We start from the raw sequence: 57671 nt of genomic DNA on the forward strand, positions 1-57671 counted from the left end.
CGGCGGCCGCCGCCATGTCGGCAATCGACCAGGCCTGCGTCGGGTCGGCTTCGATCCTGGCCATCAAGGCCTGTAGTCGCGATTGCGGGCGCGGCGCCTGGCCGGCCAAGGTGTCGAGCAGCAACGGCAACCAGTGCTGCAGTTGGCTCAGCGCCACTGCCTGGTGCTGGGCCAGCATCAGCCGCATGAATTCGACCAGTTTGCCGGCAGCCAACGACAACGGCACGAACGGCGCCTTGCTGAATTGTTCCAGCAGCCGCGCTTCGGCCACGCCCGGCGCCAGGTCGACCACCAGCGCCCCGTTGTCGCCGTCGGCACTGGTGGCATGACGCGCACCAGGCACCACGAAGGCGGCGGTGTTGCCATCGGCCACCCCCGCACATCCATCGATGTCGAGCGCAATGCGTCCCGTCAACGGCAGCACCAGTTGCGCGAAGTCGTGACTGTGCGTCAGCGCCTCGCCGCCATAGGAGCGTACCTCGAGCCGGGACGCGCTCATCGTCGCTTATTGCATGTACCAGCCGTGGCTGACCACGACCGACTGACCGGTCAGCGCATTGGTGGGGAAGGCCGCCAGGAACACCGCGGTCTGCGCCACGTCCTGGGTGGTGGTGAATTCGCCGTCGACGGTATCCTTCAACATCACCTTCTTGACCACGTCTTCCTCGCTGATGCCCAATTCCTTGGCCTGCTCGGGAATCTGCTTCTCGACCAACGGCGTACGCACGAAGCCGGGGCAGATCACGTTGCTGCGGATCTTGTCCTTGGCGCCTTCCTTGGCCACCACCTTGGCCAGGCCCAGCAGGCCATGCTTGGCGGTGACGTAGGGCGCCTTCAAGGGCGAGGCCTCATGCGAGTGGACCGAGCCCATGTAGATGATGGAGCCGCCGCGTCCCTGCTTGATCATTGCCTTCATGGCCGCACGGGTGGTCAGGAAGGCGCCGTCGAGGTGGATCGCCAGCATCTTGCGCCAGTTCTCCAGCGACAGCTCGGTCACCGGGCTGATGATCTGGATGCCGGCATTGCTGATGAGGATATCCAGCCCGCCATAACTGTTGACGGCGTCGGCGATGCCCTTGTCGACCTGGGTTTCGTCAGTGACGTTCATGGCTAACGCCAGTGCCGTGCCGCCGGCACGGGTGATCTCGTCGGCGGTGGCCTTGGCCGCCTCCAGTGCCAGGTCGGCGATCACCACCTTGGCGCCCTGGCGCGCATATTCGACCGCGATCTCCTTGCCGATGCCGCTGGCCGAGCCGGTAATGAGGGCGACTTTATCCTTCAGTAGCATGGTGTTTCCTTCCTTTGTTGATTCGAGTTGATGGAGTTGCGAAACCGGTCTTGCCGAACAAGGGAAGCCTGCCTGTCTCCTGCAGGCGACGCAATCACTGTTTCTGTCAGTGTCTTGTCACATGTTGGTCATGCCATTGTAACGCCGCGCCACGGGGTGTTGTTGCGGGCGCAAAAACCGTCTCGTACGTCATCCGGCGGACATAATCGCTCGCTAGTCTGGGCAGCGTTACGACTGCGAAAGGACGATGCATGAGACTCTTTACCATTGCTGCCGATACCAATCCGAGTTTTTCCAAGCTGAGCTTGAGCCTCGCGACCACCCCGGAAGAAGTGCGTGAAGTGCAACGCCTGCGTTACAAGGTCTTCATCGAAGCGATGAACCTGTCGGCACTGGCCAATCCCGAAGGCCTCGACAAGGACGAATTCGATCACTATTGCGATCACCTGATCGTGCGCGACAGCAAGACCCTCAGCGTGGTCGGCACCTACCGGGTGCTCAGTCCGCACGGCGCGCGGCGCATGGGCAAGTTCTATTCGGAGCAGGAGTTCGACCTCTCGCGCCTGGACAATATCCGCGGCACGATCTGCGAGGCCGGACGCGCCTGCATCCACCCCGACTATCGCAGCGGCGGCGTGATCATGATGCTGTGGGCCGGCCTGGCCGCCTACATGCGCCGCGAACGCTGCCAATACCTGATGGGTTGCGCCAGCGTCAGCCTGGCCGATGGCGGTCACAACGCCGCCGCGCTGTATCACGCCTTTGCCGAAAAGAACCTGGCCCCGCCCGACTATCGCGTCGCGCCCCACCTGCCTTTCCCGCTGGACGACCGCGAGCCCGGCCACACGCCGCAAGTGCCGCCATTGCTCAAGGGCTACCTGCGCAGCGGCGCGTGGGTGTGCGGCGAACCGGCCTGGGATCCCGATTTCCACTCGGCCGATTTCTTCCTGTTGCTGCCGCTGGCCAAGCTCGATGGCCGTTATGCCCGTCACTACCTGAAGGAAACGAGGCCCGTATGAAGCCACGCGAACAGTTCCTGGATGCCGCCGCCGCCCTGCTGGGGCAAACCGGCGACGCACACGCAAGCCATGGCGACGGCAAGCGCGACGCGCAGCGCTTTCGCACCATCTGGATTTCGGATATCCACCTCGGCACCACCGGTTGCCAGGCCGAGCGCCTGCTGGAATTCCTGCGTGCCACCGAATCCGAGACACTGTACCTGGTGGGCGACATCATCGACGGCTGGCAACTGCGGCGGCGCTGGTACTGGGACCAGAGCCATAACAACGTGGTGCAGACCGTGCTCAAGAAAGCCAAGAAGGGCACCAACGTGGTGTTCGTCCCGGGCAACCACGATGAGGTCGTGCGCCAGTTCATCGATCTCGATTTCGGCGGTATCAAGATTCGCGACGAGCTGGTGCACGTCACCGCCGACGGTCGCCGCATGCTGGTGCTGCACGGCGACCGCTTCGATGGCGTGATCGCCTGCGCCAAGTGGCTGGCCTACGTGGGCGATTCGCTCTATACCATGATCCTCAAGTTCAACCAGTGGTTCAACAGCTGGCGCGCGCGGGCCGGCCTGCCGTACTGGTCGCTGTCGCAGTACCTCAAATCCAAGGTCAAGAACGCGGTCAACTACATCAGCTCGTTCGAAGATGCGCTGGCCGACGAGGCCCGCAAGCGCGGGCTCGACGGCGTCATCTGCGGCCACATCCACAAGCCCGAGATCCGCGACATCGGCGGCGTGACCTATTGCAACGACGGCGACTGGGTAGAGAGCCTGTCGGCGCTGGTGGAAGATGCCGATGGCGCACTGCGACTGGTCAGCTGGCAAGAGATCATGCAAACCAGGAAGGCGCGGCGCGCCAAGGCGGTATCCGACCTGGCGCTGAGCGCGTAATCGTTCATGCGCATTGCCATCATCAGCGACGCCGGCGAACCCCAGGTCAACGGGGTCGTCAACACCTTGCGTTGCACCGTGCGCTGCCTGCGCGATGCCGGACATGAAGTGCTGCTGCTTACGCCGCGCGACTTCCGCACCTTCGCCTGCCCGACCTATCCCGAGATCCGGCTGGCCTACCAGCCCTATGCGCGCATTGCGCAGGCGTTGCAGCAATTCATGCCCGACTGTATCCACATCGCCACCGAAGGCCCCATGGGACTGGCCGCGCGCCGCTATTGCTTACGTCACCGGCTGGACTTCACCAGCGCCTATCACACCCGCTTTCCCGAATACCTGGCCGCGCGGCGCTTGTTGCCCAAGGTGATCACCTATGCGTTGCTGCGCTGGTTCCACAAGCGCTCGCAGGCGGTGATGGTACCCACGCCGGCGATGAAGCAGGCATTGCAACAGCAGGGGTTCGGCCATGTCGCGCTGTGGGGGCGAGGCGTCGATACCACGCATTTCAGGCCGGTGCCCGAGGATCACGCGTGCATCGAGCGCCCGCTCTTGCTGTATGTCGGGCGGGTCGCGGTGGAAAAGAATATCGAAGCCTTCCTGCGGCTCGACCTGCCGGGCACCAAATGGGTGGTCGGCGACGGACCGCAGTGCGAGGAGCTGGCGCGGCGTTACCCACAGGTGCGTTTCCTGGGCGCCAAGGGGCATGACGAATTGCCCGCCTACTACAACTGCGCCGACGTGTTCGTCTTTCCCAGCAAGACCGATACCTTCGGCCTGGTGCTGCTCGAAGCCATGGCCTGTGGTATCCCGGTGGCGGCCTATCCGGTCGAGGGGCCCATCGATGTGGTCGAGCATGGCGTCTCGGGTATCCTCGACGCCGACCTGAAACGGGCCTGCCTGCAAGCCATCGGCCTCGATCCGGTCGCCGTGCGCGCGCATGCCGAGCAGCGCTCCTGGGAGTCGGCCACCCAGCAGTTCCTGCATCACCTGCACCTGGTGCGCAGGCCGGCCGCCGCACGGGCGCCGGTCAAGGCGATACGCGGCAACCGTTGACACGGGCGGCCGATGTTGCATCGCGGAAACCTGTATCAATTACGCAGTCTGCCGTCACTCCCCCTGGCTTAAAGCGTTAGTATTGAATCGGTTGTCATTTCGTTGACCGTCGTAATTCACTATCTGGGGGGAAGTGATGAAACGTATCTTGGCCAATCTGATGTTGTGGCAGAAATTCGCCTTGCTGGGGGGCATCGGCCTGATCCTCTTCGGGGTACCGTCGGTGCTGTATATCGTCGGCACCGAACGCATCATCAGTTTCAAGAAGACCGAAATCCAGGGCGTCACGCCGATTCGCAACCTGGCGCGCAGCATCCAGCTCATGCAGCAGCACCGCGGCCTGTCGGCGGTATTGCTGAGCGGCGACGCCAGCGTCGACGCCACCCGCCAGGCCAAGGCGGGCGAGGTCGACCGGGCACTGCGGACATTGTCGGACACGCTGGCCACCATGCACGTGGTCGATAGCCGGGTCATCAGCCTGCTGAAGCAGCAACAGGGCGAATGGACCAAGGTCCGTGACGCCGTGGCCGTCAGGTCGCTGGCCGCGCCGGCCAGCTTCGGCGCGCACAGCGCCGTCATCGCCAAGCTGTTCGAACTCAACGATCGCCTGCTCGACACCTTCAAGTACAGTACCGATCCCGACTTCGACAGCACCCAGCTGATCAACGCCACCTTCATCGCCATGCCCGGGCTCACCGAAGACCTGGGGCGCGCCCGCGCCCGCGGCGCCGGACTGCTGTTCAAGAAAGACATCCAGCTGGCCGACCGGCTCGAACTGGGCGGCATGCTGGAACGGGCCGAGGATCGGCTCAATGCCGCCCAGCGCTATTTCAGCAAGGCGGCCGAAGCCAATCCGGCGCTGCGCGACAGGCTGGGACCGGTGTTCGACAACGTCGGCCGGCTCGGCGGCGGGGTGGTCAAGCTGGCGCGCGAGCAGGTGGTGCTGCCGGAGCAATTGAGCTATGCCGCACCGGAATACTTCAAGCAATTCACCACCGCCATCGACGAGCAGTTCAAGGCCATCGAGCAGGTCACCGAGGTGCTCGAGGCGCAGCTGACGGCGCAGAACGGCGAACTGCGCCGTAACCAGTTGCTGGTGTTGGGCGGCATCGCATTGCTGGCGGTGGTGGCGGCCTGGGTCGGCGTCATGATCACGCGCTCGGTCACCGCTCCGATCGCTTCCTCGGTGGCCATGGCGCGACGGGTGGCGGCCTACGACCTGACCGCGCGCATGCAATCGATGGGGCGCGACGAATCGGCGCAGTTGATGGGATCGCTCAATGACATGACCGGCAGCCTGGGAGGCATCGTCACCGAAGTGCGTGGCAGCATCGAGGTGATCCAGCATGCCTCGCGCGAAATCGCGCTGGGCAATGGCGACCTGTCGCGCCGTACCGAGTCGCAGGCCTCCAGCCTGGAGCAGACCGCCAGCGCCATGGAGCAGCTGACCTCGACCGTGCAGCAGAACGCCGACAATGCGCGCGAGGCCAACCAGCTGGCGACATCGGCCTCGCAACTGGCCGCCCGCGGCGGCGATGTGGTCGGTGGCGTGGTGCAGACCATGGGCGATATCAAGGACAGTTCACGACGCATCGTCGACATCATCGGGGTGATCGACGGCATTGCTTTCCAGACCAACATCCTGGCGTTGAACGCGGCCGTGGAAGCGGCCCGCGCCGGCGAGCAGGGACGCGGGTTTGCCGTGGTGGCCTCGGAGGTGCGCTCGCTGGCGCAGCGTTCGGCGGCGGCCGCCAAGGAAATCAAGGAACTCATCGGCGACTCGGTCGAGAAGGTCGATGCCGGTGGCAAGCTGGTCGACGACGCCGGCGTGACCATGGGCGAGATCGTCGAGGCGGTGCGCCGGGTTGCCGGCATCATGAGCGAAATCACGGTCGCCAGCCAGGAGCAGAGCACCGGCATTGCGCAGGTCAATGACGCCATCGTCCAGATGGAATCGATCACCCAGCAGAACGCGGCATTGGTCGAACAGGCCACCGCCGCCGCCGAAAGCCTGCAGCAGCAGGCCGAAGTGCTGTCGGGCGCGGTCAGCGTGTTTCGCACCGACAGCGACAACCGTACCTTATCGACGCTGGCATTGCAGGTGTCGTGAGCCTTGTCGCGGCGATGTCGAAATATCAACATCGCCGCCTCTTGCCTTGCCCGGATTCGGGGCACGCGCCCTAATTTGAGCAACTATGCAAAAGGCGTATGGCGACATGCCGACAAAGCATTTGCTGGCGGCCATGCGGTTCTCTAAGATGCGCCTCGCTGGCTTGGTCCTGCAGGCAGGCGTGCAGCCGTACATCGGCGTCGGGGGCGATCGATGGCGATCGACGGGGCTGCCGATCACCACGATCAGGCATGAATCGTGCTGAATACTTCCTGCAAGACAAGCCTTTGCCGGTCACTGCGGTGATAATGCATCGTCAGTCATTCATCGCGCATTGTGCTTGTGCGCCAAAGCTTGTCGTTCTTATCAGGAAGAGTTCAACCATGATCCAACGTCTCAAGATCGGCACCCGCCTGGCCGTCGGTTTCTGCCTCATTTTGTTGTGTGCCGCCGCGATCCTGGCCATTGGCCTGTGGCGCATGGCCGAATTGCAGGACAGCAGTGAATACGTGATCGGCAAGAAGGTCGCTGGCATGACCACGGCGATGAACATGCGCGAGTCGGGCAGCGAGCTGGCGCTGGCCTTGCGCAAGGTGGTCACGCCCACCGACGCGGCCGAGGGCAAGGCCGAGGATGCCCACCTGACGCGCCTGTTGCAGGCCTATGTCGGCGCCGAGCGCCGCCTGGCGGAGCTGGCCGACAGCGGGCGCGGCAAGCAATTGCTGGATGCGGCGGTGGCCGACAGCAAGAAGCTGTTTCCGGTGGTGGCCACCATCCGCGAGCAGGTCGGCAGCGGCAACTATTTCGATGCGGCGCAGCTGCTCAAGAGCGACTTCCTGCCGGCCCACGAGAAGTGGATGGCCAGCGTTGGCGCATTGGCAAGTTTCCAGCAGGACGACATGAACGCGGCCCATGCGCAAGCCAAGGAAAGTTATCGCAAGGCGCAGATCGGCATGCTGGTCATCGGGGTGTTTACGCTGGGCCTGGGTATCTTCTTCACCTTCGTCATCACCAATTCGATCACCCGCCCGTTGAAGCGCGCCGGCAGTATCGCCGAGACCATCTCCAGCGGCGACCTGACGCAGGAGTTCAGCGACCAGGGGCGCGACGAGGCCGCCACCCTGGTCAATTCGCTGGGGGCCATGCAGGCCAACCTGGCCGCCACCCTCAACGAGGTCAAGCAGAGCGCCGCCATCATCTCGGTGGCCTCGCACGAAATCGCACGCGGCAACATCGACCTGTCCAATCGCACCGAATCTCAGGCTTCCAGCCTGGAAGAAACCGCCAGTTCGATCGAACAGCTCACCTCCACCGTGCAGCAGAATGCCGAAAACGCGCGCCAGGCCAACCAGCTGGTGGTATCGGCCTCTGACTACGCCAGCAAGGGCGGACGGGTGGTCAGCGACGTGGTCGACACCATGGGCTCGATCAAGGAAAGTTCGCGCAAGATCGTCGATATCATCGGCGTCATCGACGGCATCGCCTTCCAGACCAACATCCTGGCCCTGAACGCGGCCGTGGAAGCGGCACGGGCCGGTGAACAGGGCCGCGGCTTCGCGGTGGTGGCCTCCGAGGTACGTTCGCTGGCGCAGCGCTCGGCATCGGCCGCCAAGGAAATCAAGGGCCTCATCGGTGACTCGGTCGAAAAGGTCGATGCCGGCGGCAAGCTGGTCGACGAGGCAGGCGCCACGATGAACGAGATCGTGACCTCGGTGCGCCACGTGGCCGACATCATGGGCGAGATCACTGCCGCCAGCGCCGAGCAGAGCGCCGGCATCGCCGAGGTCAACAACGCCATCGCCCAGATCGACGAGATCACCCAGCAGAACGCGGCGCTGGTGGAAGAAGCGGCGGCCGCGGCGGAAAGCCTGCAGGAACAGTCCGACGCGCTGGCGCATGCCGTATCGGTGTTCCGCCTGCGGGTGGAACAGGGGCCAGGCGCCAGCGCCGCGGCACCAGCCAAGCCGGCCATGCCGGTGGCGCCGGCACGCAGCCCGGTTCGCACCGTCAACGCGGCGCCGGCCATCGAGGTCAAGGCGCGCCAGGTCGCCCCCGACAGCGCCAGCCTGCCGCCGGCCGCCGCCCCGCGCCGGCAACCGGTGCGCGACGACGAGTTCGAGGAGTTCTGAAGGCGAGTCGAAATAATTTAATCTTCTTTAGAAGCAACGAAGAACGCCGTGGCCTCATAAGCCACGGCGTTTTTGTTGCCGCAAGGAACTGCGAGCAGGCGCATTTGCATTGAATTTATGGATTTTCCGGCCGTAATGATGAAACAGCCAGTAGCGCGATTCCCGATGTCGTCATGACATCGGATAGCGCTCAGCCGACAACGAGATCGCTGCACCCACGGGTGTATCGCGGCATTCGGGGCTGTAGGCGCAACGCCGCGTCCTTCCATCCATCCACCAAGAAAAGACAGCCCATGTCACTGAAGAACATCTCCATCAAGGCACAGCTTGCCATTGCCATTTTCATATTGTCCCTGCTGCTGCTGGTGGTGGGCGCCGCGGGCCTGCTGGGCATGTCGGCGGCGGTCGACATCAACCGCGAACTCACCGAAGAGCGCATCCCGAAGACGGTGGCTGCCGACAACGTGCTGATCTGGATCGGTCGCCAGCGCACCTCGCTGGACCAGGCCGCCATGACCAGCGATCCGGCCTGGGCCGAGCGCATGGCCGGCATGGATGCCAATGCCCGCAAGGAAGCCTTGAGCTGGTGGGCGCGCTACACCGCCTTGCCGCAGACCGATGAAGGGCGGGTGCTGGTGGCCAAGGTGTCGGACGGGATCCAGAAAACCGAGGATGCACTGGCCAGGTTCGCCGAGGTCATCAAGACCGGCGACCGCCAGGCCATCGGCGACACCGCGCGGGTGGTGGGCACCGTCTATACCGCCATGCAGACCGACGGCCAGGCCCTGAGCAAGTACGAGGCGCAGCAGGCGCAGGCCAGCCTGGAGGCGTCGATGAGCCGCTACGAAACCTCACGCCGGCTGTCGATCGGCGCCATCGTGGTGGGGCTGCTGCTGGCGCTGTACAGCTGGCTGTCGCTGCGTCGTGCCATCGGCGAGCCGATCAGCCGGGCGCTGGCGCATTTCGACGCGATTGCCGGCGGCGACCTGACCCGCCCGATCCAGGTCCATTCCAGCAATGAGATGGGACAGCTGCTGGCCGGGCTGGAACGCATGCAGGACAAGCTGGCCGGGACGGTGCGCGCGGTGCGTGGCGGCAGCGAAGCCATCGCCACCGCCACCCGCGAGATCGCCTCGGGCAACCTCGACCTGTCGGGGCGCACCGAACAACAGGCGGCGTCGCTCGAAGAAACCGCATCCAGCATGGAAGAGCTGACCAGTACCGTCAAGCACAACGCCGACAATGCACGCCAGGCGTCGACCCTGGCGGTCAATGCCTCCAGCATCGCCGCCGACGGCAACAATGTGGTGGCGCGGGTAGTGCAGACCATGGAAGAGATTCGCGACAGCTCGACCAAGATCACCGAGATCGTCAGCATCATCGACGGCATTGCCTTCCAGACCAACATCCTGGCCTTGAACGCGGCAGTCGAAGCCGCGCGCGCCGGCGAGCAGGGCCGCGGATTTGCAGTGGTGGCCACCGAAGTGCGGGCACTGGCGCAGCGCTCGTCGTCGGCCGCCAAGGAAATCAAGAACCTGATCATGCTGTCGGTGGAGCGCGTGCAGGCCGGCTCGGAGCTGGCCGGGCAGGCAGGCAGCACCATGAGCGACGTCATCGATGCGGTGCAGCGGGTTACCGACATCATGGGCGAGATCTCGTCGGCGTCCAATGAGCAGAGCGCCGGCATCGAGCAGGTCTCGCGGGCGGTGTCGCAGATGGACGAAGCCACGCAGCAGAACGCGGCGCTGGTGGAGCAGGCCAGCGCTGCGGCCAAGTCGCTGCAGCAGCAGGCCCATGGCCTGATGCAGGAAGTGTCGATCTTCCGCCTGGGCGACCTGGCGACTGCCCCCGCGCCACAGGTGACGGTGACGGCGGCGGTACCGGTCAGGCCGCGCGCACCGCTGGCCAAGGCCGCCGCGCCGCTGGCCAGGACGCCGCGGGTGGCGGCGCCGACGGCGCGCCCGGTGCCGGCCCGGTCCGACCAGGACGGTGATTGGGAAACCTTCTGAGGCCACACCGTCGTGGCAGGTAGTGCATGGCCCGTCGCTCGACGGGCCATTTTTTTTGCCTTTTTGAAAACTCGTAAAAACTCAAATTCAAGCGAGTGGCATTTCGGGGGTGGCATCGCAGAATGAGCGCAAGGGCAGACTGCCAGTCCGGTGCAATCAGGCATCGGCGCATTGTTCCCGTTGTCGTCTATTGCCCCCGAGGAGAAGCCATGAAGTGGTTCTATGACCTGAGGATATCGATCAAGCTGGCGTTGACGTTCCTGCTGATGCTGGGGCTCAGTTGCATGTTGGGGGTGGTGTCGATCCTGCAGATCAGCAAGGTCAACCAGGCCACCCGCGACATGTCGCAGAACTGGCTGCCCAGCATCCAGATCGCCCAGCAGCTGGAGTTGGCCATCGCCGGCGCGCGGGTCAACCAATTGCTCAACCTGAGCGCAGCCGACGCCGCCGCCGGCGCGAACTATGCACGCCAGTCTTCGGCGCAGATGGCGTTGTTCGAGCGCCTCCTGGTCGAGTTCGAGCCATTGGCGCCGCTGCCCCAGGAGCAAGCCCATCTGAACCAGTTGCGCCAGGCCTTCGCCGACTACCGGCAAGTGCAGCGACAGGTCTTGCAGCTGGCCGATTCGGGCCAGCGCGAGCAGGCCCTGGCCTTGTTGCGCACCGAAGGTGATCGGCACTACGCGCGCATCATCGACAGCGGCGAAGCGCTGGTGGTGCTCAACAGCGAAGGCAGCCAGGAAGCCGACCGCCAGGCCGAAGCGGGCTACCGCGCTTCGCTGATGCTGACCGGGGGGCTGTTGAGTTGCTGCCTGCTGCTCAGCATCGCCCTGGTGGTATGGCTGGCGCGTATCGTCTCGACGCCATTGCGATGTGCCGTGCATGTGGCCGAACAGGTGGCACAGGGTGACCTGACGGTAGAGATCCCGGTGGACCGGCGCGACGAGACCGGTCAACTCATGGCTGCCCTGCACTCGATGACGCAAGGCCTGCAGCGCGTGGTGGGGCAGGTCCGCCACGGCACCGAGGCCATCTCCAACGCCGCCGCGCAGATTGCCTCGGGCAACCATGACCTGTCGCGCCGCACCGAGCAGCAGGCGGCATCGCTCGAAAAGACCGCGGCCTCGATCGAGCAGTTGACCTCGACCGTCAAGCAGAATGCCGACAATGCCCGTGCCGCCAGCAAGCTGGCCGCCTCGGCCTCGGGGGTGGCGGCCGAGGGCGGGACCGTGGTGGGGCAGGTGGTCGACACCATGGCCTCGATCAATGCGTCTTCCAGGAAGGTGGTCGACATCATCAGCGTGATCGACGGGATTGCCTTCCAGACCAATATCCTGGCGCTCAATGCCGCGGTCGAAGCCGCGCGTGCCGGTGAACAGGGACGCGGCTTTGCGGTGGTCGCCTCAGAGGTGCGCGGCCTGGCGCAACGCTCCTCGAGCGCCGCCAAGGAGATCAAGGTGCTGATCGACGATTCGGTCGAAAAGGTCGAGGCCGGCAGCCGCCTGGTGGCCCAGGCCGGGCTGACCATGCAGGACATCGTCGCCAGCGTGCAGCGGGTCAACGACATCGTGGGCCAGATCTCGCATGCCAGCCAGGAGCAAAGCAGCGGCATCGCCGAGGTCAACCGCGCCATCACCAGCATCGACGAAAGCACCGTCCAGAACGCCGCCCTGGTCGAGCAGGCGGCCGAGGCGGCGCAGTCGCTCAACGAGCAGGCGGCGCAACTGATCGCCGTGGTCGGCACCTTCCGCATCGATGCGGAGGTGGCCGAAAAAATGCATGCGGGCGTGGCGCCCCGGGCTGAAAGACCGGTGGCATCCAGGCCGGTGCTGCGGGTGGTCGACACCGCCGCCCCCGTTGCCCCGGTGGCACCGGTCACCCCGGTACGCACCAACCCGGCTGCGCCTGACAAGGATGATGACTGGGGAATGTTCTGATTGGATCCGGCAAGCGTGGCGCCGGCTGCTTGCCGGCCATTGGCTTCGGCCCTGGTGGAACATCGGTAGCGCAATAGGCGCAGGGTGCCGCGGCCGCGGCATCGAGCCGGCACATCCCGAGCTCGGACCGTGTCGCCCCGGCCTGGCCGCCCGGCCAGTGTCAGCGCTTGCCCGAACCGCCGATCAACTCCGGTGCGATGACCGCCTTGAGGAAATTGGTGGTGACATCGCCCCGTTCGCGCTGCGCGATCCACCACACGTTGGCCTTGCGCAGCGACCATTCCTGCACCTGGCCCGAGATCAGTTGCGAAGCCACCAGGCCGAGCGTGGGCTGGTGGCCGATGACCAGCACCGGTTCGCGGCTGTCGGGCCAGTTGGCCGCGCGCAGCAGGTCCTCGACCGAGCGGTCCGGCGCCAGTTCGTCGAGCACCTTGTATTTGCGACCCAGTGCCTCGGCGGTCTGCACCGTGCGGGCCGCGGGGCTGACCAGGATACGGCAGCTGTCGGGCAGGTTGCGATCGAGCCAGTCGGCGATCTTGCCGGCCTGCTTGTGGCCTTTCGGGGTCAGGGTGCGCCCTTCATCGGGTTCGCCCAGCTCGGCTTCGGCGTGGCGCCATAAGATCAATTCCATGTCGGCTCCTGGTGGCTTGCAGTCATTGGTCGGGCGGCAGGGCAGGGATGCCCAGGGTCGTCATCAGGTGCTGCTGGGCGCTGAAATGCTTCTGCCCGGCGCGCGCCTTCTTCAACGTGTACTGGCCGTTGGCGTCCAGCTGCCAGGCGTTGGTGTTGTCCTTGAGATAGGGGTTGAGCCCTTCGTTGATCACCCGTTTCTTGAGCGCCCGGTCGAGCACCGGGAACGCCACTTCGATGCGACGGAACAGGTTCCGGTTCATCCAGTCGGCGCTGCCCAGGTAGACGTCGTGCTTGAGATCGTTGCGGAAATAATAGATACGCGAATGCTCGAGATAGCGGCCGATGATCGAAAACACCCGGATGTTCTCCGACAGGCCCGCCACCCCCGGGCGCAGCGCGCAGGCGCCGCGCACGATCAGGTCGATCTTCACACCGTCGGCCGAGGCCGCATAGAGCGCGCGGATCACCGATTCGTCCAGCAGCGCATTCATCTTGGCGATGATGCGCGCCGGGCGTCCCTCGCGCGCGATCTGGGCTTCGTTGCGGATGGCACGGATGGTCTCCTTCTGCAGCGAGAACGGCGCCAGCCACAGGTGCGTGAGGTTGCGCGGCTTGCTCAGGCTGGTCAGGTGGATGAAGACCTCGTTGACCTCGGCGCTGAGTTCCTGGTTGGACGTCAGCAAGCCGAAATCGGTATAGAACTTGGTGGTGTTGGGATGGTAGTTGCCGGTGCCCAGGTGGGCATAGAAACGCAGGGCCTGGTCTTCGCGGCGAATCACCAGCGCCAGCTTGGCGTGGGTCTTGAGCCCCACCACGCCGTACACCACCTGCGCCCCGGCGTGTTCGAGCTTGACCGCCCAGTTGATGTTGGCCTCTTCATCGAAGCGCGCCATCAGTTCGACGATGACGGTCACTTCCTTGCCATGCTGGGCGGCGTAGATCAGGGCTTCCATCAGGTCCGAGTTCATCCCGGTGCGGTAGATGGTCTGCTTGATCGCCACCACGCTGGCATCGTGGGCGGCGCTGCGAATGAAATCGACGACCGGCTGGAACGACTGGAAAGGGTGGTGCAGCAGCACGTCGCGCCGCGACAGTACGCTGAAGATGTTCTCACCGATCAGTTGCTGCGGCAGCGTCGGCGAGAACGGCGGAAAACGCAGCTGCGGCTGCTCCACCAGGCTGACCAGCTCGGCCAGGCGCACCATGTTGACCGGCCCGTCCACCGCATACAGGCGGTTGCGTTCGATGCCGAACTGGTCCAGCAGCAGCCGCGCCAGGTGTTGCGGGCAGTTGCTGGCCACTTCCAGGCGCACCGCCACGCCGAACTGGCGACTCTGCAATTCGGTCTCCAGCGCCTGGCGCAGGTTCTTGACTTCTTCCTCGTCCACCCACAGGTCGCTGTTGCGGGTCACCCGGAACTGCGAATAGGCCATGATCTCGCGGCCCTGGAACAGGTCGGCGATATGCGCATGGATCACCGAGGAGAGCAGGCAGAACGAGGCCTGTCCCGGCGCCGACAGATGGTCCGGCAACTGGATCACCCGCGGCAGCACCCGTGGCGCCTTGACGATCATGACGCTGGTGCCGCGCCCGAAGGCATCCTTGCCCGACAGCTCGATGATGAAATTGAGGCTCTTGTTGACCACCTGCGGGAAGGGATGCGCCGGGTCCAGCCCGATCGGGGTCAACAGCGGTCGCACGTTCTGCTCGAAATAACCCTTTACCCAGATCCGTTGCGCCTCGTTGCGGTCTTCGTGGCGCAGCAGGTGGATGCCGTTCTGCGCCAGCTGCGGCAGGATCTCTTCGTTGAGCAACTGGTACTGGCGGGCGACGATGCGATGGCATTCGGCGCTGGTGCGTTCCAGCGCGGCCCGCAGCTCGGGCGGGTCGATGTTTTCGCCCTCGATGCGGTTGGCCAGCAGGCTGGCGATGCGCACCTCGAAGAATTCATCCAGGTTGCTGCCGCAGATGCACAGGTAGCGCAGGCGCTCCAGCAGCGGCACGCTGGCGTCCTCGGCTTGCGCCAGGACGCGACGATTGAACGCCAGCTGCGACAGCTCGCGGTTCAGGTAGATCGTAGTGGCAGGAAGTTCTGGTGCTGGACTGCTTTCCGACTTTGCTTTTTTAGTCATTCTTTCTTCCCTGGCCATCCTGGTTTTGCCGGGCAGTGTATTGGCGCTCTATGACGAGTTTATGACATGTCCGACAAGTGCTTGTCACAAAAATTTCATGCGCTTTGATGTGTTTTGTTGTCTTTTTGTTATTTATCGACGGCAATATGACGCGCCCGGCGTGGCAGTCGCCGCCGCAGCCAGGCCCCGCGCTGACGGCCCTGGCGCCCGTCTGCCGGGCCTCGGCAAGTCTTCCGAAGGTCTTGGGCGGGTCATAAACTCGTCACAATTGCTGGTTAAAGTTCGCCCTGTCCGGAAAGTGCATGTGTCCAGCTGCCTTCCGAGGCGCTCAATCTCTTCAAAAACATAGGAGTATCTGAAATGGGGTTCAACCACCTGATCAAGTCTGTTGCAGTCGCAGTGGCCGGCGCTTTCGCTTTCAGCGGCGCGGTCCATGCAGCAGAAATCACCGGCGCAGGCGCCTCGTTCCCGTACCCGGTCTATGCCAAGTGGGCAGAACTGTACAAGGCAGCCACCGGCAACAGCCTTAACTACCAGTCGATCGGTTCCGGCGGCGGTATCAAGCAGATCAAGGGCAAGACCGTCGACTTCGGCGCATCGGACGCTCCCCTGAAGCAGGAAGAACTGGCCGAAGCCGGTCTGGCCCAGTTCCCGGCCGTGGTCGGTGGCGTGGTGCCGGTGGTCAACCTGAAGGATGTGCAACCGGGCCAGGTCAAGCTGTCGGGCCAGGTGCTGGGCGACATCTACGCCGGCAAGATCACCAAGTGGAATGCACCCGAGATCACTGCCCTGAACCCGGGCGTGAAGCTGCCAGCCGACGACATCACCGTGGTCTATCGTTCCGATTCGTCGGGCACGTCGTATGTGTTCACCAGCTACCTGGCCAAGGCCAACGCCGAATTCAAGAGCAAGGTCGGCGCCGGTACCGCAGTGAAGTGGCCCACCGGCGTGGGTGGCAAGGGTAACGAAGGCGTCGCCGCCAACGTGCAGAAGCTGCCAGGCGCGATCGGCTATGTCGAATACGCCTACGTCAAGAAGAACAAGCTGAACTTCACCCAACTGAAGAACCGCGACGGCAACTTCGTGTCGCCTGACGACGAATCCTTCAAGGCCGCTACCGCCGCCGGCGACTGGGCCAAGACCCCTGGCTTCGCGGTCGACTTCACCGACGCCGCCGGCAAGGACTCGTGGCCGATCTCCAGCGCCACCTTCATCCTGGTCCACAAGGAACAGGCTGGCGACGGCGCCAAGGGTCGCGAAGTGCTGAAGTTCTTCGACTGGGCATTCAAGAACGGCGGCAAGTCGGCTGCCGAACTGGACTACGTCCCGCTGCCGGCATCGGTGGTCAAGCTGGTGGAAGATTCGTGGAAGGCCAGCGTCAAGGATGGCAGCGGCAAGGCAATCTGGTAATCACCTGAGGCCAGGCTGAAGACGGGCTTCCTCCATCGAAGCACTACGGGCCATCGCGGCGAAACGAGCAACTCCAGCTGGAAATTCGTTCTGGCGGGAGCATTCGCGGCGATGGCCCGATTTACTGGTGAACTCAAAATGAGCGCAAATTATTCCACCACGGCTATGTCGAATTCCGAAGTAAAAAAATCGCCGACCGACACTGCCAATGCGCAAGCCGCGCACCAGCAGCTGCTTGCCGTCATGCGCCGCCAGCGGCTGCAGGATTTCTTTTTCCACAAGTTGACGCTCACCTTCGCACTGTCGGTGCTGTTGATGCTGGGCGGCATCATCGTTTCGCTTTTCATCGGCGCCTGGCCGGCTTTCCATGAATTCGGCGCCGGCTTCATCACCCGCGTCGAATGGGACCCGACCAACGACCAGTACGGCGCCATGATCGCCATCGTCGGCACGCTGTCGACGTCGATCATCGCCTTGCTGATCGCGTTCCCGGTCAGCTTCGGCATCGCCCTGTTCCTCACCGAGATCTGCCCGGCCCGCCTGCGTCGGCCGCTGGGTACCGCAGTCGAGCTGCTGGCCGGCGTGCCCAGCATCATCTACGGCATGTGGGGCCTGTTCGTGTTCGCGCCGCTGTTTGCCGAGTACGGCCAGCCTTTCCTGAAGGGCACGCTGGGCCAGATCCCCGGCCTGGGCGTGTTGTTTTCGGGCCCCACCATGGGCATCGGCATCCTGACCGCCGGCCTGATCCTGTCGGTGATGATCATCCCGTTCATCTCGTCGGTCATGCGCGACGTGTTCGAAGTGGTGCCGGCGGTGCTCAAGGAATCGGCCTACGGCCTGGGCTGCACCCGCTGGGAAGTGGTGCGCAAGGTGGTGCTGCCCTACACCAAGACCGGTGTCGTCGGCGGCGTCATGCTGGGACTGGGTCGCGCCCTGGGCGAGACCATGGCGGTCACCTTCGTGATCGGCAATTCGCACCGCCTGTCGTGGTCGCTGTTTTCCGCCGGCAACAGTATCGCCTCGACGCTGGCCAACGAAATCGCCGAGGCATCCAGCAAGCTGCATGTGTCGTCGCTGTTCGCGCTGGGCCTGATCCTGTTCGTGATCACTTTCATCGTTCTCTCCGCGGCCAAGGTCATGCTGATGGGCATGGCGCGCAAGGAAGGTAGCAAATGAGCCAGACCAATCAAATCGTCGAACCGCAAGCCGCGATGAACCCGGTGTACCGCAAGCGCCTGCTGCAGCACCGGCTCGGCATGATCTTCTCGTTCCTGGCCATGGGCCTGGGCCTGGCGGTACTGGCCTGGATCCTGCTGACGCTGGTCATCAAGGGCGTGGCCGCACTCAACTTCGGCCTGCTGGTCGAGAACACGCCCGGTCCGGGCGGCGAGGGCGGCGGCCTGCTCAATCCCATCGTGGGCAGCTTGCTGATGGTGGGCATCAGCACGCTCATCAGCACGCCGATCGGTATCCTGGCCGGCGTCTACCTGGCCGAATATGGTGAACAGAGCAAGCTGGCGCAGGTCACCCGCTTCGTCACCGACATCATGCTGTCGGCGCCTTCGATCGTCATCGGCCTGTTCGTCTACGCGATCTACGTGGCCAACGTCGGGCATTTCTCGGGTTGGGCCGGTACCTTCGCCATCTCGCTCATCGCCATTCCCGTGGTGGTGCGCACCACCGACAACATGTTGAAGCTGGTGCCCAGCGGCCTGCGCGAAGCCGCCTTCGCGCTCGGCGCGCCGCGCTGGAAGGTGGCCATCATCGTGCGCCTGCGCGCGGTCAAGGCTGGCGTGGTCACCGGCGTGCTGCTGGCGGTGGCGCGGATCTCGGGTGAAACCGCGCCGCTGCTGTTTACCGCCCTCAACAACCAGTTCTTCAGCACCAACATGAATCGTCCGATCGCCAACCTGCCGGTGGTGATCAACCAGTTCGCCATGAGCCCCTATGACAACTGGGTCTCGCTGGCCTGGGGTGGCGCGCTGCTGATCACCTTCAGCGTGCTGCTGCTCAATGTGCTGTCCCGTACGCTGTTCAAGCAACAGATCCCCGGCTAAACCGACAAAGTGACCGACATGAATACTGCTCAAATGGCAAGCCCCTTTTCGACCAACGCCAGCAACGTGGCGGCGGCCAGCGCCCATGCGCCGGCCCTGAAGACTACCCTTGAAGTGGCGCAACTGAATTTCTACTACGGCGGCTTCCAGGGTCTCAAGAACATCAACATGAACATCTATGAAGGCAAGGTCACCGCCTTCATCGGCCCGTCGGGCTGCGGCAAGTCGACCCTGCTGCGCACCTTCAACCGCATGTACGACCTGTACCCCGGCCAGCGTGCCGAGGGCAAGATCATCTACGCCGGCAACAACATCCTGGAGCCGGGGCAGGACCTGAACATGCTGCGCGCCAAGGTCGGCATGGTGTTCCAGAAGCCGACCCCGTTCCCGATGTCGGTGTACGACAACATCGCCTTCGGCATCCGCCTGTACGAGAACCTGCCCAAGGGCGAGATGGACGAGCGCGTCGAATGGGCCCTCAACAAGGCCGCGCTGTGGGGCGAAGTCAAGGACAAGCTGCACAAGAGCGGCCTGTCGCTGTCGGGTGGCCAGCAGCAGCGCCTGTGCATCGCGCGCGGCGTGGCGGTCAAGCCCGAGGTGCTGCTGCTCGACGAGCCGACCTCGGCGCTCGACCCGATCTCGACGGCCAAGGTCGAAGAGCTGATCGGTGAGCTCAAGAACGACTACACCATCGCCATCGTCACCCACAACATGCAGCAGGCCGCGCGCTGCTCGGACTACACCGCCTACATGTACCTGGGCGAGTTGATGGAGTTTGGCGAGACCGACCAGATCTTCATGAATCCGGTGCGCAAGGAAACCCAGGACTACATCACCGGCCGGTTTGGATAAAGGCACGGCCTGGGCTACTGCGCGGCCGTGATGCCCGCACTGCGATGCTCGTCGTACCGAAAGTACGACTGCGCTTGTCGTGCAGACCTCACGACCGCTCGCTACGCCCATGCCGCACCTCGAACCGCCTGTTGGGCACTTTTCTGCACTTCGCTGCGCTCGTGCTGCTTTGCACTTTTTTTTATATTAATTTTTGGGGTTTTTACATGACCGGTGATCATTCCTCCAAGCAGTACGACAGTGATCTGGAAGCCATCCGCTCCAAGGTGCTGGCCATGGGTGGCCAGGTGGAACATCAGTTCCATGACGCCATCTCGGCCTTCCGCACCGGCAACATCGAGGTCGCCAAGCGCGTGATGAAGGACGACGAGGCAGTCAACCGCCTCGAGGTCGAACTCGACGACGCCTGCAGCCACCTGATCGTGCGTCGCCAGCCGACCGCCAACGACCTGCGTACCGTGATGGCCACGATCAAGATCATCACCGACCTGGAGCGGGTGGGCGACGAAGCCACCAAGATCGCCCGTACCGCCATTCACCTGCACAAGCGCGGCGTGGGGCTGATCAGCCACTACGAGACCGTCAGCCTGATCGCCGAGCAGGCGTCCGAGATCCTGCGCAGCGCCCTGGATGCGTTTGCCCGCCTGGACGACAAGCAGGCGCTCGAGCTGATCAAGCAGGACGCCAGCATCGACCATGGTTTCCGCCAGATCACCCGCAGCCTGATCACCTTCATGATGGAAGACCCGCGCACCATCTCGGGCTCCATCGATACGCTGTGGGTGGCCAAGGCCATCGAGCGTATCGGCGACCATGCCAAGAACATCGCCGAATACGTGGTCTACGTGGTCGGCGGCAAGGATATCCGTCATACCGATTTCGGTTCGGCCAAGGCCGCCGACGAGGAAGAGGACTGATCTCCGGCGCCCCCGGCCAACGCGGCTGAGCAAGGCGCAGGCCTGACCGGGCACACCTGTCGTGCGCAGGCAGGCCCGCAAACCGGGCGCCGGCCGCCGATGGCGCTGGCCCCTTATCGAGAGTAGAACAGATGACCACTATCCTCATCGTTGAAGACGAACCGTCGATTGCAGAGTTGATCGCGTTCACGCTCAAGGAAGCCGGCTGGTCCAGTTTCGTGGTGTCCACCGCGGCCGCTGCCTGGGATTTCGTGCAGCACCGCGCACCGCAACTGGTGCTGCTGGACTGGATGCTGCCCGACCGCAGCGGCCTGCACCTGCTGTCGCGTATCCGCGCCGACCGCCAGCTGCAGCAGATGTCGGTCATCATGCTCACCGCCAAGAGCATGGAAGAAGACAAGATCGCCGGCCTCGACAATGGCGCCGACGACTACATCACCAAGCCGTTCTCGCCGCGCGAACTGACCGCGCGCATCAAGGCGCTGCTGCGCCGCAAGAGCCCCGAACATGCGCAGGAAATCATGTCGGCCGGCCCCATCACGCTCGATCCCGCCAGTTGCTCGGTGAGCTTGTCGGGCGGCAAGATCGATATCGGTCATGCCGAGTACAAGTTGCTGAAATTCTTCCTGGCGCATCCGGATCGGGTATTCTCCCGCAGTCAGCTGCTCGATCGTGTCTGGGGTGACCACGTCGTGATCGAGGAGCGCACGGTCGACGTGCACGTGCTGCGCCTGCGCAAGGCGCTGCGCGATGCCGAACACCTGATCAAGACCGTGCGCAGCGTCGGCTACATGTTGTCCACCAGGTAACCCGGGCCTGCGGGCCCGCTTGCGCTTCACGCTTTCTGAATTCATGAGTCCACAACTGCTGTTCTGGATTCCCGCAGTCCTGCGCCTGGCCCTGTGCCTGGCCGGTGCGGGCGTCGTCGGTTTCTTCTTTGGTGCCATCGCCGGCCTGGTGGTCGCGGTGCTGGGTGTGGGAGCGATGATGATCACGCACCTGCATTTCCTGTTGCGGCTGTCGATCTGGCTCGACAACCCGGTGCAGGTGCGCCTGCCTGACGGCTGGGGCGCCTGGACCGACGTCTACGCGCGCCTGTACCGCATGCGTCGCGACGACGAGCGCAACCAGGCCGAACTGGCCGAATGGCTGGCGCGCTTTCGCCAGGCCATGAGCCTGCTGCCCGATGGCGTGGCGATCATGGACGACGTGCTGTTCCTGGAGTGGTGCAATCCGGCCGCCCAGCAGCACCTGGGGCTCAAGCTGGACCGCGACCGCGGCATGCGGGTCACCAACCTGATCCGCAATCCGGCCTTCATCGACTACATCATCCTGGGGCGCTACGAGCAGCCGCTGATCCTGACCCTGCAAGAGCGCAAGCTGATCGTGCAGATCATTCCATTCGAGAACCGGCGCCAGATCCTGGTCACGCACGACGCCACCGAGTCCGAGCGCATCGACATGATGCGGCGCGACTTCGTGGCCAACGCCTCCCACGAATTGCGCACGCCCTTGACGGTGATCAACGGTTTTCTCGAGATCGCGCTGGCCCAGCCCAACCTGGACCCGCAGACCCGCGCCGCGCACCTGAGCCTGATGACCGAGCAGGGACAGCGCATGCAGAACCTGATCGACGACATGCTGACCCTGACGCGCCTGGAATCGATCGATTACCCGCTGCGTTCCGAGGTGGTGCGCGTCAAGCCGCTGCTGGAGGGCATTGCCAGCGAAGCGCGGGCGCTGTCGGCGGGGCGGCACGTGGTCGAGCTGGAAGTCGACGGCCCCGACCTCAAGGGCAATGTCGACGAGCTGCGCAGTGCCTTTACCAACCTGGTGACCAACGCCGTACGGTATACGCCCCAGGATGGGCGCATCGTGGTGCGCTGGAACGGCGGCGAGGGCGGTGCGTATTTTTCGGTGCAGGACACCGGTATCGGCATCAGTCCCGAGCATATCTCGCGCCTGACCGAGCGCTTCTACCGGGTCGACAAGAGCCGTTCCCGCGAAACCCAGGGCACCGGCCTGGGCCTGGCGATCGTGCGCCATGTGCTGCTGCGCCATCACGCCACGCTCGACATCCACTCGGTACCGGATCACGGCAGCACCTTCACCGTCAATTTCCCGCCCAGCCAGACCAACGAAGACTTCGTGGCGCGCTGAGCGCCGCGACGGCGTGACCGGTCTTCAGGCCGTCACGCAAGCAGGGCAGGATGCGCGGCACGGGACCGGGGGCAGTGCACCCGGCCATCGACTGCGTCGGAACCGAATAATTTCCAGGCTTTGGCGCTTAACAATGGCGCAACGAATAGTCCGTAGTTTATTGACGACACGATTACCGTTGCTCGGGAATTGCCTGATACCGTGGCGAAGATCTGGGCGGCTACCATCGGCTCAGGCTGCGCAACGTCCGTCTGCGCCAAGACCATTCACAGGGGAATTCATGCGACATTTCGCCAACATGAAGATCGGCCGGCGCCTGGCGCTCGGCTTTGGCATCATCCTGGTCGCCGCCAGCATCGTGGTGGCACTCGGCATCTGGCGCCTGCACGGCATCGCCGCGGCCACCGACGCCATGATGCAACAGCCGCTCACCAAGGAAAGGCTGGTCTCGGACTGGTACCGTACCATCCACACCAGCGTGCGCCGTACCACCGCCATCGCCATGAGCAGCGATTCGGCCCTGGCCAACTTCTTCGCCGAGGAACATGCGGCCGCCTCCAAGGTGTCCAGCGCCCAGCAGAAGGGCGTGGCCGAGCTGCTCAGCTCGCCTGACGAAAAGGCCGTGTTCGACCAGCTCTCGGTGGTGCGCCAGGACTACATCAAGTATCGAGACGCCATCACCAAGGCCAAGGCCGACGGCAACACCAGCGAGGCCGCGGCGATCCTGGCCGGGCCCTACAACACGGCCGCCAAGGGCTATCTCGATCTGCTGCAGAAGTTGCTCGACGTGCAACGCGCCGGTATCGACCAGATCGCCCGCGACATCCAGAACGTCTACGAACAGAGCCGCACCCTGATGGCCGCGCTGGGCGCGTTGCTGTTGCTGGCCGGGATGTCCTTTGCCTGGTGGCTGGCGGCCAGCATTACCCGTCCGCTGGCGCGCGCCGTCGAGGTGGCCCAGACCGTGGCCGCGGGCGACCTCAGCTCGCGCATCGACAGCACCCTGGCGGCCCGCCGTGACGAGACCGGCCAATTGCTGCACGCCTTGCAGACCATGAGCGACAGCCTGGCCAGGATCGTCGGCCAGGTGCGCAGTGGCACCGACGCCATCGGTACCGCCTCGCGCGAGATCGCCGGCGGCAACCTCGACCTGTCGGCCCGCACCGAACGCCAGGCCGGGTCGCTCGAAGAGACCGCCTCGGCCATGGAGCAATTGACCTCGACCGTGCAGCAGAACGCCGACAATGCCCGCCAGGCCAACCAGCTGGCGGCATCGGCTTCGTCGGTGGCGCACCAGGGCGGGCAGGTGGTGTCGCAGGTGGTGGCGACCATGCAAGGCATCAGCGACGCCTCGCGCAAGATCGTCGACATCATCGGCGTCATCGATGGCATCGCCTTCCAGACCAACATCCTGGCCCTGAACGCGGCCGTCGAAGCGGCACGCGCCGGCGAGCAGGGGCGGGGCTTCGCCGTGGTGGCGTCGGAGGTACGCTCGCTGGCACAGCGTTCGGCCGCCGCCGCCAAGGAAATCACCGGGCTCATCAACGACACCGTGGCCAAGGTCGGTTCCGGCAGCGCCCTGGTGGTGCAGGCCGGCAGCACCATGGATGAAGTCGTCACCAGCGTGCGCCATGTGGCCGATATCGTCGGCGAGATCAGCGCCGCCAGCGGCGAACAGAGCGACGGCATCAGCCAGGTCAACCTGGCCATCACCGACATGGACCAGACCACCCAGCAGAATGCGGCGCTGGTCGAACAGGCCGCCGCTGCCGCCGAAGCCATGCAGGAGCAGGCGGTGCGGCTGTCGGAAGTGGTCAGCCAGTTCCGCCTCGGCGCCGAACCCACGTTCGCCGCGGCACCGCGTGAACCGATGCTGGATATCACTCCGGGAGCGCCCGCACTGGCGCGCTGATCACCTCCCCCTGATCGCAGCAAGGCCGGACCGCCACCAGGCGCTCCGGCCTTTTTCACGTCCGCCGGGCGCCTCGCTCAGGGAAATCCCGATGGCGACGCCATGCTTGCCGTCGCACAATCTGTGCACGGGATCCATTTGTTATTTTGCCAAGGTTCTTGTGATGATTTAGTTGGTTTGATGGAAGGTGGCAGCGCCTCTTCCTTGACGAACACTTACCCGGCTTTTATATGTTGCGACAGCGCAACGCCTGCCGCCGAGTCTAGACTTTCAGGCTTGGCAACGGAAAGCCGGTCGATCGAACCGGAAGTGGAAAGCAGCGCTCAATGAACAGGCAACACACCGATCAACCGGATCTTCCCGCCACACCGGCCGGGCACGCAGGCAGCCTGGCCGCGCGCGCGGCCATCGGAGCGCTGTGGCTGGCGGTGGCGCTGGTGCTGCTGGCAGCCATCACGGTGCGGGTCGACCTGGCGGCACAGGGCGTCATGGCCGGCAGCGCGGTGGCATTGATGCTGTTGATGCGCAGCTTCGGCTATGTGCGCCGGCTGCGCGTATTCTTCCTGCTGGTGTCCAGCTTCCTGCTGTTGCGTTACCTCTGGTGGCGCACTTTCAACACGCTGGCCTACGACAACGTGGCCGATTTCGTCTTCATGGCCATGCTGTACCTGGCCGAGGTCTACGGGATCTCGGTGGCGTTGCTGAGCTTCTTCGTCAACGTCCATCCGCTCAAGCGCGATCCGGTACCGCTCGACCTGCGGCCCGGCAAGTTGCTCACGGTCGACGTCCTGATCCCTACCTACAACGAACCCACCGAGCTGCTCGAGATCACGCTGCGGGCCGCGCTCGACATGCGCTATCCGCAAGCCTCGCACGTGCGGGTGTACCTGCTCGACGATGGTGGCACGCTGCAAAAGCGCACCCAGGCCTCGCCTGCCAAGGCAGCCGAGGCCCGGCAGCGGCACATCGACCTGCAGGCACTGGCACGCCGTCACGGCGCCCGCTACCTCACGCGCGACAAGAACCTCAATGCCAAGGCCGGCAACGTCAACGAAGCGCTGTCGCACTGCATCGGCGACCTGGTGCTGATCCTCGATGCCGACCACGTGCCGACCGTCGACTTCCTCGAAAAGACGGTCGGCTTCTTCCAGCAGGACGAAAAGCTGTACCTGGTGCAGACGCCGCACTTCTTCATCAATCCCGATCCGGTCGAGAAGAACCTGGACATGTTCGGTCGCATGCCGCCCGAGAACGAGATGTTCTATGCGGTGATACAGCGCGGCCTCGATTTCTGGGATGGTGCCTATTTTTGCGGTTCTGCCGCCGTGATCCGTCGTTCGCACCTGGATGAAGTGGGCGGCATCGGCGGCGTCTCGATCACCGAGGACGCCGAGACCGCCATGAAGCTGCACGCCAAGGGCTATCGCAGCGCCTACCTGAACGAACCGCTGATCTCGGGCCTGCAGCCGGAGACCTTTTCCAGCTTCATCGTGCAGCGCCTGCGCTGGGCGCAGGGCATGGTGCAACTGTTCCTGCTGCGCAATGTGTTCACCATGAAGGGGCTGACGATCCCGCAGAAGCTGTGTTATTTCTCCAACACCTTCTACTGGTTCTTCAGCTATGCGCGGGTGATGCTGTTATTGGCGCCGATGGCCTACCTGGTGCTGGGACTGCGGTTCTATAACGCCAGCATTCCCGAATTCTTCGCCTACGGGCTGCCGGCCATGGTCGGCGCCATCCTGACCTCGGATTACCTGTTCGGTCGCTATCGCTGGACGCTCATCTCGGAACTGTACGAAATGCTGCAGTCGCTGTTTTCGCTGCAGGCGATCCTGATGGTGATCAGGAACCCGCGCGCACCCAGCTTCAATGTGACGCCCAAGGGCGAGCACCTGGAACATGACACCGTGTCGCAACTGGCCGGCCCGTTCTATTTCGTCTATGCGATGGTGGTGCTGACCATGGTGGTGGGGCTGTTCAAGCTGGCGCACGCCAATGAGCACCAGGATGTCATCATCTCGGCCCTGTGCTGGGACCTGCTCAACCTGATCATCCTCAATGCCTGCATCGGGGTGCTGTATGAACGCAAGCAACGGCGCGCCTCGCCGCGGGTGCCGGTCAACCTGAACGCCGAAGTGGCGCTGCAGCGTGAAGACGATGCCGGCGTTACCGAGCGGCTCGATCCCCGGCACAGCGCCGAAATCGAACGGGTGCTCGACGATCCGTTGCCGTGCCGGGTGGTCGATATTTCATCGGGTGGCGCGCAGTTGCAGTTCGCCATCGAGCTGGCGGGCCAGGTCAACCTGCGCATGAACCGCCTGCGTGTCTACAACCATGCGCTGGGCCATGACAGCCTGGTACCCATTGCCGTGCGCAGCAGCTTCACGTCCAAGGACAAGAAGCGGTTCCTGGTGGGCGTGCAGTTCACCGACCGCAGCGTGGCCGGCCTGTCCGAGACGGTCTCGCTGGCCTCGGGCGACAGCGAACGCTGGAGCCGCTATCGGGCCCACCGCAACCAGCGCCTGGGCATCCTGGGCGGCATCGTGCTGCTGGTGCGCCTGGGTACGGTGCATGTCAGTGCCCAGTACTACCTGTTCTGCAAGGGCATGCTGGCCTATCTGCATCGGCGCCTGGTGGCGCCGTTGCTGGCGACGCGTTTCGTGGCCTCGCTGCCGTACCGCCTCAAGCGTTTTTATCGTTATCTCATCAACTGATCCGGAGTTGCTCATGTCCTCGCCCAACAGCCTCGCGCGGCGTTTTCCCCTGGTTGCCACCGGCAGCGTGCTGCTGGCCGCGGCCCTGTTGTCCGGCTGGCAGGCACTGGCGCACGCGCAACAGCCACAGCAGTCACAGCAACCGCCGCGCGCCCTCGTAGCGCCAGCGCCCGCCGCTACCGCCAATGTCACCGTCGCCGGCACCGCGCTGGCGCCGGCCAAGGACGGCAGCCGCGAGATCCGCCTGGCCGACCTGGGCGGCAAGCCGGGCCCGATGCGCCTGACGCGCCTGGACGGCGCGGCCATGCTGGCAATGCCACTGTCGCGCCGCGAAAACATCAAGTCGGCCGTACTGCACCTGGTGTCGACCAACTCGATCGCCTTGAACAACCGCTCGCAACTGGTGGTACGTCTCAACGGCCACAGCATCGCGCAATTGCAGTTGTCGGCCCGCCAGCCAGAGATCACGGCCGACATCCGCCTGCCGCTGGACCAGCTCAAGCCGGGCTACAACCAGTTGATCTTCCGCGTGGCGCAGCATAGCCAGGACAGCCAGTGCGAAGACCCCAATGCCCCCGAACTGTGGACCGAGATCGACACCGTGCAGTCCACGCTGCGCCTGCAATCCGAGCTCAAGCCGGTGGCCCCGCTGTTGTCCGACTTGAACGACCTGTTCGATCCCAAGCAGCACGTGGCACAGAAGTTCAACATCATCACCGCGGTTCATCCCGGTTCCGACGATGCGCTGGCCGCCGGTGGCATGGTGGCGCAGGGCATCGGCCTGAAACTGAAGTATGTGTTGCCGGCCATCCGCCAGGTCGATGCGCAGGCCGGCAATGGCGGCGGCCCCGTGCCCGGCCTGCAACTGGGCGCACTGGCCGGCGCCGACAACGTGCTGGTGGGCACCCGCGAGCAGCTCAAGCCCTATCTCGACGCCAGGATCCTGGCGCAGATCAAGGACAGCTTCCTCGGCATCTATGCCATGCCCGACAGCCAGCACGTGCTGCTGGTGGTGTCCGGCATGGATGCGCGCCAGGTCAGCCGCGCCGCGCAGGTGTTTGCGTGGCAGAACCTGGAGTTCCCGCAGCAGAACCAGTGGACCATCACCGACTTCATGCCGCCCGATTTGCCCAACTACCTGCCCCAGGCCAATATTGCCGCGCAGGGTATCTACAGCTTCAAGCAACTCGGTTTCAGCACCGGCCCCATCACCACCGTCTCGCCTGCCGAGGTCAACGTCAACCTGCCGCCCGATGTCTACGCCCAGGAAGACGCGCAGATGGAGTTCCGCCTCAATTTCTCGCAGGGTGCCATGCTCAATTCGAGCATGGTGATCAACCTGTACCTGAACGACGTATTCCAGCGCGCCATTGCGATCGAAGACCGCCAGGGCGGGTTCTATGACAACTACCGCCTCAGCCTGCCGCTGCGGCACTTCAAGCCCGGCAACAACGTCCTGTCGTTCCGTCCGGTGATCATGCCCAACCGCCAGTGCGACCAGACCGGCCCGCTCAACATGAGCCTGTTCGACGATTCGTCGCTCAAGGTGCCCTACATCTATCGCTTCGCCCAGCTGCCCGACCTGTCGCGCTTTGCCAGCAATGCCTTTCCGTATGTGACGCAAAGCGACGGCAGCCGCCTGGCGGTGGTGGTGGCCGGTCGCGACAGCGCCACCATCGGCGCGGCATGGACCCTGCTGGCCAAGGTGGCCCAGAAGCAGACCGTGCCGCTCAACGGCGCCCAGGTCACCTTTGGCAAGCCCACCGTCAATCGTCATGCGCTGGTCGTGGGCGCCGTGGGCAACCTGCCCAAGGACCTGATCAAGGAAGCCCCGTGGACGCTGGAAAGCAACCTGACCTTCGCCGGTGCCTCGATCCCGATGGCCACGCCAAGCACGCAATCGAGCTGGTTCCGCCAGCAGTTCCAGACCATCGCCGGCACCAACCGCAGCACCGCCGATTCGAGTTACCTCAATACCGGCGTCACCGGTGACGCCCGGCTGCACCGGCAGATGCTTGTCATGCAGTTTCGTGCCTCGGCGCTGGACGACCATACCGCCACCGTGTTTGCCTCGGCCTCGCCCGAGCAGCTGGAGCAGGGCATGGAACAACTGGTCAGCCCGGCGGCCTGGAACAACCTGGCCGGCGACGTCTCGCTGCTGTCGCTGGGCAAGAACGAAGTGGCCACCCAGCGCCTCGGTCCGACCTACGACGAAGGCACCATCGGCAATGCCGAATACCTGGGCTATATCGCATCGAAGTATCCCTGGATCTGGTATGGGGTCGTGATGTTCGCCTTGCTGGTACTGGCATGGCTGGTCTGGAGGCAGCTGCGTGCCCACCTGCGCCGCCGCCAGGCCCACCGTAACCTGGACGTCTGAAGGAAGACCACGTGAGCGCGCCCCGTTTTCCCCGACAGAAGCTTTTCGCACGTAGCCTGGGCCTGGCCGCGGCGGCCGGTTGTGCCTGGCTGGCGCCGCCATCCTGGGCGCAGCAGGGCAACCTGGACCGGGTGCAACGCCAGGACCAGCAGATCGACGTGGTGCGCGGCGGCGATGCGCGCGCCAGCCGCGGCGTGCAGCAGGCGTTGCGCCAGCGCGCCGAGCAGGACCGGCGCCAGACCGGCCAGCTGCGCCAGCGCGAACAGCAGGCCCTGCTGCGCCGTTCGGCGCAGCAAGCCGAGGCCACGATCGCGGCCGGCACTGCGGCGGTGGTGGCCGAAGGTGTTGACGAACGCGGCCTGTGGAAGCTGCTGCAACAGAAGAACCTGGTCGCCTTTGACCGCCAACTGGCCAGCCTGCGCCAGCGACACGGCCAATGGCAGCCCTCGGCTGGCCTGCTCCAGGAACGCCAGCGCCTGCAGGCCGAGGTCGATATCGAACGCGCCCTGGCTGCGGCAGCCGGCGGGCAGGGCGGCGCGCTGGACGGCCTGCAGGCATTGATCGTGCGTTACCCGGCGCAATTTTCGTGCGAGCGCATCGACCGCTTGTGGAGCGCCGCCGAATTTCTTGCCAAGGGCGGCCGCGGCGCCGCCGCGCTGGCGCTGTATCGCTCGGTGTTTCCCGATTGCACGCCGCCGGCCAACCGCATCGCCACGCTGTACATGGCACGGCAGACCCTGGGGGCCGACAGCGCCGCCGTCACGCAGCTGGTCGAGCTGGAGCGCGATGCCCAGCGCGACGACGACAGCCAGGCGCGCTATGCACGGCTGGTGTACGACCGCGAACTGACGCGCCTGGCGGCGCTGGCCCCGGCCAGCCCACAGGCCCTGCAACGGGTCGCGCCGCTGGCCGAAGCGGTACGCGGCTACCTGGATGCGCCGGCCGCTACGCTGGTGGGCTGGATCATGCTGGCCCACGACGACCTGGCCGAAGCCGCCGTCTGGTTCAACCGCGCCCGCCAATGGCAACCGGCCAATGTCGACGCCCAACTGGGCCTGTTGCAGATTGCGCTGGACACCGGCAATGTGGCCGGCGCCGAGAGCCTGCTGGCGCAACCGGCGCTGGCGGCCGACCCGCGCGCCCGTGCCCCGCGCGCGCGGCTGCAATTGCTGCGCGCCGACCGTCTCAACCGCGACAAGAACTACGGCGCCAGCCTGGCCGCGCTCGACGACGCCATGCGCCTGGGCGCCAGCGCCGACGAGACGGCGCAGCTGCGGGCCTGGAACCTGTATGGCAGCGGTCGCTACGAGCAGGCGTCGCAACTGTTTGCCAGCCAGTACCGCAGCAGCGGCGACGCCCGCATGGCCGAAGGCTGGGCGCTGGCCGAAAGCGCCCGCGGGCGGCTGGACCTGTTGGCCGGCGATCCCGAGGCCCGCCACGCGCCGCTGGCCGACTATGTGATGGCGCTGCAGGCCCAGCAACTGTATTACCGCAAGCAATTCATCGACGCGCGCGGCCTGCAGCGGCGCATCGAATCCGACCTCGCCGCGCAGGACACCAAGGATGCGGTGGCCGGCCTGCAATTGCGCGACAGCATTGTCGCCTACCAGCCCCAGGCCGACCTGACGGGCGTGGACGCGGCCTCGGTGACGGCCGGATTGACTTATTCCAACCACGCCGGCGGCGAGGGCCAGGGCCATCTGGCAACCCTGGCCCCGGCCTTGCGCGCCGAATGGTTCGGCGGCACCAATGGCACCCGCATCTACAACCTGCGCTGGCGTGCCCTGCAACTGGACGCCGGGCGCATTACGCCCGACCGCACCGCGCAGGCCCTGGGCGTGCCGGCCGGCGCCACGCAATCGGGCAAGCCTGGCGTGCAAGACCTGTGGTTCAGCGTCGAAGACAGCCTGTGGCTGACTGCGCCGGGGCGGCTGTCGTGGCAGGCGGCCCTGGGCGCGACCACTGGCGGCGCCGGCGGCAGCGCACTGCATGGCATGGCGACGCTGGGACAACAGACGGCATGGGGCAACTGGTCGACCTATGTCGGCAGCAACCCGGTGCGCGATTCGCTGCTGTCATGGCGCGGCAATGCCCTGGGTACCAGCGGCGACTGGTGGGGCGCGGTGCGGCGCAATGCCATCGGCGCCCGTACGCTGGTGCAGGTGAGCCCGCGCTGGAGCGCATCGGCCAATGCCGAACTGGCCAATTTCAACGGCCACAACGTGCAGTCCAATCGTGCGGCGGTGCTCGACCTGGGCGCCGGCTACGATCTCAAGCTGGCCAACTTCGATTACTTCAACGTCGGCCCGGCGCTGCATTACCTGCACTACGACAACAACCAGAACCAGTACGGCTGGGGCCTGGGCGGCTACTACAGCCCGCAGCGCTCGGTCAGCCTCGGGCTGGCGTCGCAGTTCCAGACCGAGGAAGGACGGCAGGTGCAACTGACGGGCAATCTGGAACTGGGCATCAATCGCGCCAGCGAGTCGGCATCGAGCTGCCTGCCGGTGGCATATCGCAGCGTGGCGGCAGGCGCCATCAATTGCGGTTATGCTGGCAGCAGTAACAGCGGCATGTACACGCATGTGCAGCTGGCGGCGGTGAAGCGACTGTCGCCGCGCTGGCAGCTGGGCGTGCTGGGCGACCTCAACGTGACGCCCGGGCGCGACCGGCAATATGCCACCATGCTGTTCGTGCGCTACTTCTTCGACGACCGGGCGGCGGTGTTCAGCCGCGACCTGCCGAAGAACACGCGCGACTTCTCTGGCCAGTTGGACGATGGACGATGACATCATTGCGATACAAGCGGCGCCTGTTGCTCCAGGCTACCGCGGCACTTGCCTGCAGCAGCTGGCTGCCGGCCATGGCGGCTGACGCCCGGCCTGCGGCCTGCGCGCCCGCCTGGCCCCAATGGGACGCCTTTGCACGGCGCCAGATCCAGGCCGACGGCCGCATCGTCGATTTCTCGGTGCCCGAACAGCACAGCACGTCCGAGAGCCAATCCTACGGCATGTTCTTTGCGCTGGTGGCCAACGACCGCGCGCGCTTCGACAGCATCTGGCGCTGGAGCCGCGACAACCTCGGCGCCGGCTCGGACAAGTTGCCGGCCTGGCACTGGGGGCGCCGCGAGAGCGGCAGTTTCGGCGTGCTCGATCCCAACTCGGCGTCCGACGCTGATCTGTGGTTTGCCTATGACCTGCTGGAAGCGGCACGCCTGTGGCAGCAGCCGCAATATCATGCCGCGGCGCTGGCGCTGCTGGCCCAGGTCAAGCAACGTGAAGTCAAGGTCATGCCCAAGCTGGGGCCGATGCTGTTGCCCGGGGAATTCGGTTTCGATGCCGGCAAGGAGCGCTGGCGCCTCAATCCCAGTTACCTGCCGCTGCCCTTGTTGCGCCGTTTCGCCACGGTGGACCCGACCGGCCCGTGGGTCGCCATGGCCCAGGCCAGCGCGCGGCTGGTCATCGAATCGGCGCCGCAGGGGTTTGCGCCCGACTGGGTGATCTACGACGCGGCCAAGGGTGTCGTGCCGGATACCGAACGTTCGACCCTGGGCAGCTACGACGCCATCCGCGTCTACCTATGGACAGGCGTGACCGCCGATGGCGATCCGCTGGTGGCCGGCGTGCGCAATGCGCTCGCCCCGATGGTGCGCGCCGTGGTCAATTATGCCGCCCCGCCCGAGAAGATCGACAGCGTCACCGGTGCCCCGGTGGGACGTGGCCCGATCGGGTTCTCGGCGGCGCTGCTGCCATACCTCAAGGCGGTGCAGGCCGATGATGCGCTGGCCGCGCAGCAGCGCCTGGTGGCCGACAAGTGGTCGGCCTGGCAAGCCGGCGCACCCAAGCCGGGGGCTGCCGGCGACGGCGAATTCAATTACTACAACAGCATGCTGACCTTGTTCGGCTGGGGCTGGCTGCAGGGACATTACCGCTTCGACGCCAACGGCCAGCTGTTGCCCGGCTGGGCCTGCAGGTCCTGATATCGCTGGCACCAGCGGCGTCCCCATGACGACAAAACCCGCCATCAGGCGGGTTTGTCGTTGTTGCGGATAGCGCTTACTTCTGTGCCGGCTCGCGGAAATAGATCCGGCGCGGCAGCGCCCACAGCAGCAGGGCGGCACCCACCACGCATTCGGCAGCCACCACGTACAGGCCGATGGCGGCACTGCCGGTGATGTCGCGGATCTTGCCGACCATGTACGGGGTGATGATGCCACCCAGCTGGCCCACCGAGTTGATCAGCGCGATGCCGGCGGCCGCGGCCGCGCCCGACAGCACGCGCGGTGGCAGGATCCAGAACAGGCCGATACCGGCGATGATGCCGGTGGCGGCAGCCGACAGCGCGATCACCAGGATCAGCGTGTTGTCGCCGAAGTAGGCTGCGGCGGCATAACCGACGCCACCCAGCAACGCACACAAGGCCAGGTGCCAGCGGCGTTCGCCGGTACGGTCAGAGTTGCGGCCGATCAGGATCATGCCCAGGCCGGCCGACAGGTACGGCACCATCGAGATCAGGCCGATGATGAAGGTGTCGTCGGTGCCGGCGGTCTTGATCAGCTGCGGCATCCAGAACACCAGGCCATAGATGCCCGAGGCCAGCACCAGGTAGATCAGCGACATGACGATGGTGGTCGGCTGCTTCATGGCCGCGCCGAACGAATGCACCGCTTCGCTCTTGGGTTCGGCCGCCAGGCGGTCGATCAACAGCTTCTTTTCGTCAGCCTTGAGCCAGCGCGCGTCTTCGATGCGGTCGTCGATCACCAGATAGCAGACCACGCCCAGGATGACCGACGGAATGCCTTCCAGCACGAACAGCCATTGCCAGCCGTGCATGCCGGCCATGCCGTGGCTCCACTTCATGATGCCACCCGAGAGCGGGCCGCCGATGATGCCGCACACGGCGATGGCCGCCATGAACAGCGAATTGATGCGGCCGCGCCGCACCGACGGGAACCAGTTGGTGAAGAAGTACAGCGCGCCCGGCACGAAACCGGCTTCCAGCAGGCCGATCAGGAAACGCAGCACATAGAACGAGGTCTCGTTGGAGACGAACATCATGGCCGCCGAGGCGATGCCCCAGGTGACCATGATGCGGGCGATCCAGCGCTTGGGGCCGACGCGGTGCAGGATCATGTTGCTCGGCACTTCGAACAGGAAGTAACCGATGAAGAAGATACTGGCGCCGAGGCCGTAGACGGCGTCCGAAAAACCGAGATCGCTTTGCATCTGCAGCTTGGCGAAGCTGATGTTGACGCGGTCCAGGTAGGCGAACACGAAGCAGATCATCAACAGTGGCACGAAGCGCAAGGTGATCCTGCGGTACAGGTTGGATTCTTGAATCTCCGCCGCGCTGGACGGAATGGGGGTTGCTGCCATGTTGTCTCTCCTCTGAGGGTCTTTGGGTCTTTGTTTGAAACCGAAGGCGCAAGCGTCCGCCACCGCGGGTGTCACGGTGCGAACCCTGATGTTTGTGTTCTTGTTATCAAGCTGGCCCACGGAAGGACTCCGGGTGCCCATGCTGCATTTCTAATACTTATTGTCGCTGCTGGCCGGCTGCATCGTGTCCCCGTGCAGCGGGCTGGCGTCCGGCGGCGCCGTGGGGCGCCGTCGGATGCGGTGGCATCAACCGCCGATCAGTAGGTCGCGCGACCGCCCGACAGGTCGAACACCGAAGCGGTGGTGAACGAGTTTTCTTCCGACACCAGCCAGGCCACCATGGCGGCCAGTTCTTCCACCTTCACGAAGCGCGCTCGGGGGATCTTCGACAGCATGTACTCGATGTGCGCCGGGGTGCACTGTTCCAGGATGCGGGTCTGGGCCGCGGCCGGGGTGATGGCGTTGACGGCGATGTTCTTGGTCGCGGTTTCCTTGCCCAGGCTCTTGGTCAGCGCGATCATGCCAGCCTTGGCGGCGCTGTAGGCCGATGCGGTCGGGTTGCCTTCCTTGCCGGCGATGGACGCGATGTTGACGATACGGCCGTAGTTCTGCGCGATCATGCGTTGCACCACCACCTGGTTGACGTAGAAAGCGCCGTTCAAGTCGATGTCGATCACGCGACGCCATTCCTCGGGCGAGTAGTCCGCCACGGGTGCGTTCTGGCCGGCGATACCGGCGCTGTGGACCAGGATATCGATCGACTGGGTCACTTTTTCGGTTGCTTCGATGGCGCGCTTGACGTCGGCTTCGCTGGCGATGTCGACCTTGACGGTCTCCACATGGCCCAGCTTTTCCAGCTTGGCACGCGCTTCGGACAGGGCCTTTTCGTCCATGTCCCACAGCACGACCTTGGCCTTGCCCTGCAACAGGCGCTCGGCGACGGCATAGCCGAAACCTTGTGCACCGCCGGTGATGATGGCGCTACGGCCCTGGAAGTCGTAATGATTCATAAGTGCTCCTTCTCGTGATCTTGAGGTGTGTCGCGCGAGCGTCTGGCGTCGCCGCAGCGTTATTTTTATTATTGGATGGATGGTCGTGCCACGGCCGGGCGCGTGGGCGTCCGGCCGCTATCGATCTAGGCGTCGATGGTCTTCTGTTGCTGTTCGCCCAGGCCGTCGATACCCAGGCGCATGGTCTGGCCAGCACGCAGGTACACCGACTCGGGCTTGACGCCCATGCCCACGCCCGGAGGGGTACCGGTGGAGATGACATCGCCCGGTTGCAGGCTCATGAACTTGGACAGGTAGGCCACCACGTGGGCCACGCCGAAGATCATGGTGCTGGTATTGCCGTTCTGGTAGCGCTTGCCGTCGACTTCCAGCCACATGCCCAGCTTTTGCGGGTCGGCGACTTCGTCGCGGGTGACCAGCCATGGGCCGATCGGACCGAAGGTATCGCAGCCCTTGCCCTTGTCCCAGGTGCCGCCGCGTTCGATCTGGTATTCGCGCTCGGACACGTCGTTGACGACGCAATAGCCGGCCACGTGCGACAGTGCATCCTTTTCGTCGATGTAGCTGCCGCCCTTGCCGATGACCACGCCCAGTTCGACTTCCCAGTCGGTCTTCTTGGAGCCGCGGGGGATCTTGACGTCGTCATTGGGGCCGACCACGGCCGATGTCCACTTGTTGAACACGACCGGTTCGGCCGGGATCGGCAGATTCGATTCGGCGGCGTGATCGGCGTAGTTCAGGCCGATGCAGATGAACTTGCCGATATTGCCGACGCAGGCGCCGATACGCGGATTGCCATCCACCACGGGCAGGCTGTCGATGTCGAGCGCGCGGATCTTGGCCAGCGTAGCGTCATCGAGGGCAGCGCCATTGACATCCTTGATATGGGCGGACAGATCACGGATCTTGCCAGCCTGGTCGAGGATGCCGGGCTTTTCCTGCCCAACCGGGCCGTAGCGGAGTAATTTCATCGTATTTCCTTTGGAAAGATGGGTTGTCTCAATATCCGGCACCGGCGGCCCACCCAGCGGGCTGCACACGACTTTGCGGCACCTTGTCGTTTTTGCGGATTGGATAATACCAGTTTATTGGTAAGACCAATGTGTTGTGGGGGATAAGATTTGGTTATTGGGTGATGCCCCTGCGAGGTAAGGGCGCGCAAGATTGCCGTGCACAGTGACGAATCGTGGCGGTTCTTGGGTAACGATAGCGGACAAAGCATAGTGAGGAATCGCCCCTACGTTAGCAGACCGGCTGATTATCTGGTTGTCGTGCCTGTTGATGAATAGAGAGGCGTATGCCTAGACGATTGTCCAAGTCACCTTTGGATGTTTGTCTTTATGAATATTCTTAGTTGAATCGGGTATCTCTATATGAAAAAAAATTCCGATATATGTAAGTATATGTAAAACCGCCGCATGCTAGAGTTCTCGCTTGCTGAAAATCTTGCCAGCGGGGGCGGGACAACATGTCTTTCAGCAGGGCATTTCATCGGTCAGGGGAGCACGGCGTGGCGGGGGCTGCACTAGATACATTTTTATTCGGGAGCAGCAACTCAATCGTTGCAGGAGCCCATGCCGTTCCGTTCGTCAACAAAGCGGACGACAACCTAATCCAGCATGTCATTCGGCATTTGCTAACTTCCCTCTGCGTTTCAATCAAAAATCGGTTTTCGATCATGGCATTCGTCAGCGCGGTAGGGAAATTGCGTTGGGCACCCATTAGGCCCTACGCGCCTATCGTCGTTGCCGGTCTGCAGCTGCCTTCGATGAAATTTCTTTTTCGAGCGAGGGGCGGGATTTTTGCTGGAGAAGGTTCACCCATACATTCAGCGTTCAATTAACTTCCGATGGTGCAAGTGCAGGTGGGCTCTTAAAGCCTTTCCTGATAAAAATGGGTAGCAGTTATCTGCTTCAAAAATGGTCGAACGAATTGTGGCGCCTGAACTTCAAACGGAATACCTATCTAGCGATCAAGTCGTGTGGGCCATAGGGAGTGCGGTCCAAGTAAATCGGATCCCATTCGATGCTGCATTACTGAATCAGTCATTTCCCCCACCATACACATTCTCTTCCCTCGTCGAGCCGTGTCGACGCCTGGGACTTACCGGCACACTGAAAACCGGAATCCGTAAGATTCAGAAGGCGAAGTTTCCTTGCCTTATCGAACTCAAGAAAATCGGGGAAACTAGCAAAACTGAAGCAGATGCCACTGGCTCCCTTCAGAAAGAACCAGAGATTCTATTTGCCGTCAAAGCTGATCCCGAAGGGGTCTGGGTGTTCTATCCTGGGCAGCAAAAACCCGTTCAACTAACTTTAGAGGCGCTTAACGCCTTATCTACGGGACAATTTATTGAATGTCTCGTGGTCAATAAGAGTGTTTCCGATCCTGATTCGAACAGCAGGAAGCGGTTTGGTTTTTCCTGGTTTATTCCTGTTTTATTGAAACACAAATCAATTTGGCGTGATGTACTCGTCGCTTCCCTGGTCATACAGCTGATTGCTTTAGCTACCCCTTTATTTACGCAAGTAATCATCGACAAGGTGGTCGTGCATCAAACGAGCAGCACGTTGATCGTGATGGGTATCGGGCTTGCGGTGTTCATGGTCTTCAACGCCATACTGACTTGGGCTCGTCAATACCTCGTTCTCCACACAGGCAATCGAGTAGACGCACAGCTCGGTTTGGCGGTGATGGAGCATTTATTCAGATTGCCGCTAGCGTATTTCGAGAATCGGCCCACTGGAGTTATTGCCGCTCGCTTGCACGGTGTCGAAAGTGTTCGTGAATTTGTGTCGTCCAGTATCGTTACATTGATATTGGATTTGCCATTCCTTCTAATTTTCGTCGGCATCATGTTCTACTACAGCGTGCCCCTGACCTTGATGGTACTGGGTATCTTGTTAGTAATCGCGCTGTTATCGGTTGCCATCGCGCCGATTTTCAGAACGCGCATGAACTACCAGTTTCTGCTGGGGGCTCGAAATCAGGCATTTCTGACCGAATATGTTTCTGGCCTGGAGACAGTCAAAAGTCTCCAGATGGAACCACAATTAACAAAAAAATGGAGAGGCTACCTGGCCAGCTATCTCGAAGCTGGATTTCAGACGCGTCAGATTGCGAACACGTATAACGTTGCGGCCAACATGCTGGAGCAGTTGATGACGCTGCTTGTCCTGACTGTCGGCGCCTGGCAGGTGATGAACGCGTCCACTGGTGCTAGCGAAGCCTTCACTATCGGCATGTTAGTCGCATTTCAAATGTTTTCAGGGAAGTTGAGCCAGCCCATCTTGCGCCTCGTGGGCTTATGGCAGCAATTCCAGCAGGCGTCCATATCGGTAAAACGCTTGGCGGATATCATGGATGCGCCAGCGGAGCACTATGCTGTTTTGCCTAGCAGAGATGCCAAGCAAGTGGGCCGAGTCGAAGTCATAGATGTCGCTTTCAAATATGGGCGCGACCGGCCTTATCTGTACCAGCATCTCAACATCACGTTGCGACCGGGAACTACGTCGGTTCTTATTGGACCATCGGGCTCAGGAAAGTCGACGCTAGCCAAGCTTTTGCAAGGCTTCTATCAGCCTGCAGAAGGACAAATAAAAATTGACGGCGTGGATATTCGGCACTTGGCAGCGAATGAACTGAGGTCCTACTTCGGCATCGTTCCACAGGAGACGAATTTGTTCTCCGGTTCCATCTATGACAACTTGATGTTTGCAAATCCACAGGCGACTTTTGATCAGGTTGTTCAGGCGTGCAAGATGGCTGAAATTCATGCCGTTGTCGAAGGTCTCCCGCAAGGATATCAAACCGAGATTGGTGAGCGAGGCGCTGGCTTGTCAGGTGGACAAAAGCAACGACTTGCAATTGCCCGAGCTTTGTTAAAGAGACCCAAAATTCTCATTTTTGATGAAGCCACCAGTGCACTTGATTCTGAGACGGCCGAACAATTTGCGAGAACGATTAATACCTTGAGGAGAAAAGTAAGCATGCTCTTCATTACACACCAACTTCCGAAAAATCTACAAATTGATGAAGTTATACGAATTGGCGAGAAATGTCTTCTCGAAGTTCCTAGCAATGGAGTTTCTAAAAATGACCATAACGACAATCTTTAGACAATGTCGGGCGACTTTATCTAAGAAAAATTCGGAGCCAGTATGAGAAAAAAATTGATATCACTTGCTCTATCACTTTTTCTATATTCAATTATTTTTTACGCGCATGCACAATTTATTCCATTTGATATTGAAGCAGAGCGAGTAAGCCCGCAAGAACCGATACATGTTCCGAATATTGTCCATCAATATGGATACGCAGATTATTTGGTCGAACCGAGAATGCTGGTAAAAGGTGCTAACGAAATAGTTCATCTTCGGGTTCCTACTGCTTCATTTCTTAAACAAGCTGACCGCCCGGGGTTAGTCAGAAAGTACGAGTTTTATTTGGAGATGTACTACCCGAATTTTTCAGGCTTTGGCGATAGCAAAGCTTGCAGTGCCCTTCGGAAAGAAGTCAATAGCTATGATGCTTGTCCTGGGCAAATGACGGTCGGCATTGGGCATTCACCCCCTAAAAATCCCGTTAAAACGATGGCTTGGCTTCAGAAGGAAATTGATTCGGGCGGCCTTAAAGAAGACGTGACGAATAAAATTCGCTTAAATGGGCTGCAGTTTATTGGTGTTGACCAAGATAATCCTAAGGGACCGTATTTTTCAGCAAGAGCAAAATTCTATACAACAAATTCAATACCCAGGACGGTAATTTCATGCCAGGAATATGTTCCTCGCCCGATGTGCAATGCGGACCTGGTGTCGAAGAATAATCCGGCTATTCGGATAACTATCGATTTTGGCTTTGATTTGCTTCCGGAGTGGGAAAAAGTACTAGCGGGAGTAGAAAATTCTGTTGATGCAATGATTGTTCAGACATTCACGATATACAAATAAAAAGGGATGGGAAATGGGGGTTTTGACGCTCACAGCAACGCAAGTTGCTCAAATCAAAGTATTCCAGACGCAGCTTAATAACGGGAATTTGACGGTCGGGCAAGTTTGGGGCCAGTTGGCTGGTTTCGGTGATTCCTATGCTGTCAGTGCTGTGGCAGTCATCAATCAACCTGGGTCGCTGCCATGGGCCATTGTTCGATCCATTTGGGATCAAGCAGGAGCAGATTTCTCAAAATTTGATGTCGTCGCGGCGCAGCATCTGAATAACTATATAGATGAAATTGTTCGCCTAGATGGTGCGGGTGATCTTAACCTCCCTACAACCGATTTCATAGAGAAAAGTTATGTCTCTGCCCTCCGGAAAAATCAAATATCCCCGTACGCAGCGATCGATATCCTTGTTGAAAAACTCATTACCACTACTACCATGTCGTGGCTTCCTCATTGGTACAACACTCCTGGTGCGGTCATGTTGGAAGCCGGTCGAGTCCGTGCGAGTGATCAGACAATATTGGCGGATGTAGACGAAGGGAAGGCGCGTAGCATATGGTTCGCTACCGGAGCGGAGGGAATAACTAATACATTTTTGACGGCGCCGGCCTCAATGCAAGTCGAGCTAGCTACGCAGCTGAATCGCTGGATTAACGGCGGTAGCAGCTATTCCCTGAATTCTAATGGAGCAGTATTGTATTACTACAACGCTGCTACGGGGAATTGGGCATTTTTTGACAAATCAGGCACCGGTTCCGCGCTCATCGATGGGGTTATTCAGCGCATAGATTCGTCAAACTGGCGGTATGACTCCGGCAGCAAGCATTATCAAATACTTGACCAAGATGGAAACTGGAAGACCGCAGCAGTTGATGGTGCGAGCGACAATTTTGTCGTTGATAACGGCATAGCATACGCCGAAGCGAATTTGGATCTATCAATCGCTTTTCGGCTTTCGATGTTGCAAAAATCAGCTCTGAGTGCAGGATTGAATGGAGCCGACGGTGCGTCACCGGAACGCATAGCTGCATGGGAATCCGTTCTCTCAGATTTTCCTGATGCTCGCATTGCCGATGATGGAAACGGTAACTACATCCTCATTGATGATCAGGGAAATAAGTTGGCAGCAGTATTGTATAAGGATGGCTCTTATACGGAATTGCGAGCCATAGATGGATCGTTAATTGTGCAAATGGTCAATGATGGCCATTACTGGAAGTCGGTATTTGATACTTCAACGGGAACGGATAAACTGGTTCGATTCAATCCAGATGGATCTGTCGGCGACCAGTATCCTGATACTGGTTCAGCAAATTTACCCTATGCATTAGCTGCCACGTCAAATTTCCTCTCGCTCGTGCAGGCAATCCAGAGCGGCAAGCCCCTCCCCATTCTTACTGCAGGTGTGAACACACTGGTGAACATGCAGCAATATGCTGGGGAAGTAAATACCACCCTTTCCGGGGCAGCTACAGCGCTAAATACATTATCAACGCTTGCATTTCTACAGCGCTCGATCCGAAACGGAGATGCTCTTGGGACGATTTATGCTGGAGCGCAGCTCACAAACATCGGCGCGCATTTTTTCCAGGATTCGCTGCAGAGTTCGGGGGTCTATAGTTATGTGAAGGATTCCGTAACGCCCATATCGGCGGGTGGCGCTGTAACTCCCCTCGATGTAGGTGTCGCCGGCATTGGAACTATCTACAACCTGGAACAAGGCAATTACATTGGTGCAATCACCAGTGCTTTAGCGCTTATTCCTGTCTACGGTCAGATTATCGCGATTGCTGGAATGATCGTGCAACTGATAACTGGTGACGAAGACCCTCCATCCGGAAGTGCAAAGTTCGACTGGAACGCGGATGGAAGCATCGGCATTCGCACTCTGTGGAATCAGGCAGGTGGAGGCGATATAGCGGCAAATACGTTGAGTGGCTTTCTCTCAACGTTGAAGTCAATTATGGATGATGCCGTCAATAAAAATCCAGGCGCACCTCTGGGATTAATTCCGAACAGGATGCCTAGTATCACGTATGGCGGGGCGTGGATTCTTTACGATATGGATCCAGTGACCGGTCGCGAAAGAGGCTTGACCTACGACGCAAATGGACGACCAACAAATGCTATTGCAGGCTCTCCGGAATTTTATCGAACATTAGCTCAACAATTCATTTATTCCTCATTGGGTAGAGAGGCCATTGCACCTCTCTGGGAAGTTGAGACCGCACACTTGCAGACGCTTGCTGGAGATCCACAAGCAGGGCTGACGGAACTTCAACGAGCTCAACGCAATAATCAACTTGCACCTTCATTGGATCCGAACGCCACCGTAGAAAATTGGCGGCCAGTCGTATTCGATCTCAATGGCGATGGCATTAAAACTGTCGCAAAAGAAGATGCTGGGATCGTCTTCGATATTGATAGCAGCGGATTTTATAAGGCGACGTCCTGGATATCCAAGCAGGATGCATTTCTTGTTCTTGATCGGAATTACAACGGCATCATCGATGACGCCAGCGAGATATTTTCAAACGGCTATGTTTCCGATGCAGCAAGGGGTCTGGCAGGATTGACGTGGGTCGATGCAAATGGCGACGGGAATATCACTAGCTACGATCCAGTTTTCAATGAGCTGCGCATTTGGCAGGATGTAGACGGAAATGGCGTCGTAAATAACGGCGAGGTTCGCTCACTTCAGGAATGGGGTATTACCGCGTTGCAGTATGCGCTGGGCACCTACGATCGGAATGGTCAAACGTATCAATTAGCTAGCCCTGATTTGCAAGCTGACGCGGTTGGGGTGCGTACGCACGTTGTCGAGGGAGGAATCATTGTCGAGTCCAGCAACGGATCCGTGTCGATGATTGTAACCAAGCTTGATGACCTGTCGAACATTGCCCCAGGAATGGATCGTGTAGCAAACGGAATCGAAGATATCCCGCTGAACATTTTAGCCAATGACCTTCTGAAAAACGACAAGGTCGGAAATGTTTCGGGGGCGGGTCTGGTAATGACCTCAGTGGGTGATGCCAAGCATGGCATCGTCAATCTGCAAAATGGCATAGTGTATTTCACGCCTGAAAAAGATTATTTCGGCGCGGACGCTGGATTTACTTATTGGGAAACGGATGGTTTTGGCAATGCCGCAAGTGCAAATGTCCAAATAAATTTGGCTCCGGTGAATGACGCGCCGGAGATTCTTAGCGACGGCCATCAACAACGAGCAATTTACGGCTTTAAAACTGTTATTGCTTCGACCGGGCAGGATGTAGGCACGAATAACCAGGCAGATAGTCCACAAGATGTTGTGACGATCCCGATCTACAGCCCCGGTATGGGAGCTTTTCCGGAGTTGATTCCTGGTGCCAATAATCCTGACGACTTTACCAAAAACTACCAGTGGGTGACTAAATACCACGACACCCCCGTCGAATATTTCGATCTATACAATGGGAAACTATCGGTACATGACGCAGACGGCGACGCACTGAGCTATTCCGTCTATACCGGATATGACACGAGCGGCGGAGAACCACTATCGCAGGCTACAGTCTGGTCTGTTCTGTGGGAGACGCGTGGAATCCCGACCGTCACTGGGCCCGAGGCACGGGTATATAAAACTAGGTACGGACAAGTTCTAGTTGATCAAGATGGAAATTGGGCCTATGTACCGTGGGAGTATGGGCATGTCCAGCCAGCTGGGACTGTTGGTGACATACCCGTTTTTGCCGCCGATCAAATCCCGACCCAAGACGCTTTTGAGATCACTGTAATCGACTCTCATGGCGCTTCCAGCAAGAAGACGATTGTTGTCACGCTCCCGATGCCTGTCGCTCGGCGCGATGAGGGTGGTGCGCCTATCGTCTTGGATTTGGATCGCAATGGCATCACGCTGCAAAGTGCTATTACAAGTAGTGCCTTTTACGACATTAAAGATGATGGCTGGCGCTATCAGATGGGTTGGACAACTGGTGGCGACGGTCTGTTGGCCTTTGATGCGAACGATGATGGGAAGATCAGCGGTGAAGGCGAGTTGAGTTTTAAATCTTATGTCGCCGGAGCTCAAACCGACTTGGAAGGGTTGGCGGCATTTGACAGCAATAAAGATGGGAAGATTGACTCATCAGATGCGTTGTGGAATCACCTGCGTGTTTGGCAGGATTCTAATGGAAATGGTCTTTCAGAGGATGGCGAAGTCAAAACGCTTTCTCAAGTCGGCGTCCAAGCCATTTCGCTGTCAAGTGATCGGAATTTCTCCACTTCAAACGGTAATACTATCCATGGCATGACTCAGGTCACCATGGATGACAACAGCACAATTCAGGCGGCAGATGTCACATTTCAAGTCACCGACAAGGTCGTCTTGAATAGGCCCGATGGCAGTCAGTCGATATTGACCCATTCGCAATTTTCGCAACCTTCAGACGTAGCTGGTTCTGATCAGGCAGACACGCTTGTCGGAACCACTGGGAATAACCATATTTCTGCTGGTGCAGGTGATGATTTCATCTACGACGACCAAGGAAACGACGCGATCGAAGGCGGCGATGGCAACGATGTTATCTACTCAGGCGCAGACGAAGATGTAATTCTTGCCGGAGACGGTCGAGATACGGTTTTCGCCGGCAATGCTAATGACCTGATTTTTGGTGAGGGCGGCGCCGATGCGCTATTCGGCGAGGCTGGCAACGATGTCATCTTTGCTGGCGAAGGAAATGACTTTGTTGACGGTGGGTTAGGTAACGACGTTGTTTCAGGTGATGCAGGCGACGATGAGATCTATGGCAACAACGGGTCTGATGCGTTATTCGGCGGAGACGGCGACGACATGCTCTCTGGAGGTGATGACGCCGATCAGTTGCAAGGCGACGCTGGAGATGACTTTCTCGATGGCGGTGCAGGCGCGGACAAAATGACCGGCGGGTCTGGCGATGATATTTATGTCGTCGATAGTGGCTCTGATGTGGTAGTCGAGCTGGCAGGTGAGGGGCGCGATACGGTTCGAACAAACCTCAATGGCTATGTCCTCGCAAGCAATGTTGAGAACCTCACTTTAACCGATGCGGAAAACGCCGCGAATCCTGGTTCTGACACTGATACCAACAATCCGCGCATTGCGAGAACGGCGTCAGGCAATGCCCTGGACAATGTAATCATTGGTAACCGCGCTGACAATACTCTCGACGGAGGCGCCGGTAACGACGTGCTTGACGGTGGCGCCGGCGTGGACACGCTTATTGGCGGAGTCGGGGATGATACTTACATAATCGATAGTGTCACCGATAATCTTATCGAAAAAGCCGGCGAGGGCAACGATACCGTCAAGTCCAGCATTAGCTTCACGCTAAAGGACAATTTCGAAAATCTCATTTTGTCTGGCATACAGGCAATAAATGGAACCGGTAACGCAGGTGACAATTCCTTAACGGGCAACAGTGCTAGCAACGTACTGAATGGAGGCGAAGGAGATGACACGCTTGACGGTGGTGCGGGCGCTGACATACTCGTGGGTGGGTCGGGCGATGACACCTATTTCATTGACAACGTCAATGATGTCATCGTTGAGTTGGATGGGGACGGAACTGATACTGTCAAATCCAGCATTGATTTTGCTCTTAGCGGATCTCTAGAAAATCTCACGTTACTTGGGGTTGCCAATAATGGTGCAGGTAATAGTTTAGATAATGCGATCATTGGAAACGACGCTGGTAACAGCCTGTTCGGAAATGAAGGTAATGACCAAATCACCTCCGGCGCAGGTAACGACATCATTGATGGCGGCTTGGGTGCGGACATCATGGCAGGCGGCGGCGGGGACGATATTTACATTGTTGACAATGCGAACGATGTCGTCATCGAGAATAGCGGTGACGGGATCGATCAAATTCGCACTTCTGAGAGCTACACCCTTGGAGCCAACATTGAACAGTTGGTTATCGTCGGCAATAAATCCGTAAGCATTGGTGGCAATAGTCTGGACAACGTTCTTACGGGTAACGATGCGGGTGATGTCTTGTCTGGTGGCGCAGGTAACGACACCTTGGTTGGTGGCGCTGGCGACGATATTCTGGTTGGCGGTACCGGTATTGATGTTCTGAAAGGTGGCAAGGGCAACGACACCTATGACGTCGATAGCGCCCAAGACATCATCACGGAAAATGCTGGAGAAGGGACTGATACTGTTCGCTCCAGCGTCAACTATACGCTCACTGCGAATCTAGAAAATCTCACGCTCACTGGGAGTGCATTGACGGGTACCGGCAATGAGCTTGACAACAAGATCGTAGGTAATAGCTTGTCAAACACATTGGTTGGGGGTGCTGGAAATGACGTTCTTGACGGCGGCGAAGGTGCAGATACGCTTAAAGGTGGAACTGGCAATGATGTCTACTACGTAGACAATGTCTCCGATACCGTCATTGAAAATACTGGCGAAGGCACCGACACGGTAATTTCTAGTGTGGATTACATACTTGGAAGTACGTTAGAAAACCTGACGTTGGTGGGCGGTGCGAAAAAGGGGACTGGTAACTCACTCAATAATATTCTCATCGGTAACGATAATGGCGTCACGTTAATCGACGGTGCCGGCGATGACATATTGATTGGTGGCGCTGGTGACGACTATTTGGATCCGGGAGCTACCGGTTTAGATACGTTGATTGGCGGTGCCGGCAACGATACCTACACCATTCACAATGGAGACACGATTGTCGAACTGGCGGGTGGCGGGATAGACACGGTTCGTACCTATAACTACAGTAACTATGTTTTGGGCGACAATCTCGAAAACCTCACCTTGATTGATGGATCGACATCGGGGAGCGGGAACGCCCTGGATAACGTTATTACCGGCAATAATCTCGGTAATACATTGTCGGGCGCCGGCGGCAACGACACCTTGATCGGCGGTACTGGTAATGATGTTCTTGATGGCGGGATAGGCGCCGACTCAATGTCCGGCGGTGCCGGAGGCGATACATATATTGTCGATGATATTGGCGATACCGTGACGGAGACGGCTGGCGCCGGGGGCGATCTAGTCAAATCTAGTATCAGCTATACATTGGGTGCCAATGTTGAAAATCTCACTTTGACAGGAACTTCCAGTCTGACGGGGACTGGCAACGAACTGGATAACATTCTTACGGCAAATGATGCCGGTAGCATACTTATCGGCGGTGCGGGAAACGATATGTTGTCTGGCGGCGCCGGTCGTGATGTCTTTGTTGGCGGCACTGGCAACGACACCTATGGCGTGGACCAAATATCCGACGTAATCGTCGAAAACGCTGGAGAGGGAGTTGATACTGTTAAAGCGAGTATCAACTATACGCTTGGTACGAACCTTGAAAACCTGACGTTGATCGGTGGCATGGCGACCTTTGGCATGGGCAACGATCAGGCCAATATCATCATCGGCAACAATGTCGGCGATACGCTTTCGGGCGGCGCAGGTAATGACACCATTACTGGCGGTACAGGCAATGATGTCATTGACGGAGGTACAGGTACTGACACGATGGCAGGCGGCGCCGGGGATGATATCTATTTTGTCGATAGTTCGACCGATATCGTCACTGAAAATTCCGGTGCTGGTAGCGATTCAATCTTTGCATCCATTTCGTACACGCTCAGCGCCAACGTCGAAAACCTGACCTTTACCGGATCTACCGCTGGATTGGTTGCAACCGGCAATGCTTCTGACAACGTTCTGACTGCCAATAGCGCTGGAGCCACGCTGAACGGTGGTGCTGGCAACGACACGCTAATAGGTGGTGCAGGCAATGACGCGCTCGTTGGTGGTACCGGAAACGATATCTATATGGTTGATCAAGTTGGCGATTCTGTGACGGAAAATGCCAATGAAGGAACTGACCTCGTTCGATCGAGCATTAACTATACTCTGGGGAACAATGTCGAAAATCTGACGTTGACTGGAACTGCTGCGACAGTTGGAACCGGCAACGCTCTGGATAACATAATTACCGCAAATGATGTTGGAGACACACTCTCCGGTGGTGCCGGCAACGATACGTTGGTTGGCGGTGCTGGTAACGATACCTTGGTCGGTGGCGTCGGCAATGACACTTATGTTGTGGGCCAGGCGGGCGATATCGTCGCTGAAAACTTGAACGAAGGCACGGATCTCGTCCAGTCCAGCATCAATTACACCCTGGGATCTAACCTCGAGAATCTGACGCTGAATGGGGTAACGGCGACGATTGGCACCGGTAACGAATTGGCTAACGTCATTGTTGGAAATAACGCGGGCGATATACTTTCTGGTGGCGCCGGAAATGACACTATCACCGGTGGCAGCGGAAGTGATGTTATCGACGGTGGGGTAGGCAATGACGCGATGAGTGGTGGCGCTGGAGACGATACATATATCGTTGATAGTGCTTCTGATCTAGTTTCTGAAGCTGCTAGCGCAGGAACAGATTTAGTCCAGTCAAGTGTCAGCTACACGCTATCCACCAACGTCGAAAATCTGACATTAACTGGGGCCGTGACCGGCTTGACGGCTACCGGAAACGCGTCCGACAACGTCTTACGGGCCAACAGTGGCGGCAGCACGTTAAGTGGCGGTGCTGGCAATGACACGCTTATCGGTGGTGCCGGCAACGACGCATTGATTGGTGGACAAGGAAACGATACTTACTACGTTGATCAAGTTGGAGATGTCATTACCGAAAATGCCAGTGAAGGCACTGATCTGGTCATCTCAACGGTCAACTACACATTAGCAACCAATGTGGAGAACTTGACCCTAAAGGGAAGCGCGACTCAGGGAACCGGAAACGCCTTGGACAATATCCTCACAGGCAATGATCTTGGCGATACCTTATCTGGCGGCGCCGGTAACGATACGTTGATAGGCGGAGTTGGCCTCGATACTCTGATCGGTGGCGCAGGCAATGACATTTACGTTGTTGCTCAGTCTGCCGACGTCGTGACGGAAAACTCGAACGAGGGTACAGATACGGTTCAGTCCAGTGCTGACTATACGCTTGGCGCCAACGTTGAAAACCTGACGCTGACCGGGTCTACCGCAACTATAGGCACAGGTAATGAACTGGCGAACGTCATTTTGGGGAATGGCGCTGGCGATTCTCTTTCCGGTGGCGCTGGCAATGACACCATTACTGGCGGCGCAGGTAATGACATCATTGACGGCGGCACGGGTAACGACACTATGGCTGGTGGCTTTGGAGATGATATCTATATCGTCGACAGCGCCAGCGATGTCGTAAATGAAGGTGTCAGTCAAGGTGTTGATACGGTTAAAGTCGGTTTCAGCTATACGGCGGGCGCTAACATCGAGAATGTGACATTAACCGGGACGACAGCCGGGCTGACGGCCACCGGTAATGCACTGGACAATATACTCACTGCGAATGACGCAGCTTCTACTCTGTCAGCGGGGGCCGGTAATGACACGCTGATTGGCGGTGTCGGTAATGACACCCTTGATGGCGGCACGGGCAATGACAGCATGTCGGGTGGCGCTGGAGATGATACTTACATAGTGGATAGCCTCGGCGATATTGTCACAGAGGGTGCCGGCCAAGGTACAGACATAGTTAAGAGCTCTGTAACCTTCACGTTGGGGGCCAACCTCGAAAACCTTACCTTGATCAATTCAGGCACCGTCGGTACGGGCAATGAGTTGAACAACATCCTGGTGACGACAAATAGCGGCTCGCTCTACGGTGGAGCTGGTAATGACATCTTGACCGGCAGTAATCAGAACGACGTGCTGGACGGTGGTACCGGGGATGACCAGATGGCTGGAGGTTTGGGCAATGACATCTACGTTGTTGATAGCGTCGGAGATGTGATTACTGAAACTGCCAGTGCAGGTACTGATGAAGTGCAGTCTAGTATCAGCTACACCTTGTCTGCGAACTTCGAGAATCTGACGTTGACCGGCGTGGCAGCGGGGCTGGTTGGCACCGGCAATGCATCTAGCAACATTCTGCGTGCAAATTCCGTAGGGAGTACGCTCAATGCAGGTGCTGGCGACGACTATCTCTACAGCGGTGCTGGCTCTGATACGCTTAGTGGCGGTCTTGGCAACGATACCTACTTCGTCGACCAGTCAAGCGATGTTGTCATTGAAGATTCGGGAGAGGGAACGGATACGGTTTACGCGAGCACCAGCTATTCGTTGGGCGCCAATGTTGAAAACATGATGCTGACCGGCGGCTCTGTTGGCACCGGAAACGAGTTGAACAATGTCATCACTGCTATCGGGATGGTCTCTGACCTTTTGCTGTCGGGCGGCGCGGGCAATGACACTCTGAACGGTGGAAGCGGAAACGACCGCTTGGACGGTGGTGTCGGCAATGATTCGATGGCCGGAGGGCTCGGCAACGATACCTATATTGTTGATAGCACCTCCGATGTCATCACTGAAGCTGCGACCGCAGGCATTGACACCATCTTGTCTAGCGTCGCGTATACCGCATCGGCTAACGTCGAGAATCTGACTCTCACAGGTTCAACGTCAGCAATGACGGCAATGGGAAATGCTCTGGATAACGTCCTGATCGCCAACGATGCTGGTAGCACTCTCCGTGGGGCAGACGGTAACGATACCTTGATTGGAGGCGCTGGGAACGACTTGCTGGACGGCGGATCTGGTGCTGGTGTCGACACCATGAGGGGCGGTGCCGGGAACGACACGTATAACGTCTACCACAATGGCGATACCGTTACCGAAAATGCTGGAGAAGGGACTGATCTTGTTCAATCAATGGTGAGTTACGCGCTGACATCGAATGTCGAAAACCTGACATTGCTTGGTACCGTGGCCCTCCAGGGAACCGGAAACGATCTGAATAACGTCATCATTGGTAACAATGGCGGAGATAACCTCTACGGCGGGGCGGGTAATGATACGTTGACCGGTGGAACGGGCAATGACTGGCTCGATGGGGGTACTGGCAATGACGCAATGGCTGGAGGAGCTGGCAATGATACCTATGTCGTTGATTCCATCAATGACGTCGTAACTGAGGCTGCAGCCGCAGGTACAGATACCGTTGTTACCTGTCTGACGTATGCGCTCTCCGCCAACCTGGAAAATCTAACCTTGACAGGATTGTCGGCCGGGTTGACAGCGACGGGAAATGCCTCCGACAACATATTGACCGCCAACGATGCGGGAAGCACGCTTGTTGGGGCCGCTGGTAACGACACCTTGATTGGTGGCGCAGGTGACGACTCTCTGGTTGGGGGGACCGGTAACGATACTTATGTTGTAGATCAGTTGGGAGATATTGTTACCGAGAGTACGAACGAAGGTACTGATACGGTCAAGTCGAGCATCGACTATACGCTTGGGGCGAATGTCGAGAATTTGACGTTGCTGGGTAATGCCACTCAAGGTACAGGAAATGATCTCGACAATATACTTACTGCCAACAACTTGGGTAATACCTTGTCTGGAGGGGCTGGTAATGACACGTTAAATGGCGGCTTGGGTATAGACACCTTGATCGGTGGTCTGGGTAACGATACGTACTACGTCAATAATAGCAATGACCTTGTCGTAGAAAATATCACCGAGGGAACTGATACCGTTTATACCTCGGTGAATTACACGCTGTCCTCGAATCTGGAAAATCTGGTAGTCGCGGCTGCATCGGTTACCGCGACCGGTAACGAATTGAATAACGTCATCTCTGTTTCTGCTAGCGTCACCGCTGCCGTCAATTTGTATGGCGGGGCAGGTGCCGACTCGATCACAGGAGGCGCAGGCGCTGACTATATCGATGGTGGCATCGGCGCCGATAATATGAGTGGCGGCAACGGCTCTGATACGTATATTGTCGATAACGTCGGGGATGTCGTCAATGAAGTATCTACTACCGGTGGAACCGATAAAGTTATTTCCTCGTTAGATTGGACCCTAGGAGCAAACATTGAGAATTTGACGCTGACCGGTGCTGCACGTAACGGACGTGGAAATGCTCTCAATAACGCCATTGTTGCGAACGACCTGGGCGACAGCTTGTTCGGAGTAGACGGTAACGACGTGCTGACTGGTGGCCGCGGTAATGACGTTCTGGATGGAGGCACTGGAGTCGATCGCATGATAGGCGGACTCGGAGACGACTCCTACTATGTCGACAACGCCTCGGACTCGGTGCTCGAAATTGCTGGTGAAGGTATCGATACCGTCTACTCCACGATCAACTACAGCCTTGCGCCAATTGGCCCGGATAACGTAGAAAACCTGGTCTTATTGGGCGGCACGGTTGGTGCTGGAAACACGTTGGACAATGTTATTACCGGCAATAATCTAGGAAACACTTTGTCTGGTGCCGGTGGCAACGATACGCTCATCGGAGGTACAGGTAACGACGTCATTGATGGGGGAACTGGGGTAGATCGTATGCAAGGAGGTTTGGGCAACGATATCTACACTGTTGATGATGTCAGCGACGTTATTATCGAAAACGCGAACGAGGGTATTGATACCGTCAAGTCTTCAATCAGCTATAGCCTTGGCAGCAATCTGGAGAATCTGACAATTACCGGTACGGCCAATGGTCTGCAGGGTATCGGCAATAGTGCAGACAACGTGATCGTCGGCGGTTCTGGCGGCAATATGCTCTCGGGTGGAGCAGGTAACGACATTATTACCGGAGGTGCCGGATCGGATACGTTATATGGTGGTGACGGCAACGACACATTGGATGGTGGCGTTGGAAGTAACATCCTGGACGGCGGAGCCGGGGATGACGTTTATGTCGTCAATTCTGCGCTTGATCAGATCGTCGAGGCGGTTGCGGCAGGTGTCGATACGGTGAAATCTTATGTCGGCTTCACGCTTGGTGACAATCTCGAGAACTTGCAGTTGTTAGGCACTGCCGCTGTTGGTACAGGTAACAATAGCGCAAATATCATCAATGCCTCGGCTATTACGGTTGCTGCCAGCCTCGCTGGCGGAGCAGGTAATGACACACTCGTCGGCGGAAGCAATAACGATATTCTGGATGGCGGTGCTGGTGATGATGCAATGAGTGGCGGAGCAGGTAACGACACTTACATTGTTGATTCGGCGGGCGACACGGTAACTGAAATCGCCAGTGCAGGCACTGATACGGTCAAATCCAGTATTAACTACACGCTTGGTGTCAATGTGGAAAGTCTGACATTGACCGGTACATCGGCAACTGTTGGAACAGGCAATTCTCTTGATAACGTTCTGACTGCAAACGATATTGGTAATACGTTGAGCGGGGGGGCAGGCAACGACACACTAATTGGTGGCGCTGGTATCGATACTCTTATTGGCGGCGTGGGGAATGATATCTATGTGGTTGGGCAATCGGATGATGTCGTTCTAGAGAATGCTGCGGAGGGAACTGATACTGTCCAAGCGGCTGCTAACTTCGTGCTTGGCGCCAATATCGAAAATCTGACGTTAACGGGAACGTTGGCGCTGTCTGGGACAGGCAATGATCTGAACAATACCCTCATCGCTAACAATGCGGGAGCATCCCTTTTTGGTGGCGCGGGTAACGATATCCTGACAGGCGGAACAGGTAGTGACTTCCTGGACGGCGGATCTGGAAATGACACGATGAGTGGCGGCGCCGGGGACGATACCTACGTCGTTGATAGCGCGTTGGATGTCGTGACGGAGGTCGCTTCTGCTGGGATGGACACGGTTAGATCTGCCATTTCATACACGCTAGGGACCAACGTAGAAAATCTGGTTCTGACTGGTACTACCTCGGGTCTAAGTGCAACAGGGAATGCAGCTGACAACGTACTGACTGCAAATGATGCCGGATCGACCTTGTCTGGCGGCGCCGGTAACGACACGCTAGTTGGCGGTGCCGGTAGTGACACAATGATTGGTGGTCTAGGCAACGATATCTACGTGGTTGGACAAGCAGGAGATGTTGTTACCGAGAACGCCAATGAAGGAACTGATCTGGTCAAGTCTTCGGTCGACTATACGCTCGGGGCAAACGTCGAGAATCTCACATTGCTCGGCACAGCGAAGATCGGTGCTGGGAATGCGTTGGACAACGTAATAACTGGCAATGATGCAGGTGACACGTTGTCTGGAGGATTGGGTAACGATACGTATTACACCAACCAATCTGGCGACATAATTGTGGAGAACCTCAATGAAGGTACCGACCAAGTATTCGCCGCAGCAAATTACGTGTTGGCTGCCAACCTGGAAAAATTAACGTTGCTTGGCGCGGCAACGCAGGGCGCTGGCAATGAATTGAATAATACGATTGTCGGAAACAATCTGGGCAATAGCTTGTTCGGCGGTGCGGGTAACGACACTATAACCGGTGGTACGGGCGATGATGCAATCGACGGCGGCGTTGGTGCCGACTCCATGGCAGGCGGTACAGGGAATGACACCTATGTGGTCGATAACGCTTCGGACGTCATCACCGAGGCAGCTAGTGCTGGTATTGATAACGTGCAGTCGTCGATCTCCTACACGCTGGCAGCAAACGTCGAAAACTTGACCTTGACGGGAACAACGTCGGGATTGGTCGCCACTGGAAATACTGCGGATAACGTTCTGCGCGCTAACTCAGCGGGAAGCACGTTAAGCGGCGGTGCCGGTAACGACACATTCTTTGGCGGAGCCGGGAACGACACGTTGATCGGTGGCGCCGGAAACGATACCTTTTATCTCGACCAAGCGGGCGACGTCGTTACCGAGAACGCTAGCGAGGGCACAGATCTCGTTATTTCCAGTTTGAACTACACGCTGGGTTCCAACGTAGAAAATCTGACTCTCGTGGGAGGGGCCACTCAGGGAGCCGGAAATGCGCTGGATAACGTCATTACCGCTAATGATCTAGGAAATACGCTCAGTGGAGGTGCTGGCAACGACACGCTGATCGGCGGTGCTGGAAATGACACGATGGCCGGTGGTCTGGGCAACGATATTTATATCGTTGATCAGATTGGTGATGTCATTACAGAAAATCTCAATGAAGGTGGAGATACCGTCAAATCCAGTATCAACTATACACTCGGGGCTAACCTCGAAGCGCTTGTGCTGACCGGTACCACTGCGACCATCGGCATTGGCAATGATCTGACCAACTATATAGACGGTAATAACGCAGGAAACACGCTCTCTGGTGGCGGTGGTGCCGATACTATTCATGGCGGAACTGGTGATGATGTGATCGATGGCGGCACTGAAGCCGATATGCTCTACGGCGGTGCTGGCGCCGATAAGATTTACGGCGGTACGGGGAACGATCTGCTCGATGGTGGTGACGGTAACGACATTCTGGACGGCGGGACGGGTAACGACAACATGAGCGGCGGTAACGGCAATGATATCTATGTAGTTGATTCGACAGGCGATACTGTCGGGGAAATTCCGGGACAAGGTATTGATACCGTCATGGCTTCGGTGAGCTATACCTTGGGCAATTACCTCGAAAATCTGACCCTGACAGGAATGACAGCGAACCTCATTGCCACAGGAAATACAGACAACAACGTTCTGAGAGCTAGCGATGCTGGCAGCGTTTTATACGGACTTGTTGGCAATGACACCCTCTACGGCGGACTTGGCGCAGATACTTTAGATGGCGGCGATGGTGTGGACGTCATGCTTGGCGGTAAAGGCGACGATTATTATATTGTCGGCAGCGTAGCGGATTCTGTAATTGAGCTTGGCGGAGAAGGTATTGATACCGTATTCACAAACCTAAATAGCTATACGCTTGGTGATAATGTCGAAAATCTAACGCTGTGGAGTGCCTCTATCGGGTATGGCAACTCTTTGAATAACAAACTGACCGCCAGTGCTTCTGGCAACACTCTATACGGCATGCAAGGCGATGATACGCTGATAGGGGGGGCGGCAAATGATGTCCTCGACGGTGGCATTGGCAACGACGTGATGTCCGGTGGTGCTGGCAACGACACGTACATTGTTGACTCCCAAGGAGATGTTGTTGCCGAGTTGGCAGGGCAAGGCAGTGATAGCGTTATTTCGAGCATCAATTACACCTTGGGTGCGAATCTAGAAAATCTGACGTTGTCGGGCGCTGCTATTCAAGGGACTGGTAACGCATTGGATAACGTGCTGACGGCGAACGATCTCGGTAACATTTTGAATGGTGGCGCTGGCAATGACACGTTGGTCAGTGGAGCTGGTATCGACACCTTGATAGGTGGTGCCGGAAACGACACATATGCTGTCAACGATACACGAGACATCATTGTCGAGAATGCTGGTGAGGGTGCTGACACTGTGCAGGCCAGTTTTAGCTACGTACTGGGTGCCAATCTGGAGAACCTGGCACTCATTGGTAGCGCGGTGCGTGGCGAGGGCAATGAGTACGACAACGTTATGACGGGCAATGATCTGGGGAATACTTTATTTGGCGGTGCAGGAAATGACACTCTCGTCGGCGGCGGTGGAAGTGATATTTTGGATGGCGGCATCGGGCAGGACGTGATGCGGGGCGGAGCAGGAAACGACACCTACATCGTAGATAACCAGGCAGACCAAGTGGTTGAACTTGTTAATGGCCTGGATTTAGGCGGTATCGATACGGTGAGGGCAAGCTTAAACTACGTCCTGGCGGACCAAATCGAAAACCTTTACCTGATGGGCGGCGCTTCTGTGGGGACAGGAAATGTTCGTGATAACGCTCTATTTGCTGGTGATGTCGGTGCGACGTTGAATGGATTGGCTGGCAGCGATCTGCTTCAAGGTGGTGCAGGCGAC

28 protein-coding genes and 1 pseudogene (1 of these 29 running past the window's edge) are annotated in these 57671 nt (G+C 59.7%); 22 read left to right on the forward strand and 7 right to left on the reverse strand.

Translation table 11 applies throughout. The features are described from left to right. Positions 1-499, reverse strand: a pseudogene (locus PMI40_RS00105) (AraC family transcriptional regulator); the annotation flags it as partial. 6 nt (positions 500-505) lie between these two features. After that, positions 506-1288, reverse strand: coding sequence for a 3-hydroxybutyrate dehydrogenase (locus tag PMI40_RS00110; protein WP_008110865.1), 783 nt, complete (start codon positions 1286-1288; stop codon positions 506-508). Positions 1289-1539: 251 nt separating this feature from the next. Here PMI40_RS00110 and PMI40_RS00115 point away from each other — a divergent pair, with 251 nt between their 5' ends. From PMI40_RS00115 to PMI40_RS00150, 7 genes are all read left to right on the forward strand, one after another. Beyond that, positions 1540-2307 carry a GNAT family N-acetyltransferase gene (locus PMI40_RS00115; RefSeq protein WP_008110866.1) on the forward strand — a complete coding sequence of 256 codons (768 nt, stop codon included), beginning with the start codon at positions 1540-1542 and terminating at the stop codon, positions 2305-2307. After that, positions 2304-3188: a UDP-2,3-diacylglucosamine diphosphatase gene (locus tag PMI40_RS00120; RefSeq protein WP_008110868.1), complete on the forward strand. Its 885-nt coding sequence runs from the start codon at positions 2304-2306 to the stop codon at positions 3186-3188. The genes PMI40_RS00115 and PMI40_RS00120 overlap by 4 nt, the downstream gene beginning before the upstream one ends. A gap of 6 nt (positions 3189-3194) precedes the next feature. Then, a complete protein-coding gene (locus PMI40_RS00125; protein WP_008110870.1) occupies positions 3195-4241 on the forward strand; it encodes a glycosyltransferase family 1 protein in 1047 nt (348 codons plus the stop codon). A gap of 136 nt (positions 4242-4377) precedes the next feature. After that, on the forward strand, positions 4378-6351 hold the full coding sequence (locus PMI40_RS00130) for a methyl-accepting chemotaxis protein (protein ID WP_008110871.1): 1974 nt from the start codon (positions 4378-4380) through the stop codon (positions 6349-6351). Between the two features lie 383 nt (positions 6352-6734). Beyond that, entirely contained in the window at positions 6735-8480 is a 1746-nt protein-coding gene (locus PMI40_RS00140; protein WP_008110873.1) for a methyl-accepting chemotaxis protein, read from the forward strand. Positions 8481-8773: 293 nt separating this feature from the next. Beyond that, on the forward strand, positions 8774-10489 hold the full coding sequence (locus PMI40_RS00145) for a methyl-accepting chemotaxis protein (protein WP_008110874.1): 1716 nt from the start codon (positions 8774-8776) through the stop codon (positions 10487-10489). 209 nt (positions 10490-10698) lie between these two features. After that, entirely contained in the window at positions 10699-12423 is a 1725-nt protein-coding gene (locus PMI40_RS00150) for a methyl-accepting chemotaxis protein (RefSeq protein ID WP_008110875.1), read from the forward strand. Positions 12424-12583: 160 nt separating this feature from the next. On the opposite strand, the gene PMI40_RS00155 is transcribed toward PMI40_RS00150, so the two are convergent. Together PMI40_RS00155 and ppk1 are read right to left on the reverse strand one after the other, a co-directional pair. Beyond that, positions 12584-13054, reverse strand: coding sequence for a histidine phosphatase family protein (locus PMI40_RS00155; protein WP_008110877.1), 471 nt, complete (start codon positions 13052-13054; stop codon positions 12584-12586). Between the two features lie 22 nt (positions 13055-13076). Continuing rightward, positions 13077-15188, reverse strand: coding sequence for a polyphosphate kinase 1 (ppk1, locus tag PMI40_RS00160; RefSeq protein WP_008110878.1), 2112 nt, complete (start codon positions 15186-15188; stop codon positions 13077-13079). A 360-nt stretch (positions 15189-15548) separates the two neighbouring features. On the opposite strand from ppk1, the gene pstS reads away from it, so the two are divergent. The 12 genes from pstS (at position 15549) to bcsZ (ending at position 33569) form a co-directional block, all read left to right on the forward strand. Further along, a complete protein-coding gene (gene pstS / locus PMI40_RS00165; RefSeq protein WP_008110880.1) occupies positions 15549-16598 on the forward strand; it encodes a phosphate ABC transporter substrate-binding protein PstS in 1050 nt (349 codons plus the stop codon). A gap of 165 nt (positions 16599-16763) precedes the next feature. Further along, the gene (pstC, locus tag PMI40_RS00170; protein ID WP_008110882.1) at positions 16764-17774 is read left to right on the forward strand and encodes a phosphate ABC transporter permease subunit PstC; all 1011 of its coding nucleotides are present in this window, start codon (positions 16764-16766) and stop codon (positions 17772-17774) included. After that, entirely contained in the window at positions 17771-18655 is an 885-nt protein-coding gene (gene pstA, locus PMI40_RS00175) for a phosphate ABC transporter permease PstA (protein ID WP_008110884.1), read from the forward strand. Before pstC ends, pstA begins: the two co-directional genes overlap by 4 nt. A 33-nt stretch (positions 18656-18688) precedes the next feature. Beyond that, the gene (gene pstB / locus PMI40_RS00180) at positions 18689-19507 is read left to right on the forward strand and encodes a phosphate ABC transporter ATP-binding protein PstB (RefSeq protein WP_008110886.1); all 819 of its coding nucleotides are present in this window, start codon (positions 18689-18691) and stop codon (positions 19505-19507) included. A gap of 206 nt (positions 19508-19713) precedes the next feature. Continuing rightward, complete coding sequence (gene phoU / locus PMI40_RS00185; RefSeq protein ID WP_008110888.1) at positions 19714-20424, forward strand: phosphate signaling complex protein PhoU; 711 nt, start codon at positions 19714-19716, stop codon at positions 20422-20424. Positions 20425-20555: 131 nt separating this feature from the next. After that, complete coding sequence (locus tag PMI40_RS00190; protein WP_008110889.1) at positions 20556-21233, forward strand: response regulator; 678 nt, start codon at positions 20556-20558, stop codon at positions 21231-21233. Between the two features lie 43 nt (positions 21234-21276). After that, a complete protein-coding gene (phoR, locus tag PMI40_RS00195; protein ID WP_008110890.1) occupies positions 21277-22584 on the forward strand; it encodes a phosphate regulon sensor histidine kinase PhoR in 1308 nt (435 codons plus the stop codon). A gap of 280 nt (positions 22585-22864) precedes the next feature. After that, positions 22865-24496, forward strand: a complete 1632-nt coding sequence (locus tag PMI40_RS00200) for a methyl-accepting chemotaxis protein (protein WP_008110892.1) — start codon at positions 22865-22867, stop codon at positions 24494-24496. A 326-nt stretch (positions 24497-24822) separates the two neighbouring features. Continuing rightward, a complete protein-coding gene (bcsA, locus tag PMI40_RS00205; protein WP_008110893.1) occupies positions 24823-27210 on the forward strand; it encodes a UDP-forming cellulose synthase catalytic subunit in 2388 nt (795 codons plus the stop codon). Positions 27211-27223: 13 nt separating this feature from the next. Beyond that, the gene (locus PMI40_RS00210; RefSeq protein ID WP_008110895.1) at positions 27224-29590 is read left to right on the forward strand and encodes a cellulose biosynthesis cyclic di-GMP-binding regulatory protein BcsB; all 2367 of its coding nucleotides are present in this window, start codon (positions 27224-27226) and stop codon (positions 29588-29590) included. Between the two features lie 11 nt (positions 29591-29601). Further along, a complete protein-coding gene (locus PMI40_RS00215; RefSeq protein WP_008110896.1) occupies positions 29602-32379 on the forward strand; it encodes a cellulose synthase subunit BcsC-related outer membrane protein in 2778 nt (925 codons plus the stop codon). Continuing rightward, positions 32376-33569: a cellulose synthase complex periplasmic endoglucanase BcsZ gene (bcsZ, locus tag PMI40_RS00220; RefSeq protein WP_008110897.1), complete on the forward strand. Its 1194-nt coding sequence runs from the start codon at positions 32376-32378 to the stop codon at positions 33567-33569. The genes PMI40_RS00215 and bcsZ overlap by 4 nt, the downstream gene beginning before the upstream one ends. A 76-nt stretch (positions 33570-33645) precedes the next feature. Here the strand turns inward: bcsZ and PMI40_RS00225 are convergent, their stop codons facing one another. The 3 genes from PMI40_RS00225 to PMI40_RS00235 form a co-directional block, all read right to left on the reverse strand. Then, a complete protein-coding gene (locus PMI40_RS00225) occupies positions 33646-34965 on the reverse strand; it encodes an MFS transporter (protein ID WP_008110898.1) in 1320 nt (439 codons plus the stop codon). 257 nt (positions 34966-35222) lie between these two features. Then, positions 35223-35975 (reverse strand): SDR family NAD(P)-dependent oxidoreductase, encoded by a 753-nt coding sequence (locus PMI40_RS00230; protein ID WP_008110900.1) that lies wholly within the window; start codon positions 35973-35975, stop codon positions 35223-35225. Between the two features lie 125 nt (positions 35976-36100). Beyond that, on the reverse strand, positions 36101-36946 hold the full coding sequence (locus tag PMI40_RS00235; protein ID WP_008110902.1) for an ureidoglycolate lyase: 846 nt from the start codon (positions 36944-36946) through the stop codon (positions 36101-36103). Positions 36947-37894: 948 nt separating this feature from the next. On the opposite strand from PMI40_RS00235, the gene PMI40_RS00240 reads away from it, so the two are divergent. The 3 genes in view from PMI40_RS00240 to PMI40_RS23580 are tightly spaced (at most 42 nt apart) and all read left to right on the forward strand, a layout consistent with a single transcriptional unit that may run on beyond the window. Then, positions 37895-40093, forward strand: coding sequence for a peptidase domain-containing ABC transporter (locus PMI40_RS00240; RefSeq protein WP_008110905.1), 2199 nt, complete (start codon positions 37895-37897; stop codon positions 40091-40093). Between the two features lie 42 nt (positions 40094-40135). Continuing rightward, positions 40136-40924 carry a hypothetical protein gene (locus tag PMI40_RS23575; protein WP_008110908.1) on the forward strand — a complete coding sequence of 263 codons (789 nt, stop codon included), beginning with the start codon at positions 40136-40138 and terminating at the stop codon, positions 40922-40924. Beyond that, positions 40896-57671: the 5' portion of a hypothetical protein gene (locus PMI40_RS23580; protein WP_157221403.1), read on the forward strand. 777 nt of this gene lie beyond the right edge of the window; 16776 of the gene's 17553 nt are visible here — the first part of the coding sequence; its start codon is at positions 40896-40898; its stop codon lies off the right edge, out of view. Before PMI40_RS23575 ends, PMI40_RS23580 begins: the two co-directional genes overlap by 29 nt.

The organism is Herbaspirillum sp. YR522 (assembly GCF_000282575.1).
Lineage (GTDB): Bacteria > Pseudomonadota > Gammaproteobacteria > Burkholderiales > Burkholderiaceae_D > Herbaspirillum.

Excerpts from the sequence above, each read along its gene's own strand:
- PMI40_RS00190 (WP_008110889.1), top strand. The coding sequence starts at position 20,556 with ATGACCACTATCCTCATCGTTGAAGACGAACCGTCGATTGCAGAGTTG.
- PMI40_RS00200 (WP_008110892.1), top strand. The coding sequence starts at position 22,865 with ATGCGACATTTCGCCAACATGAAGATCGGCCGGCGCCTGGCGCTCGGC.
- PMI40_RS00240 (WP_008110905.1), top strand. The coding sequence starts at position 37,895 with ATGGTCGAACGAATTGTGGCGCCTGAACTTCAAACGGAATACCTATCT.
- PMI40_RS23575 (WP_008110908.1), top strand. The coding sequence starts at position 40,136 with ATGAGAAAAAAATTGATATCACTTGCTCTATCACTTTTTCTATATTCA.
- phoR (WP_008110890.1), top strand. The coding sequence starts at position 21,277 with ATGAGTCCACAACTGCTGTTCTGGATTCCCGCAGTCCTGCGCCTGGCC.
- PMI40_RS00130 (WP_008110871.1), top strand. The coding sequence starts at position 4,378 with ATGAAACGTATCTTGGCCAATCTGATGTTGTGGCAGAAATTCGCCTTG.
- PMI40_RS00140 (WP_008110873.1), top strand. The coding sequence starts at position 6,735 with ATGATCCAACGTCTCAAGATCGGCACCCGCCTGGCCGTCGGTTTCTGC.
- PMI40_RS00225 (WP_008110898.1), bottom strand. The coding sequence starts at position 34,965 with ATGGCAGCAACCCCCATTCCGTCCAGCGCGGCGGAGATTCAAGAATCC.
- PMI40_RS00150 (WP_008110875.1), top strand. The coding sequence starts at position 10,699 with ATGAAGTGGTTCTATGACCTGAGGATATCGATCAAGCTGGCGTTGACG.
- pstB (WP_008110886.1), top strand. The coding sequence starts at position 18,689 with ATGGCAAGCCCCTTTTCGACCAACGCCAGCAACGTGGCGGCGGCCAGC.
- PMI40_RS00210 (WP_008110895.1), top strand. The coding sequence starts at position 27,224 with ATGTCCTCGCCCAACAGCCTCGCGCGGCGTTTTCCCCTGGTTGCCACC.
- phoU (WP_008110888.1), top strand. The coding sequence starts at position 19,714 with ATGACCGGTGATCATTCCTCCAAGCAGTACGACAGTGATCTGGAAGCC.
- PMI40_RS00230 (WP_008110900.1), bottom strand. The coding sequence starts at position 35,975 with ATGAATCATTACGACTTCCAGGGCCGTAGCGCCATCATCACCGGCGGT.
- PMI40_RS00120 (WP_008110868.1), top strand. The coding sequence starts at position 2,304 with ATGAAGCCACGCGAACAGTTCCTGGATGCCGCCGCCGCCCTGCTGGGG.
- bcsA (WP_008110893.1), top strand. The coding sequence starts at position 24,823 with ATGAACAGGCAACACACCGATCAACCGGATCTTCCCGCCACACCGGCC.
- pstC (WP_008110882.1), top strand. The coding sequence starts at position 16,764 with ATGTCGAATTCCGAAGTAAAAAAATCGCCGACCGACACTGCCAATGCG.
- PMI40_RS00125 (WP_008110870.1), top strand. The coding sequence starts at position 3,195 with ATGCGCATTGCCATCATCAGCGACGCCGGCGAACCCCAGGTCAACGGG.
- PMI40_RS00145 (WP_008110874.1), top strand. The coding sequence starts at position 8,774 with ATGTCACTGAAGAACATCTCCATCAAGGCACAGCTTGCCATTGCCATT.
- ppk1 (WP_008110878.1), bottom strand. The coding sequence starts at position 15,188 with ATGACTAAAAAAGCAAAGTCGGAAAGCAGTCCAGCACCAGAACTTCCT.
- PMI40_RS00155 (WP_008110877.1), bottom strand. The coding sequence starts at position 13,054 with ATGGAATTGATCTTATGGCGCCACGCCGAAGCCGAGCTGGGCGAACCC.
- PMI40_RS00235 (WP_008110902.1), bottom strand. The coding sequence starts at position 36,946 with ATGAAATTACTCCGCTACGGCCCGGTTGGGCAGGAAAAGCCCGGCATC.
- PMI40_RS00115 (WP_008110866.1), top strand. The coding sequence starts at position 1,540 with ATGAGACTCTTTACCATTGCTGCCGATACCAATCCGAGTTTTTCCAAG.
- pstS (WP_008110880.1), top strand. The coding sequence starts at position 15,549 with ATGGGGTTCAACCACCTGATCAAGTCTGTTGCAGTCGCAGTGGCCGGC.
- pstA (WP_008110884.1), top strand. The coding sequence starts at position 17,771 with ATGAGCCAGACCAATCAAATCGTCGAACCGCAAGCCGCGATGAACCCG.
- PMI40_RS00110 (WP_008110865.1), bottom strand. The coding sequence starts at position 1,288 with ATGCTACTGAAGGATAAAGTCGCCCTCATTACCGGCTCGGCCAGCGGC.
- bcsZ (WP_008110897.1), top strand. The coding sequence starts at position 32,376 with ATGACATCATTGCGATACAAGCGGCGCCTGTTGCTCCAGGCTACCGCG.